The 55,376-nt window shown below is 69.5% G+C and carries 54 protein-coding genes (2 of these 54 only partly in view); 19 read left to right on the plus strand and 35 right to left on the minus strand.

Features of this window, described 5'->3' with window-relative positions; all coding sequences use genetic code 11:
• The 4 genes from infB to rimP form a co-directional block, all read right to left on the minus strand.
• Positions 1–989, minus strand: the 5' portion of a protein-coding gene (infB, locus tag QOZ99_RS09745; RefSeq protein WP_306889778.1) for a translation initiation factor IF-2. It extends 1,825 nt beyond the left edge of the window; 989 of the gene's 2,814 nt are visible here — the first part of the coding sequence; it begins with the start codon at positions 987–989; its stop codon lies beyond the left edge, outside the window.
• A gap of 184 nt (positions 990–1,173) precedes the next feature.
• Entirely contained in the window at positions 1,174–1,905 is a 732-nt protein-coding gene (locus QOZ99_RS09750; protein ID WP_306889779.1) for an RNA-binding protein, read from the minus strand.
• Positions 1,906–1,998: 93 nt separating this feature from the next.
• Positions 1,999–3,618, minus strand: a complete 1,620-nt coding sequence (gene nusA / locus QOZ99_RS09755; protein WP_306889780.1) for a transcription termination factor NusA — start codon at positions 3,616–3,618, stop codon at positions 1,999–2,001.
• Positions 3,618–4,469 carry a ribosome maturation factor RimP gene (gene rimP / locus QOZ99_RS09760; RefSeq protein WP_306889782.1) on the minus strand — a complete coding sequence of 284 codons (852 nt, stop codon included), beginning with the start codon at positions 4,467–4,469 and terminating at the stop codon, positions 3,618–3,620. Before rimP ends, nusA begins: the two co-directional genes overlap by 1 nt.
• A gap of 224 nt (positions 4,470–4,693) precedes the next feature.
• Here rimP and QOZ99_RS09765 point away from each other — a divergent pair, with 224 nt between their 5' ends.
• Together QOZ99_RS09765 and QOZ99_RS09770 are read left to right on the plus strand one after the other, a co-directional pair.
• Positions 4,694–5,587, plus strand: coding sequence for a 4-(cytidine 5'-diphospho)-2-C-methyl-D-erythritol kinase (locus QOZ99_RS09765; protein WP_306889783.1), 894 nt, complete (start codon positions 4,694–4,696; stop codon positions 5,585–5,587).
• Between the two features lie 9 nt (positions 5,588–5,596).
• Positions 5,597–5,920: a YnfA family protein gene (locus QOZ99_RS09770; protein ID WP_306889784.1), complete on the plus strand. Its 324-nt coding sequence runs from the start codon at positions 5,597–5,599 to the stop codon at positions 5,918–5,920.
• A 99-nt stretch (positions 5,921–6,019) separates the two neighbouring features.
• Here the strand turns inward: QOZ99_RS09770 and QOZ99_RS09775 are convergent, their stop codons facing one another.
• The 8 genes from QOZ99_RS09775 to QOZ99_RS09810 form a co-directional block, all read right to left on the minus strand.
• The gene (locus QOZ99_RS09775; RefSeq protein ID WP_306889785.1) at positions 6,020–6,973 is read right to left on the minus strand and encodes a patatin-like phospholipase family protein; all 954 of its coding nucleotides are present in this window, start codon (positions 6,971–6,973) and stop codon (positions 6,020–6,022) included.
• 70 nt (positions 6,974–7,043) lie between these two features.
• Positions 7,044–8,330 carry a phosphoribosylamine--glycine ligase gene (gene purD / locus QOZ99_RS09780; RefSeq protein WP_306889786.1) on the minus strand — a complete coding sequence of 429 codons (1,287 nt, stop codon included), beginning with the start codon at positions 8,328–8,330 and terminating at the stop codon, positions 7,044–7,046.
• 118 nt (positions 8,331–8,448) lie between these two features.
• A complete protein-coding gene (locus tag QOZ99_RS09785) occupies positions 8,449–10,377 on the minus strand; it encodes a MacB family efflux pump subunit (RefSeq protein ID WP_306889937.1) in 1,929 nt (642 codons plus the stop codon).
• A 133-nt stretch (positions 10,378–10,510) separates the two neighbouring features.
• Positions 10,511–11,719: an efflux RND transporter periplasmic adaptor subunit gene (locus tag QOZ99_RS09790; protein WP_306889787.1), complete on the minus strand. Its 1,209-nt coding sequence runs from the start codon at positions 11,717–11,719 to the stop codon at positions 10,511–10,513.
• A gap of 151 nt (positions 11,720–11,870) precedes the next feature.
• Positions 11,871–12,065: a hypothetical protein gene (locus tag QOZ99_RS09795; protein ID WP_183188845.1), complete on the minus strand. Its 195-nt coding sequence runs from the start codon at positions 12,063–12,065 to the stop codon at positions 11,871–11,873.
• A 31-nt stretch (positions 12,066–12,096) separates the two neighbouring features.
• Positions 12,097–12,996 (minus strand): S49 family peptidase, encoded by a 900-nt coding sequence (locus QOZ99_RS09800; protein WP_306889788.1) that lies wholly within the window; start codon positions 12,994–12,996, stop codon positions 12,097–12,099.
• A gap of 31 nt (positions 12,997–13,027) precedes the next feature.
• Positions 13,028–13,894 carry a tRNA1(Val) (adenine(37)-N6)-methyltransferase gene (locus QOZ99_RS09805; RefSeq protein WP_306889789.1) on the minus strand — a complete coding sequence of 289 codons (867 nt, stop codon included), beginning with the start codon at positions 13,892–13,894 and terminating at the stop codon, positions 13,028–13,030.
• Positions 13,891–14,115, minus strand: a complete 225-nt coding sequence (locus QOZ99_RS09810; RefSeq protein ID WP_306889790.1) for a putative signal transducing protein — start codon at positions 14,113–14,115, stop codon at positions 13,891–13,893. Before QOZ99_RS09810 ends, QOZ99_RS09805 begins: the two co-directional genes overlap by 4 nt.
• 197 nt (positions 14,116–14,312) lie before the next feature.
• Between QOZ99_RS09810 and QOZ99_RS09815 the strand changes: the two genes are divergently transcribed.
• Positions 14,313–15,335 (plus strand): polyprenyl synthetase family protein, encoded by a 1,023-nt coding sequence (locus tag QOZ99_RS09815; RefSeq protein ID WP_306889791.1) that lies wholly within the window; start codon positions 14,313–14,315, stop codon positions 15,333–15,335.
• 22 nt (positions 15,336–15,357) lie between these two features.
• On the opposite strand, the gene QOZ99_RS09820 is transcribed toward QOZ99_RS09815, so the two are convergent.
• Complete coding sequence (locus QOZ99_RS09820; RefSeq protein WP_306889792.1) at positions 15,358–15,786, minus strand: nucleoside deaminase; 429 nt, start codon at positions 15,784–15,786, stop codon at positions 15,358–15,360.
• Positions 15,787–16,010: 224 nt separating this feature from the next.
• Here QOZ99_RS09820 and QOZ99_RS09825 point away from each other — a divergent pair, with 224 nt between their 5' ends.
• Together QOZ99_RS09825 and rsmD are read left to right on the plus strand one after the other, a co-directional pair.
• Positions 16,011–18,308 carry a pseudouridine synthase gene (locus tag QOZ99_RS09825; protein ID WP_306889793.1) on the plus strand — a complete coding sequence of 766 codons (2,298 nt, stop codon included), beginning with the start codon at positions 16,011–16,013 and terminating at the stop codon, positions 18,306–18,308.
• A gap of 13 nt (positions 18,309–18,321) precedes the next feature.
• Positions 18,322–18,915, plus strand: a complete 594-nt coding sequence (rsmD, locus tag QOZ99_RS09830; RefSeq protein WP_306889794.1) for a 16S rRNA (guanine(966)-N(2))-methyltransferase RsmD — start codon at positions 18,322–18,324, stop codon at positions 18,913–18,915.
• Positions 18,916–18,919: 4 nt separating this feature from the next.
• Here the strand turns inward: rsmD and QOZ99_RS09835 are convergent, their stop codons facing one another.
• A complete protein-coding gene (locus tag QOZ99_RS09835) occupies positions 18,920–19,714 on the minus strand; it encodes an alpha/beta hydrolase (RefSeq protein ID WP_306889795.1) in 795 nt (264 codons plus the stop codon).
• Positions 19,715–20,030: 316 nt separating this feature from the next.
• On the opposite strand from QOZ99_RS09835, the gene infC reads away from it, so the two are divergent.
• Positions 20,031–20,555, plus strand: coding sequence for a translation initiation factor IF-3 (gene infC / locus QOZ99_RS09840; protein ID WP_183188837.1), 525 nt, complete (start codon positions 20,031–20,033; stop codon positions 20,553–20,555).
• 118 nt (positions 20,556–20,673) lie between these two features.
• Here infC and QOZ99_RS09845 read toward each other — a convergent pair whose 3' ends face one another.
• From QOZ99_RS09845 to QOZ99_RS09865, 5 genes are all read right to left on the minus strand, one after another.
• A complete protein-coding gene (locus tag QOZ99_RS09845; protein ID WP_306889797.1) occupies positions 20,674–22,014 on the minus strand; it encodes a bifunctional folylpolyglutamate synthase/dihydrofolate synthase in 1,341 nt (446 codons plus the stop codon).
• A 7-nt stretch (positions 22,015–22,021) separates the two neighbouring features.
• On the minus strand, positions 22,022–22,984 hold the full coding sequence (gene accD, locus QOZ99_RS09850) for an acetyl-CoA carboxylase, carboxyltransferase subunit beta (protein WP_306889798.1): 963 nt from the start codon (positions 22,982–22,984) through the stop codon (positions 22,022–22,024).
• Between the two features lie 168 nt (positions 22,985–23,152).
• Positions 23,153–24,004 (minus strand): tryptophan synthase subunit alpha, encoded by an 852-nt coding sequence (trpA, locus tag QOZ99_RS09855; RefSeq protein WP_306889799.1) that lies wholly within the window; start codon positions 24,002–24,004, stop codon positions 23,153–23,155.
• Positions 24,001–25,233, minus strand: coding sequence for a tryptophan synthase subunit beta (gene trpB / locus QOZ99_RS09860; RefSeq protein WP_306889800.1), 1,233 nt, complete (start codon positions 25,231–25,233; stop codon positions 24,001–24,003). Before trpB ends, trpA begins: the two co-directional genes overlap by 4 nt.
• Positions 25,230–25,937, minus strand: a complete 708-nt coding sequence (locus QOZ99_RS09865; RefSeq protein ID WP_306889801.1) for a phosphoribosylanthranilate isomerase — start codon at positions 25,935–25,937, stop codon at positions 25,230–25,232. Before QOZ99_RS09865 ends, trpB begins: the two co-directional genes overlap by 4 nt.
• A gap of 351 nt (positions 25,938–26,288) precedes the next feature.
• Here QOZ99_RS09865 and cysP point away from each other — a divergent pair, with 351 nt between their 5' ends.
• The 3 genes from cysP to cysW all read left to right on the plus strand — a co-directional run bounded on the left by cysP (position 26,289) and on the right by cysW (position 29,325).
• Entirely contained in the window at positions 26,289–27,320 is a 1,032-nt protein-coding gene (gene cysP / locus QOZ99_RS09870) for a thiosulfate ABC transporter substrate-binding protein CysP (RefSeq protein WP_306889802.1), read from the plus strand.
• A 240-nt stretch (positions 27,321–27,560) separates the two neighbouring features.
• A complete protein-coding gene (cysT, locus tag QOZ99_RS09875) occupies positions 27,561–28,382 on the plus strand; it encodes a sulfate ABC transporter permease subunit CysT (protein WP_306889803.1) in 822 nt (273 codons plus the stop codon).
• Positions 28,383–28,386: 4 nt separating this feature from the next.
• Positions 28,387–29,325, plus strand: a complete 939-nt coding sequence (gene cysW / locus QOZ99_RS09880) for a sulfate ABC transporter permease subunit CysW (RefSeq protein ID WP_306889804.1) — start codon at positions 28,387–28,389, stop codon at positions 29,323–29,325.
• A gap of 129 nt (positions 29,326–29,454) precedes the next feature.
• Here the strand turns inward: cysW and lhpI are convergent, their stop codons facing one another.
• From lhpI to QOZ99_RS09920, 8 genes are all read right to left on the minus strand, one after another.
• Complete coding sequence (gene lhpI / locus QOZ99_RS09885; RefSeq protein WP_306889806.1) at positions 29,455–30,420, minus strand: bifunctional Delta(1)-pyrroline-2-carboxylate/Delta(1)-piperideine-2-carboxylate reductase; 966 nt, start codon at positions 30,418–30,420, stop codon at positions 29,455–29,457.
• A 29-nt stretch (positions 30,421–30,449) separates the two neighbouring features.
• Positions 30,450–30,842: a lipopolysaccharide assembly protein LapA domain-containing protein gene (locus tag QOZ99_RS09890; protein ID WP_306889807.1), complete on the minus strand. Its 393-nt coding sequence runs from the start codon at positions 30,840–30,842 to the stop codon at positions 30,450–30,452.
• A gap of 63 nt (positions 30,843–30,905) precedes the next feature.
• On the minus strand, positions 30,906–31,199 hold the full coding sequence (gene ihfB, locus QOZ99_RS09895) for an integration host factor subunit beta (protein ID WP_183188827.1): 294 nt from the start codon (positions 31,197–31,199) through the stop codon (positions 30,906–30,908).
• Between the two features lie 77 nt (positions 31,200–31,276).
• Positions 31,277–32,257 carry a signal peptide peptidase SppA gene (sppA, locus tag QOZ99_RS09900; protein WP_306889808.1) on the minus strand — a complete coding sequence of 327 codons (981 nt, stop codon included), beginning with the start codon at positions 32,255–32,257 and terminating at the stop codon, positions 31,277–31,279.
• A gap of 131 nt (positions 32,258–32,388) precedes the next feature.
• Positions 32,389–33,006, minus strand: coding sequence for a DapH/DapD/GlmU-related protein (locus QOZ99_RS09905; protein ID WP_306889809.1), 618 nt, complete (start codon positions 33,004–33,006; stop codon positions 32,389–32,391).
• 3 nt (positions 33,007–33,009) lie between these two features.
• Entirely contained in the window at positions 33,010–33,720 is a 711-nt protein-coding gene (locus QOZ99_RS09910) for a DUF1045 domain-containing protein (RefSeq protein ID WP_306889810.1), read from the minus strand.
• A gap of 10 nt (positions 33,721–33,730) precedes the next feature.
• On the minus strand, positions 33,731–34,870 hold the full coding sequence (locus tag QOZ99_RS09915) for an alpha-D-ribose 1-methylphosphonate 5-triphosphate diphosphatase (RefSeq protein WP_306889811.1): 1,140 nt from the start codon (positions 34,868–34,870) through the stop codon (positions 33,731–33,733).
• Between the two features lie 69 nt (positions 34,871–34,939).
• Positions 34,940–36,511, minus strand: a complete 1,572-nt coding sequence (locus tag QOZ99_RS09920) for a gamma-glutamyltransferase family protein (RefSeq protein WP_306889938.1) — start codon at positions 36,509–36,511, stop codon at positions 34,940–34,942.
• A 190-nt stretch (positions 36,512–36,701) separates the two neighbouring features.
• Here QOZ99_RS09920 and QOZ99_RS09925 point away from each other — a divergent pair, with 190 nt between their 5' ends.
• The 3 genes from QOZ99_RS09925 to QOZ99_RS09935 all read left to right on the plus strand — a co-directional run bounded on the left by QOZ99_RS09925 (position 36,702) and on the right by QOZ99_RS09935 (position 39,625).
• Positions 36,702–36,941 carry a hypothetical protein gene (locus QOZ99_RS09925; protein WP_183188822.1) on the plus strand — a complete coding sequence of 80 codons (240 nt, stop codon included), beginning with the start codon at positions 36,702–36,704 and terminating at the stop codon, positions 36,939–36,941.
• Positions 36,942–37,580: 639 nt separating this feature from the next.
• Complete coding sequence (locus QOZ99_RS09930; RefSeq protein WP_306889939.1) at positions 37,581–38,717, plus strand: type III PLP-dependent enzyme; 1,137 nt, start codon at positions 37,581–37,583, stop codon at positions 38,715–38,717.
• A 257-nt stretch (positions 38,718–38,974) separates the two neighbouring features.
• Positions 38,975–39,625 carry a GNAT family N-acetyltransferase gene (locus QOZ99_RS09935; RefSeq protein ID WP_306889812.1) on the plus strand — a complete coding sequence of 217 codons (651 nt, stop codon included), beginning with the start codon at positions 38,975–38,977 and terminating at the stop codon, positions 39,623–39,625.
• A 265-nt stretch (positions 39,626–39,890) separates the two neighbouring features.
• Here QOZ99_RS09935 and QOZ99_RS09940 read toward each other — a convergent pair whose 3' ends face one another.
• Positions 39,891–40,700: a glutathione S-transferase family protein gene (locus tag QOZ99_RS09940; protein WP_306889813.1), complete on the minus strand. Its 810-nt coding sequence runs from the start codon at positions 40,698–40,700 to the stop codon at positions 39,891–39,893.
• A 354-nt stretch (positions 40,701–41,054) separates the two neighbouring features.
• Here QOZ99_RS09940 and QOZ99_RS09945 point away from each other — a divergent pair, with 354 nt between their 5' ends.
• The 5 genes from QOZ99_RS09945 to QOZ99_RS09965 all read left to right on the plus strand — a co-directional run bounded on the left by QOZ99_RS09945 (position 41,055) and on the right by QOZ99_RS09965 (position 46,709).
• Positions 41,055–42,290, plus strand: coding sequence for a polyhydroxyalkanoate depolymerase (locus QOZ99_RS09945; RefSeq protein ID WP_306889814.1), 1,236 nt, complete (start codon positions 41,055–41,057; stop codon positions 42,288–42,290).
• A gap of 197 nt (positions 42,291–42,487) precedes the next feature.
• Entirely contained in the window at positions 42,488–43,915 is a 1,428-nt protein-coding gene (locus QOZ99_RS09950; RefSeq protein ID WP_306889815.1) for a homospermidine synthase, read from the plus strand.
• Positions 43,916–44,069: 154 nt separating this feature from the next.
• A complete protein-coding gene (locus QOZ99_RS09955) occupies positions 44,070–44,774 on the plus strand; it encodes a glutathione S-transferase N-terminal domain-containing protein (RefSeq protein WP_306889940.1) in 705 nt (234 codons plus the stop codon).
• A gap of 96 nt (positions 44,775–44,870) precedes the next feature.
• Entirely contained in the window at positions 44,871–45,926 is a 1,056-nt protein-coding gene (gene hemH / locus QOZ99_RS09960) for a ferrochelatase (RefSeq protein WP_306889816.1), read from the plus strand.
• Between the two features lie 246 nt (positions 45,927–46,172).
• The gene (locus QOZ99_RS09965; RefSeq protein WP_306889941.1) at positions 46,173–46,709 is read left to right on the plus strand and encodes a sugar O-acetyltransferase; all 537 of its coding nucleotides are present in this window, start codon (positions 46,173–46,175) and stop codon (positions 46,707–46,709) included.
• Between the two features lie 9 nt (positions 46,710–46,718).
• Here the strand turns inward: QOZ99_RS09965 and QOZ99_RS09970 are convergent, their stop codons facing one another.
• Entirely contained in the window at positions 46,719–47,246 is a 528-nt protein-coding gene (locus tag QOZ99_RS09970; RefSeq protein ID WP_306889817.1) for a YqhA family protein, read from the minus strand.
• 285 nt (positions 47,247–47,531) lie between these two features.
• Between QOZ99_RS09970 and QOZ99_RS09975 the strand changes: the two genes are divergently transcribed.
• Positions 47,532–47,798: a hypothetical protein gene (locus tag QOZ99_RS09975; protein ID WP_306889818.1), complete on the plus strand. Its 267-nt coding sequence runs from the start codon at positions 47,532–47,534 to the stop codon at positions 47,796–47,798.
• 196 nt (positions 47,799–47,994) lie between these two features.
• Here the strand turns inward: QOZ99_RS09975 and rpsA are convergent, their stop codons facing one another.
• A complete protein-coding gene (rpsA, locus tag QOZ99_RS09980) occupies positions 47,995–49,701 on the minus strand; it encodes a 30S ribosomal protein S1 (protein WP_183188814.1) in 1,707 nt (568 codons plus the stop codon).
• 650 nt (positions 49,702–50,351) lie between these two features.
• On the opposite strand from rpsA, the gene QOZ99_RS09985 reads away from it, so the two are divergent.
• Positions 50,352–51,881, plus strand: a complete 1,530-nt coding sequence (locus QOZ99_RS09985) for an EAL domain-containing protein (RefSeq protein WP_306889819.1) — start codon at positions 50,352–50,354, stop codon at positions 51,879–51,881.
• A gap of 48 nt (positions 51,882–51,929) precedes the next feature.
• Here the strand turns inward: QOZ99_RS09985 and QOZ99_RS09990 are convergent, their stop codons facing one another.
• The 5 genes from QOZ99_RS09990 to aroA form a co-directional block, all read right to left on the minus strand.
• A complete protein-coding gene (locus QOZ99_RS09990; protein WP_306889820.1) occupies positions 51,930–52,157 on the minus strand; it encodes a hypothetical protein in 228 nt (75 codons plus the stop codon).
• A 119-nt stretch (positions 52,158–52,276) separates the two neighbouring features.
• Entirely contained in the window at positions 52,277–53,158 is an 882-nt protein-coding gene (locus QOZ99_RS09995) for a precorrin 6A synthase (RefSeq protein ID WP_306889821.1), read from the minus strand.
• Positions 53,155–53,520 carry a carboxymuconolactone decarboxylase family protein gene (locus tag QOZ99_RS10000; protein ID WP_306889942.1) on the minus strand — a complete coding sequence of 122 codons (366 nt, stop codon included), beginning with the start codon at positions 53,518–53,520 and terminating at the stop codon, positions 53,155–53,157. The genes QOZ99_RS09995 and QOZ99_RS10000 overlap by 4 nt, the downstream gene beginning before the upstream one ends.
• A gap of 184 nt (positions 53,521–53,704) precedes the next feature.
• The gene (cmk, locus tag QOZ99_RS10005; protein ID WP_306889822.1) at positions 53,705–54,334 is read right to left on the minus strand and encodes a (d)CMP kinase; all 630 of its coding nucleotides are present in this window, start codon (positions 54,332–54,334) and stop codon (positions 53,705–53,707) included.
• Positions 54,331–55,376, minus strand: the 3' portion of a protein-coding gene (gene aroA / locus QOZ99_RS10010; RefSeq protein ID WP_370876826.1) for a 3-phosphoshikimate 1-carboxyvinyltransferase. 400 nt of this gene lie beyond the right edge of the window; the window shows 1,046 of its 1,446 coding nt (coding positions 401–1,446); its start codon lies off the right edge, out of view — the gene reads right to left on this strand; its stop codon occupies positions 54,331–54,333. Before aroA ends, cmk begins: the two co-directional genes overlap by 4 nt.

Genomic DNA, 55,376 nt, shown 5'->3' on the forward strand with positions numbered 1-55,376 from the left:
GCCACCGAACGCTGGCGCTCGTCATCACCCGACTGGGCGGTGACGACGGTCAGGCGGCCGCGGCTCTTCTCAGGCCCGGCAGCCGGACGGGTCGGCTTGGCGGGGACGGCGGGACGGGCGGGCGCGCCACCGGGACCACGGCGAACCGGACGGCGATCGTCTTCCTCGGCATCCATGGCCGGGTTGCTGCGCGGCGTCGCCACGCGCGGCGCACCCGCCGGGGTGGTGGCGGTCGGCGCGGGCGTGGTCGTGCGCGGACCGGACGAACCGGGACGCGAGGCGGCCGGGGCAGACGCCCCCCCGCGCGGCGCCGAGGCCGGCGCAGCTCCCTGCGACGACGCAGCCGCGCCGGCATGACCGGGGTTTTCCTCGCCGAAGCGCTTGCGCGCCTCCTGCTCGGACTTGCGCTTGGCTTCTTCCTCGAAGGCGCGGCGGGCCTCTTCCTCACGCTTGCGCGCTTCGGCGGCCTCGCGCTCGATCTTCTCGCGCGCCTCGCGCTCGGCGCGGCGAACGGCTTCTTCCTCGGCGCGGCGGCGCTCCTCGACCTCGCGCAGGCGGGCGTCCTGCAGCGCGGCGGTACGGGCGCGGGCCTCTTCCTCGGTCAGCGAGCGCAGCACCACGCCGCCCGGGCGCGAGCCCTGCGGCGCCGGGCGCGGGCCCGACAGATTGGCGTTGGGCGAGGGCTGGGTGCGCAGCGGCGGGCGGCTCTGCACGTTGCTGGGCGCGGGGCGCGGAGCCTGCGTCTGGGCGGACGGTCCCGGAGAAGAGGGTGCCGGCGACGCGGCCTGCGGCGCCTCGGGCTTGTCGCCCGGGCCGAGGACACGGCGCTTCACCTTCTCCACCACGACGGACTTGGACCGCCCATGGCTGAAGCTCTGGCGGACGACGCCCTGCTCGACAGGTCGCTTGAGCGTGAGGGTCTTCCCCCCCTGGCCAGTACCCTGGCCAACGCCCACCGTCTTCTCGCCCGGGTTCTTCGTATCGGTCATTCGATATCCGTTCCTGTGCATCCCCGCCCCTTGCGGGAATGCGTCACCTGCGGTCCGCCGGCCTCAATGCGGGGCTCTCAAGGTTCAGATGGAAACACCTGATCGACGAGAAAATGCTCCAGCTCATTGAGACTGAAGCATTTTCTCGTCGCCCGGATGGTTCCATCCGAACGCTGAACTGCCCTTAGTCGGCGTACCAGCCTTCAAGTCGTCTGACACGCGCGAGAAAGCCCGCGCTGGTCGGATGCGCAAGCAGCGCAGCATGTACCACATTTGCCCGCCCTAGCGCCAAGTCCAATTGCACGCCGGGGAAGGCATCGATGCGGGCGATCTTGCGTCCGCCCGCCTCAACGATGCGCCGGGCCAGTCCGTCGAGCTTGCCGGCCCCGTCGGGAGCGGCGTCGCGGGCATGGACCAGCACGGCGACCTTTCCGCCCGTGAGGGCGTCGATCACCTTCATGTTGCCCGTCACCACCTGCCCCGCCTTGTTGGCGAGGGCGAGGGCGCCGAGCGCGTCCTTCTCGAGCAGGTGCCCGACCAGCTCCGGCAGCGCCGGATCGGCGCGGCCCTTGCCGCGGAAGGCACGCCCGAAGGCCTTCCTCTTCATCGCCTCGACCACCGCGCCGCGCCGGGCCGTGACCCAGGCGCCACGCCCGGGGAGCCGGGCCGCGATGTCCGGCACCACGAGACCATCGGGGCCCACCACGAAGCGGATGAGTTCCCCCACCGGCTTCACGGTGCGCGTGGCGAGGCAGAGCCGCGTCAGCGCCCGACGGACCGTCTCCGGTCCCTCGTCGGTCTCCACGGCATCGACCTCGGCGGCCGGAGCGTCACCGGGCCCTTCGCCCGCGACGTCCACCGACGAGTCCACCCCGACAGAGGCCGCGGTGTCGCTGGCGGGGACCGACGCGGACATGTCCGCCTCCGCCCCGGCCGATGCCGCTTCTGCCTGCACGGGTGCCACGCTCCTGCTCACCAGCCTCGGACCTCAGGGACCAGACCCCGCGCCTCAGGCGCGGGTCTCGTCCGCCTCGACCTCGGCTTCGGCTTCTTCCTCGCCTTCCTCGGCGACGACCTCGTCGGCCTCGATCCAGCCGGCCTTCACGCGGGCCTGCATGATCAGCGCCTCGGCATCCTCGCGCGACAGCTGGAAACCTTCCAGCGCACCGGAGATGCGCACGGTCTCGCCATCCTTGCGCTCGGTCCAGCCGGTGAGATCATCGGTGGCACAGCCGGCGAGATCCTCGACCGTCTTGATGTCGTTCTCACCGAACGCCACCAGCATGGGCGAGGTCACGCCCGGCACGTCGCGCAGTTCATCGGCGACGCCGAGCTCGCGGCGGCGGGCGTCGAAATCCGCCTCGACCTGCGCCAGATGGTTCAGCGCGCGGTTCTGCAGTTCCTGCGCCGTGTCCTCGTCGAAGCCCTCGATGGAGGCGAGTTCGTTGACCGGGACATAGGCGATCTCCTCGACATTCGAGAAGCCTTCCGAGGCCAGAAGCTGGCCCATCATCTCGTCGAGGTCGAGTGCCTCGGCGAAGATCTTCGAGCGCTCGGCGAATTCCTTCTGCCGCCGCTCGCTCTCTTCCGCTTCCGTCATGATGTCGATGTCCCAGCCTGTAAGCTGGGACGCAAGGCGGACATTCTGACCGCGGCGGCCGATCGCCAGGCTTAACTGGGCATCCGGGACCACGACTTCAATACGCTCGCGGTCCTCGTCAAGCACGACCTTGACCACTTCGGCCGGGGCGAGGGCGTTGACGATGAAGGTGGCGACGTCGTCCGACCACGGAATGATGTCGATCTTCTCGCCCTGCAGCTCGTTCACCACGGCCTGCACGCGCGAGCCGCGCATGCCGACGCAGGCGCCGACCGGATCGACCGAGGAATCGCGCGAGGTCACGGCGATCTTGGCACGCGAGCCCGGATCGCGGGCCACGGCCTTGATCTCGACGATGCCGTCATAGATTTCCGGCACTTCCTGCGCGAACAGCTTCGACATGAACTGGGGATGGGTGCGCGACAGGAAGATCTGCGGGCCGCGCAGTTCGCGGCGCACGTCATAGACATAGGCGCGGATGCGGTCGCCGACCTTGAACACTTCGCGCGGCAGCAATTCGTCGCGGCGCAGCGAGGCTTCGCCCTTGCCGAGGTCCACGACCACGTTGCCATATTCGACGCGCTTGACCGCGCCGTTGATGACCTCGCCGATGCGGTCCTTGAATTCCTCGTATTGCCGGTCGCGCTCGGCCTCGCGCACCTTCTGCACGATCACCTGCTTGGCGGACTGCGCGGCGATGCGGCCGAAGTCGAAGGGCGGCAGCGTGTCGGCGATGGTGTCGCCGACCTGCGCCGCCGGATTGTGCCGGCGGGCGGAGACGATCTCGATTTCGGTGGACGGGTTGTCCACCTGGTCGACGACCAGCAGATGGCGGGCGAGGCGCAGCTCGCCGGTACGCGCATTGATCTCGGCGTGGATGTCGGTCTCGGCGCCGTAGCGCGAGCGGGCCGCCTTGGCGATCGCATCTTCCATGGCGGCGATGACGATGCTCCGGTCGATCGATTTCTCCCGCGCGACCGCGTCGGCGATCTGCAGGAGTTCGAGCCGGTTTGCGCTGACCACTGCCATCAGTGGATCTCCTTCGCGGTGGATGTGCGTTTGGCGTTGGACTTCTTGCCGGGCTTCGCCGCGCCCTTGGGCTTCAGCATCGCCTTGGCCTTCGGCTTGCCGCGGACGGGCATCTTCTTCGGCGGCACGACGCGGACGGCGACCGCCTCGCCGGCGTCCACCTCGTCGCCGTCGTCCTCGCCGTCGAGAGGGGCGTCGCCCAGATCGGCGGTGTCGATATCGTCCTCGTCGATCCCGGCGCCCTCGCGCAGCGCCTTGTCGCGGCGCAGGGCCTCGCGGATCAGCGCTTCGGTCATGACGAGGCGCGCCTCGCCGATATCGGCGATCGGCAGCGTCGCCGTGTCGGGCGTCCCGGCCGGCGCGTCGGGCAGGCGAACCAGCGCCGTACCCTCCTTCGCGCCGATCAGCAGGCCGCGGAAGCGCTTGCGCCCCTCCACCGGCACGGCCATTTCGACCTTCACCTCATGGCCGGCCCAGCGCTCGAAATCGGAGATGCGCACCAGCGGCCGGTCGATGCCGGGCGAGGACATTTCGAGGTTGTAGGCACCGGAAATCGGGTCCTCGACATCGAGCACGGGCGAGATGGCGCGGCTGGCAGCCTCGCATTCCTCGATGCCGAAGCCGCCATCCGGCCGTTCGGCCATGATCTGCAGCGTCGGCGAATGGCCACCGGTGATCTTCACCCGCACCAGCCGGAAGCCGAGACCTTCCAGCACCGGGCCGACGATGCCGGCGACACGCGCGGCCGGCCCGGCCTCGGTCACCAGGCGGGGTTCGTCAAGGCGGGGTTCGCCGGCACCGCTGGCCGGCGCGACGATCTCTTCAGCGGGGTGATTGTCTTGTTCGCTCATCCGTCCTGCCCGGACCCACACGGCCCGTAATGCAAAAAGAGCGGGCTCCGGTGGCGGAACCCACTCTCAACCGACCAGATAGTCGCTATGAGAATTAGTGAATGACCGTCTTATACATCCAAATGACGGACCGGCGCAAGCCGAGCGACGGCCGAGTGGCGGCCGGGGTGCGGCGGGCGGTTCCCCCGCTTGCCGGCAGCGGCGCTCCATCGCATAAGCGGGCCATGCCCGAGAGCCGCCTTCCCCGCCTTGAATCCCCTGTTCTCACCGAGCGCGCGCCCGCCAAGGTGAACCTGTCGCTGCGCGTGCTCGGCCGGCGCGCGGATGGTTATCACGAATTGTCGAGCGTGGTGGCTTTTGCCGGCGCGGGCGACCGGCTGACGCTGCAGCCGGGCGAGACTCTGACGCTGGACCTCGCCGGGCCGGGCGCCGCAATCCTTGCAGCGGGCGGCGACAACCTGGTGCTGCGGGCGGCGCGAGAACTCGGCCTGCGCATTCCCGGCCTTCGCACGGGACGATTCAGCCTCGACAAGCGCCTGCCGGTCGCGGCGGGCATTGGCGGCGGATCGGCGGACGCGGCCGCCGCGCTGCGGCTGCTGGCGCGGGCGAACGGCCTGCCACGGGGCGATGACCGCCTGTTCGCCGCCGCGCTGGCCACCGGCTCGGACGTGCCGGCCTGCCTGTACAGCCGAAGCTGCGTGATGGCCGGGCGCGGCGAGGCGCTCACCCCGCTCGCCCTGCCCCGGTTCGGCGCGCTGCTGGTCAATCCGCGCGTGCCGGTGGCCACCGCCGACGTGTTTCGCGCCCTCGGCCTCGCGCCGGGCGCGCAGCTTGGCGCCGCCGCGCCCGTCCCCGCCTTTGCCGGGCGGGGGCCGGCGCTTTTCTGGCTCGCGGGCGAGCCCAACGACCTGGAGGCGCCCGCCCGGCGCCTCGCCCCGGTGCTGGACGAGGTGGACGCGGCGCTGCGCGCGACCCCGGACGCGGGTCTCGTGCGCATGTCGGGCTCGGGCGCGACGATGTTCGCGCTCTATCCCGACTGCCGCGCCGCCGCGCGCGCCGGCAAACAGGTGGCTGGCGCTCATCCTGCATGGTGGGTGAAGCCGACCGTGCTCGGCTGAGGGAACGCGATGCACACCGCCCTGCTCTTCGCCCTCGCCGCCCTGCTCGAAATCGCCGGCTGCTTCGCCTTCTGGGCGGTGGTGCGCAGCGGGGCGAGCGCGCTGTGGCTGGCGCCGGGCACGGTCAGCCTGATTGCCTTTGCCGGCGTGCTGACGCAGGTGGACGCGCCGCTGGCCGGACGCGCCTTCGCGGCCTATGGCGGGATCTATGTCGCCGCGTCGCTGGTCTGGCTGTGGCAGGTGGAGGGCTTCCGGCCCGACCGCTGGGACATGCTGGGCGGCGCGGTCTGCCTCGCCGGCGCCGCCATCGTGGTGTTCGGCCCGCGCGGCTAGAGCATTTTCGAGCGAAGTGGATTCCGGTTCGCGTGAAGAAAATACGTCAGAACAATAACCTAGAGCTTTTTCGGTGAACCGGAATTCACCGGAAAAGCTCTAGAGAACCCGCTCCAGCGCCGCCGCGACACGGCGCTTCACCTCGTCCTTGGCCGGTTCGGATGCCTTGAAGATGGCGGCGAAGCGGAAGAATTCCAGCACGCGGAAATCATGCACGTTGGGGCGGATCAGGATATCCGGCGCGCCGTTCTTCAGCTTCTCGCCGACGATCGAGGAGGCCATGATCTGCAGCGTGGCGAACATCGCCTCGAACGGCGCCGGCATGCCGCGCATTTCCGTGCCATGGCCGCCGGTAATGTCGACCGCCAGCACGATATCGGCCTTGGCGCGCAGCAGGTCGAAGGGCAGCGGGTTGACCGCCCCGCCATCGACCAGCGTGTGCCCGCCATGCTGGACCGGGCGCATCAGCCCGGGAATGGCCAGCGAGGCCGCCACCGCCGGGCGGATCGGGCCCTGTTCGAACATGCGCTCGCAGCGGCCCCAGTAGTCGGTCGCCACCACCTGCAGCGGAATGCCAAGCTCCTCGAAGGTCTCGGGCACGATGTCGGGCAGGAAGCCCGCGATCATCTGCTCGGCATCGATCAGCACGGGATTGCCGAGCCCGGCGAACAGATGGGAAATGCGCCCCACCCGGGCCGCCAGCAGGCGGCGCATCACTTCGCCGCGATTGCGCAGCGTGTGGGCGACCAGCTGGCGCAGCTCGCGGGCGGGCATGCCGGCGGCATAGACGCTGGCGAACAGCGCGCCGATGGAAGCGCCCGCCAGCGCCACCGGCTTCACGCCGAGATCGTCCAGCGCCTCCAGCACGAGAACATGCGAGAGGCCGCGCGCCCCGCCCGAGCCGAGCGCCACCGCGAGGCGCGGCCCCGGCGCGGGCGTGAAGCGGCTGTGCTCGCCGGAGACGACGATGCCGTCAGGGGCCGGCGCCGCGCGGGGAGAGCGGCGGGTCTTCGGTGTCGCGGAGAGATCGGGGGCTGCCACGAGGTCGTTCATGATGCTTCCTGTCCCGCCCCTGACTGGCTCGCGACCGCGGCATTTGTTGGGAAATGCTGCGGCGCACGCTCTATCTGGTGTCGCTCCCCAGCGCGCGCCAGGCGATATCGCGACGATAGAAGCCTTCCGGCCAGTCGATCAGCGCCGCGCCGTCATAGGCGCGCTCGCGCGCCTCGGCCACATTGCCGCCAATGGCCGCGATGTTGAGCACGCGCCCGCCATTGGCGAGAATCGCCGCGCCCTCGCGCCGTGTCCCGGCGTGGAACACCTTCACGCCGGGAACGCTCTCCGCCGCGCCGATGCCCGAGATGCGCGAGCCCTTGGAATAGCTGCCGGGATAGCCGCGCGCCGCCATGACCACGGTGATGGCGGCCTCGGGCTTGAGCGGCACGGGCTGGTTCTCCAGCCGCCCGGTCGCCACCGCGTGGAGCAACGGCAGCAGGTCGGCGTCGAGTCGCAGCATCAGCGCCTGGCATTCGGGATCGCCGAAGCGGACATTGTATTCGATGAGCTTGGGGCCCTTGGCGGTGATCATCAGCCCGGCGAACAGCACGCCCCGATAGGGGCAATCGGCATCGGCGAGCGCGCGCGCGGTGGGCTTGATGATCTCGCCGAGCACCCGGCGCTCGATCTCCGCGGTGAAGATGGGCGCGGGCGAATAGGCGCCCATGCCGCCGGTATTGGGGCCCTCGTCGCCATCGAAGGCGCGCTTGTGATCCTGCGCCGAGCCGAAGGGCAGCACGGTCTCGCCATCGATGAGGCAGAAGAAGGAGACTTCCTCGCCCTCGAGAAACTCCTCGATGAGGATTTCCGTGCGGAAGCCGGCCTCCGGCCCGCCCATGGCGAAGACCTCGTCGATCCCGGCCAGCGCCTCGTCCAGCGTCAGCGCGACGATGACGCCCTTGCCGGCCATCAGCCCGTCGGCCTTGAGCACGATGGGCGCGCCGTGGCGCTCGACATAGGCGCGGGCGGCCTCGCGATCGTCGAACCGGCCGAAGGCGGCGGTCGGGATGTTGTGCGCCTTGCACAATTCCTTGGTGAAGAGCTTGGAGCCTTCCAGCTGCGCCGCGACCTGGCGCGGGCCGAACACGGCGATGCCCTCGTTGATCAGCCGGTCGGCAATGCCCTCGACCAGCGGCGCCTCGGGACCGACCACCACGAGGTCGATCCGGTGCGCCCCGCACAGCGCGACGATGGCGTCGTGATCGGTGAGCGCAATGCCCTCGAAGCAGGTCGCGTAGTCGGCGATACCGGGATTTCCCGGCACGGCGAAGAAGCCCTCGATGAGCGGGCTCTGTGCCAGCTTCCAGGCGAGCGCATGCTCGCGGCCGCCCGAGCCGAGCAGAAGAACGTTCATGCCGAGTGCCTCCAGCCGCCGGTGTTCGTGCTTCGCCTAAAGGTTCGGGCGACAGGGGGCAAGGCCTGTAACGCATCGCTCCGTCGCGCATCGGCCCGTCGTGCGGCGCATGCGTCGCCTATTCGTAGGCGAGCGCCACCACGGGATCGAGCCCGGCCGCCTTGCGCGCCGGCAGGTAGCCGAAGATCAGTCCGGTGAGGAAGGCGCAGCCAAAGGCCAGCAGCGGCGGCAGCAGGCTGAGCACGATGCTGACGCCGAGGCTCTCCAGCAGCACCGCGACGCCGATTCCGAGCGCCACGCCCACCGCCCCGCCGACACCGCACACCACCAGCGCCTCGGTGTTGAACTGCAGCATGATGTTGCTCATGCGCGCCCCCGTCGCCATGCGGATGCCGATCTCGCGGGTGCGCTCGGTCACGCTCACCAGCATGATGTTCATCACCCCGATGCCGGCCACCAGCAGCGAGATGGCGGCGACGCAGCCCAGCACGAGCGTGAGCGTGTTCTGGGTCTCGACAGCGGTTTCCAGGAACTGCGCGGTGTTGCGGACCTGGAAGTCCTCCGCCTGGTGGCGTTCCGTGATGATGCGGGTGACGTCCGCCTCGACGCGCGGAATGTCGGCGGCGTTTTCCACTTTGACGGTGACGGAGTTCACGAAGCGGCGGCCGAAGATCCGCACGAAACCGGTGGAGAGCGGCACCAGAGCGACGTCGTCCTGATCCTGCCCGAAGGCGTTGGCGCCACGGGCTGCGAGTATGCCGATCACCTCATAGGGCACGTTCTTCACGAGGATGTAGCGCCCGAGCGGGTCATCCTCGCCGAACAGGTTGGTGGCCACGGTCTGTCCCAGCACGATGACCGGGGCATAGGCACGCACGTCGTCCGCCGTGAACATCACCCCCTTGGCGATCGGCCAGTCGCGGGCGGCCAGATAATCGGCGCTGGTGCCGGTGACGGTGGTGAAATAATCTTCCGAGCCGAAGCGCAGCGTGTAGCGGCCGGTGCGCTCGGGCGCCACGTCGGCGATGCCGGGAACGGCGCGCAGCGCCTCCGCATCCTCCGGCAGCAGCGTGGCATTGTCGCCGGAGGAGCGCACGCCCACCGCGCCGGGACGGATGATCAGCAGGTTGGTGCCGATCTGCGCGATGCGCTCCATCACCCGTGCCTTGCCGCCATCGCCCACCGCCAGCATGGTGATGACCGAGGCGACGCCGATGACGATGCCGAGCAGCGTCAGCGCGGTGCGGAAAATATTGGCGTGCATCGAGGAAAAGGCCATGCGCACGGCTTCGGCCACGTCGGGCACGAAGCGGGCGAGCCCGCCGCGCCGCGCGGGCCCCACCGCCGGCAGCGGCACGCGGGCGGGCTCGTCCTCCCGCCGCTCGTCGGAGACGATGCGCCCGTCCTGGAAGCGCACGACGCGCCGCGCATGGGCGGCGACATCGGTGTCGTGGGTGATGAGGATGACCGTGTGGCCCTCCCCGTTCAGTTCCCGCAGCAGCGCCAGCACTTCCTCGCCCGAGCGCGAATCGAGCGCGCCGGTCGGCTCGTCGGCGAGAATGATCGGGGCGGCGTTCATCAGCGCGCGGGCGATGGAAACGCGCTGCTGCTGGCCGCCGGAGAGCTGGCCGGGCCGGTGCGCGCTGCGGTCGCCGAGGCCGAGGCGCTCCAGCAGCACATGGGCGCGCTCGACCCGCGGCTCCTTGGCCGCGCCGGCATAAATGGAGGGGATCTCGACATTCTCCGCCGCCGTGAGGGTCGGCAGCAGGTTGTAGCGCTGGAACACGAAGCCGAAGGTCGAGCAGCGCAGCGCCGCCAGCGCATCCTTGTCGAGCGCGGCGACGTCGACGCCATCGACGCGGTAGGCACCGGCCGAGGGGCGGTCGAGGCAGCCGATAATGTTCATCAGCGTCGACTTGCCCGAGCCGGACTGGCCCATGATGGCGACGAACTCGCCCGGCATGATGGTGAGCGAGACGCGGTCGAGCGCGCGCACCACGCTCTCGCCATTGGGATAGATGCGGCTGACATCGTCCAATTCGACCATCGGACGAAGGGCCGCGCCGGTGGCCGACGCGGCGACCCGGCGGGCGATCTCCTCCTCGGCGTCGAGCCGGCGGCCGGGCGCGGGGGCCGGATCGGGGATAGGAGCGGGGCGGGCGACCTCCTCCATGACGGCCTCAGCCGAGCCGGGGCGGCATGGAGGGGCGCGGCTGTCCGGGCGCGCGCGGCGGCGCGGCACCCGCACTGGCGCCGGTGACGACCGTCTCGCCGGGCTCCAGCCCTTCGACGATCTGCGTCACCGTACGGTTGGACAGGCCGGTCTGCACCACCCGATCCTCGATGCCGCCCGGGCTGACCACCTTCACGACATGCGAGCCGTCGCGACGGGTCCGCAGCGCCTGGGTGGGCACCAGCGGCACGTCCCTGGCCTCGCCGAGGCGGAAGAACACCTGCGCGGTCATGTTGGTCATGAGCGTCAGGTCCTCGTTCGGCACGTCGATCAGCACGTTGTAGAGCACCACGTCGTTGACGATGGTCGGGGTCGGCTCGATCTGCCGCACCTGCCCCTGCCAGCGCCGGTCGGGCAGGCCGAGGGTGGAGAAATAGGCCGGCGTGCCGATGCGGATGCGGGGAATGTCGCCTTCCGCCACCTGGGCTGTCACCGTCATGGTCTGCAGGTCGGCGATGCGCAGCACGATGGGGGCGGACTGGTTGGCGTTCAGCGTCGAGCCCTCGCGGGCGGTGATCGAGACCACCGTTCCGTCCATGGGCGCGTAGATCTTGGTGTAGCCGAGATTGGCGAGGTCGCCGTCCAGCGTCGCCTGGGTCTGGGCGATCTGCGCCTTGAGCGCGTCGATCTTGGCAACGCTGATCCGCTCGGTCGCGTCGGCGGCGTCGGCCGCGTCGCGGCTACCGGACTGGTTGGCGAGCAATTGCTGGGCGCGCTGGTTGCGCAGCCTGTCGAGGGTGAGCTGCGCCTGCGCCTGCGCCAGCTGGGCGCGAAGATTGTCGAGGCTGGCGCGGTCGCCGGCCACCCGGGTCTGGTAGACGGTGGGGTCGATCTCGGCGAGCAGGTCGTCCTTCTTCACCACCGCGCCGACATCGGGATGGATGCGGCGCAGCTGGCCGGAGACCTGCGTGCCGACATCGACATAGTTCTTCGGCTGCATGTTGGCGATGGCGGTAACGGTGGTCTCGATGTCGCCGCGCTCGACCCTGGCGGTCTGGTAGGCGGGCGCCGCCTGCGCATCGACGACGAAATGACGGTAATAGGCATAGCCAGCGCCCGCGCCACCCAGCACGAGCAGCAGCAGCACACCCGACCAGCGGCGCCGCCGCTTCGCCCGAGTCCCTGCCGTCCAACCGCCTTCCGACCTCTGCAACATCGCCCCGCTCACCCGAACCATTCTCCTCGGGGATAAGGCCGAACCGCCAGCGTAAAAAGTGAATTCCCTGTAATGATGGATCACGCCATCATATTGGAGCCATTCCAACAACTATTGCCGCAGTAACGCAGCCGCCGGCCGGCCTGTTGGCTCAGGAATCGAAGGGCCGGTATTCGCCCGTCTTCGGGTCCCGACGCAAGGTCACGCGGGTCGCCGGCACATTGGCCTCTTCCGCCCGCCGGGCGGCGTCGAGTTCGGCATTCACGCGGCGCGATTCGCCGGCCAGCAGCTTGACGAGAGCCGCGGCACCCATGGCGCCGAGGGCGAGCACGATCACAGGCGGCATGGTTCGTCTTCCCATTCGCGGGGCAGCATCATCATAATCCGTACCGGCTCCAGAGCGAGCGCTCCTCGGCGGCGGCGAGCAGGTTCTCGGCAATGCCGGCACCGATCGCCGGCGCCACCGCGCCCGCGTCAAGCCCGGCAATGCCGGGTACGCGCCGGCTGAACAGGCCGCTTTTGCCCTCGATCAGCGGCGTCAGAACCTTGTCGCCATAGCGCGCCCGCAGAAACGAGCGGATCTCGCCGATGGCGTCGACAAGGCCGAGTTCCTGCGCCTGCGTCGCGGTCCAGAACGCACCGGAAAACAGCGTCGCCTCGTCATGGCTCAGCACGTCGCCGCGCCGCTGGCGCACCAGCCCGGCAAAGGCGTCATGAATTTCCTTCTGCAGCGCCTTCAGCCGCTCGACATCCTCTGCCTTTTCCGGCTGGAACGGGTCTAGGATCACCTTGCTCTCGCCGGCGGTATAGACGCGCCGGTCGATGCCGAGCTTGTCCAGCGCGCGGTTGAAGCCGAAGCCCGCGCTCACCACGCCGATCGAGCCGACGATGGAAAACGGATCGGCGACGATCTCGTCGGCGGCGCTGGCGATCATGTAGCCGCCGGACGCCGCCACATCCTCGACGAACGCGATGACCGGGAGGTTCTTTTCCTCCGCCAGCAGGCGGATGCGGCGATGGACGAGATGCGACTGCACCGGTGAGCCGCCGGGCGAGTTGATCACCAGCGCCACCGCCTTCGCCCCCTTCACCGCGAAGGCACGGTCGAGCACCCGCGCCGTATTGGCGAAGGTGATGCCGGGATTGAACGGCCGCGACATGCCGATCGCGCCGCTGAGCCGCACCACCGGCACGATGGCGGCGCCCGCGCGCAGCCGCGCGGGCAGGACAGGATCAAGGCGGCGGCGAAGATCGGCGAAAAAGGATGCGTTGGCCATGGTCAAGACATAGGGCGTCGCCCCGGCCGGCTCAAGCCGGTATCGACGAACAGGCCAGCGCCGCTTCCACGCTCGCCCCATCGCGCAGGATGCGCCCGGCCGCCATGCTCGGCCGGCCATCCGCGCCGGCCAGCACCAGCCCCGGCAGCAGCACGGGCTTTGTCCGCCGGCCCTTGATCGCGCCGACGAGCAGGCGGATCGCCGGCGCATCGGCGCGCGGATGCACGGGGCGGATCGTCACGGCCCCGAAACGCCCCCGAAGGAGCGTCAGCAGCGCCTCGATCGCGTCGGGCCGGTGGATCAGCGCGAGCCGCCCGCCCGGCTGCAGCAGCCGCGCGGCGGCGGTGAGCCACGCCTCCATGCCGGCATCGGCCACGCTGTGCGCCAGCGCCCGGCTGGCGCGCGGGGAGACGCGGTGGCGGGCGGGGTCGTTGAAGGGTGGGTTCATCAGCACGATATCGGCCGCCCCGGCCACCGGCGCGGGCGGGCCCGAAGGGCGCCCCACCCGCTCGACAGCCCCCGTCACGACGCTGACCCGCGCGGACAGATCGGGAGACTGGCGGGTGGCATTGTGGCCCGCCAGCGCGGCGGTGGCGGGGTCAATCTCCACCAGCGCGACCTCCGCCCGCGCGAGGCGGGTGGCCAGCGCCAGCCCCGCCGCCCCGACGCCGGCCCCGAGATCGACCGCCCGTCGCGCATCGTCCGGCACGCTGGCGGCGAGCAGCAGCGCGTCGTGCCCGGCGCGATGCCCCCGCGCCGGCTGCAGCAGATGCAGCCGTCCGCCGAGGAAAGCGTCGTCGGTCAGTTCGCCGGCGGCGAGGAACTGCTCGATGGAACCCGGCTCGACGCGCGCGACCACGGGCGCGTCGGCGCCGCCCTTTTCCAATTCGCCCGTCATCGCGCGGAAAGCTCGGCGCCGAGTCCGGCCTCCATCAGGAGCGCGCGGGCGCCGGCGAAGCGCGCCTCCTCCACCAGAAGGCGGCGTGGCAGCAGGCCGATCGAGCCTTCCATCACGCTCATGTGCTGGTCCAGCACGAGATGGCCGATTCCCGCCCCGTCGAGCAGGGCCTCGACGGCGGAGAGGAGAACGATGTCGTTGGTCCGGATGAGTTCACGCATGGGGCCATCATGCCACGTTCATGCGACGATGAGAGCCGGCCGGGCAGGATCGGGCGACGGCTTCGGCTCTTTCCGTCAATGGCGTATTTACGCTATGGGGATGGACGGCGCTCGGGTTGGTGGCGTGCTGCGCGCGCGGCAGCCGGTCACCGCTGCCCTGTGCCGGCGTTTTGGTCAAGAGATTCGGAAGGAACCCCGTGGCCGTCGTTCTGCCCTTCGATCCTGCCGCCGAGGCCTCGGCCGCGCCCTCCATCGAGGGCATCGTCAATTTGGTCCGCGCGGACATGGAGCGGGTCAACGCCCTGATCCTCTCGCGCACCGGCTCCGACGTGACGATGATCCCGGAGGTCGCGCAACACCTGATTTCCTCGGGCGGCAAGCGGCTGCGGCCGATGCTCACCCTCGCCACTGCGGGGCTTGCGGCCTATCAGGGCGATGGCGCGGTCAAGCTCGCCGCCTCGGTCGAGTTCATGCACACGGCGACGCTGCTGCATGACGACGTGGTCGACGACAGCGAGATGCGGCGCGGCAAGCTCGCCGCCCGCATGCTGTGGGGCAACGAGGCGAGCGTGCTGGTGGGCGACTTCCTGCTCGGCCAGGCCTTCCGCATGATGATCGAGGTGGGCAACCTCACGGCGCTGGACATTCTGTCCAACGCCGCCGTGGTCATCGCCGAGGGCGAGGTGGCCCAGCTCGCCGCCGCCAAGAACACCGCCACCAGCGAGGACGAATATCTCGCCGTCATCCGCGGCAAGACCGCCGAACTGTTCGCCGCCGCCTGCGAGGTCGGGCCGGTGCTGGCCGAGCGGCCCAAGGCGGAGCAGGTCGCCTGCCGCAGCTACGGCATGAATCTGGGCATCGCCTTCCAGCTCGTCGACGACGTGCTCGACTATGGCGGCTCCGGCGCCGCGCTCGGCAAGAATGTCGGCGACGATTTCCGCGAGGGCAAGATCACCCTGCCGATCATCCTCGCCTTCCGCCGCGGCACCGAGGAGGAGCGCGACTTCTGGCGCCGCAGCCTGGAGCGCGGCGAGATCGGCGAGGGCGACCTCGCGCGCGCCGTCGGGCTGCTCGAACGCCACCACGCGCTCGCCGACACGGTCAAGCGCGCCCGCCATTACGGCTCCATGGCGTGCGATGCGCTCGGCCTGTTCCCCGCCGGGCCGGCCAAGCGGGCTCTGCTCGACGTGGTGGAATTCTGCATCTCGCGGGTCAACTGAAGGCCGAGCGGCCTTCCGCGTCCTACCGCCGCCCCGCGAAAAAATCGCGCAGCAGCTGCGCCGCCGCGCGCTCGCCGAGGCCCCCATAGATATCGGGCCGGTGGTGGCAGGTCGGCTGCGCGAAGAAGCGCACGCCGCTTTCCACCGCCCCGCCCTTGGGGTCGGCCGCGCCGTAATAGAGCCGGCGCAGCCGCGCCCAGGCGATCAGCCCCGCGCACATGGTGCAGGGTTCCAGCGTCACGTAGAGATCGCAGTCGGGCAGCCGGTCGCTGCCGATAAGGGCCGCCGCCGCCCGCACCACCAACATTTCGGCATGGGCGGACGGGTCGGCACGTTCGCGCGTGCGATTGCCGTCGGCGGCGATCACCACGCCGTCCCGCACCAGCACGGCGCCCACCGGCACCTCGCCGCGCGCACCCGCCTTGCCGGCCTCGGCCAGCGCCAGATCCATGAAACCGGCGCGCGATCCGGAGCCTGTTTCCGAGCCCGATCCCGGGCCTGTATCCTGCCGCTCGGTCACTTCTCGCTCACCTGATGGCCGCTTGCCGCCTCGCGCGCCGCAAATGCTCGCCTCAAGACGATGGACGTGCTAGCACCCGCGCCCCAATACGGATATCGATTTGCACTCCGGATCATCGCCAAGGACCGGACCGACCCCCCGAACGATTGCACCCCATGCCCAAAAACACGCCGCCCCGCAAGGACCAGAACCGCGTACCGCGCGCCCCGCGTACCCTCGCCCCGGCCGAGCCGCGCGAGGCCGAGCGCGTCGCCAAGGTGATCGCCCGCGCGGGGCTCGGCTCGCGCCGCGAGATCGAGGAATGGATCCTCGCCGGCCGCGTGGCGGTGAATGGCGAGGTGCTGGAAAGCCCTGCCCGCACCGTGACGGATGCGGACCACATCACCGTGGATGATGCGCCGCTGCCCGCGAAGGAGCGCACGCGGCTGTTCCTCTATCACAAGCCCAAAGGCGTGGTGACGACCAACTACGACCCCGAGGGACGCCCCACCCTGTTCGAGATCCTGCCCGGCGGCCTGCCGCGTCTGGTCTCGGTCGGCCGGCTCGACCTCAATACCGAGGGGCTCATCCTCCTCACCAATGATGGCGGCCTGTCGCGGGTGCTGGAACTGCCGGAAACCGGCTGGCTGCGCCGCTACCGCGTGCGCGCCAAGGGCTCGATCACCCAGGACAAGCTCGACGCGCTGATCCACGGCATCACGGTCGAGGGCGTGCATTACGGGCCGATCGAGGCGCTGCTCGACCGCGTGCAGGGTGCCAATGTCTGGCTGACCATGGCGCTGCGCGAGGGCAAGAACCGCGAAGTCCGCAACGTGCTCGGCAGCCTCGGGCTCGACGTCAACCGGCTGATCCGGCTCTCCTACGGCCCGTTCCAGCTCGGCGAGATCGCGCAGGGGGCTGTCGAGGAAGTGCGCACCCGCGTGCTGGCCGACCAGCTCGGCCCCGAGCTTTCCGCCGCCGCCGGCGCGGATTTCGAGGGCCCGCTGTTCAACCATGCCGACGAGGACGAGGCGCCCCGCCGCCCCAGCGCGAAAAAGGCCGGCTATGCCAAGCCGGAAGGGGCCGAGGACCGCCACCGCCGCCGGCCGATCGACACCGAGGAAAGCCCCGAGCGCAGCGTGACCTCCGGCCTGGTGGCCGATCGCAAGGGCCGCAAGGTTCTGGTGCAGCGCGTGCGCTCCACCACGACCGAGGAGGCGGAGGAAGCCCCCGCCCGCCCGGCGCGCCGGACCGACGACGCGCGCGCCACTTCACGCCCCACTTCACGCGGACCGCGCGAAGTCGGCGGCGAACGCACCTTCCGCCGTCGCCCCGACGGCGAGGGCGCCCCGGCCGAGGCGGGCGAGAGTGACGCCCCCCGCCCCGCGCGTGCCGGGCGTCCCGAGCGCAAGCCCACCCGCGACCGCGCCGCCGCCGGCCCGCGCCCCGCCCGCCCGCGCTTTGAGGAGCGCGGACCGCGCGAGGAGCCGGAGGGCGGCAATCGCCCGTTCCGTGAACGCAGCGAGCGTCCCACCGGCGACCGTCCGTTCCGGGAGCGCAGTGAGCGTCCCACCGGCGACCGTCCGTTCCGCGAACGCAGCGAGCGTCCCACGGGGGATCGTCCGTTCCGCGAACGCAGCGAGCGTCCCACCGGCGACCGTCCGTTCCGGGAGCGCAGTGAGCGTCCCACCGGCGACCGTCCGTTCCGCGAACGCAGCGAGCGTCCCACGGGGGATCGTCCGTTCCGCGAACGCAGCGAGCGTCCCACAGGGGATCGTCCGTTCCGCGAACGCAGCGAACGTCCCACCGGCGACCGTCCGCAGCGCCGGGAGCGCCCGGAGGGCGCGCGGCCCTATCGTGGCGAGGCGACCGACCGGCCTTTCACCGGCCGGGTGAAATCCGAGCAGAGCCGCACCCGACGCCCGCGTCCCGGCGAGGGCGAGGATGGCGCGCGCGTGGAGCGTCCCGTCCGTCCGCCGCGCGATTTCGACCGCCCCCGCCGCGAGGATGCCGAACGGCCCGTGCGCCGCTTCGATCGTCCCGAGCGCACCAGCGAGGATCGCCCCCCGCGCCGCGAACGGCCCGAGGGTGGCCGGGTCTATGGCGAGAAGTCGTTCGGGGAGAAATCTCCCGGCGAGAAGCGCCCGTTCCGCGAGAAGCGCCCCTTTGGCGACAAGCCCGAGCGCGGCGAGCGGCCGGCGGGAAAGCCCTTCGGGAGCCGCCCGGGTGGTGAACGGTCTGGCGGAGGCAAGCCCTTTGGGGACAAGCCCGGCGGCGGCCGGTCGTCCAGCGGAAAATCCTTCGGTGGCAAATCCTTTGGCGACAGGTCCTTTGGCGGCAAGCCGGGTGGCGCGCCGCGCGCCGGCGGCAAACCGGGCGGTGGAAAGCCGGGCGGCTCCCGTTCCGGCGGCAAGCCCGGCGGCTCCCCCGGCGGCAAGCCCAGCGGACGTCCGCCGCGCGCGCCGCGCGGCTGAGGCGGGCTGAACCGTGCGCATCGTCGGCGGGCGCTTCAAGGGCCGCACCTTGCTCGGGCCGTCTTCCAACGCCACCCGGCCCACCTCGGACCGGCTGCGCGAGGCGCTGTTCAACGTGCTCGCCCATGCCTATGACGACGCGGCGGCCGGCGCGCGGGTGCTGGATCTGTTCGCCGGCACCGGCGCGTTGGGGCTGGAAGCACTCTCGCGCGGGGCAAAGCTCGCGGTATTCGTGGATGATGCGCCCGAGCCGCGTGCGCTGATCCGCGCCAATATCGAGGCGCTGGGCCTCGGCGGTATCACCCGCATCTTCCGCCGCGACGCGACCAAGCTCGGCGAGGCGATGGCGAGCGACGCCTTCGACCTCGTCTTCTGCGATCCTCCCTATGGGCGTGGCCTCGCCGGGCAGGCACTGGCCGGCGCACGCGCGGGCAAATGGCTCGCGCCCGGCGCGCTGGTCATCGTGGAGGAGACGGCCGAGGCCGGCTTCACCGCGCCGGAGGGCTTCGAGGAACTGGAACGGCGGCGCTACGACACGACCGAGATCGTGCTCCTGCGGGCGCCGGGCATCGCGGCCACCCCGGCGACGGTCGGCTCCCCCGCTTGAGCGGTCAGCCGATCGAGGCGACCGCGTCGAGGATACGGGCCATGTCCTCGGGCCGCGACAGGCGGTGATCGCCATCCTTCACCAGCGTCACCACCACGTCGTCCTCGGCGAGGCAGGTGCTGAGCCGCAAGGCGTGCTGCCAGGGCACCACATCGTCGGCGACGCCCTGCAGGATGCGCACGGGGCAGCCGACCGCGAAAGGCGCGCCGAGCACCAGATGGGCCCGCCCATCCTCGATGAAGGCGCGGGTGATCGGCGTCGTGCCGTGCTCGCTCTCGCGATACCACACGCCCTTCTCCAGGATTTCCGCGCGGATCTCCGGCGTCATCGCCTTCCACATCAGCTCCTCGCTGAAATCGGGCGCGGGGGCGATCAGCACCAGCCCGGCCAGACGCGGCTCCCCGCCGCGCGCGGCGAGCGCCCGCGCCAGCAGGAGCGCGATCCAGCCGCCCATGGAGGAGCCGACCACGACCTGCGGTCCGCGCGTCTCAGCGTCGAACACCGCGAGCGCCTCCTGCGCCCAGCGCGAAATGGTGCCGTCGATGAAACGCCCGCCGGATTCGCCATGGCCGGAATAGTCGAAGCGCACCACCGGCCGGCCGGTCTCCGCGCCCCAGCTGGCCAGCGCCTCGGCCTTGCCGCCGCGCATGTCCGAGAGATAGCCGCCGCACCACAGCACGCCGGGGGCTCCCTCGCCGGCCCCGGCCGGGGTGGACCGCACCGCGATCGACCGCGCATCCTCGCCCACGGCGATGAAACGGGGCTGTGTCTGTGCTGTCTGAACGGCGGTTTCCGTCATGCCTGTCTCCTTGAGGTCGCCGCCGCAATGCCGGCCCGTGCCGCGCCGGCACTTGCGATTCGCGCCGCCCGCGCCATCTTCACCTACAGGCCGGACGGGAGCGCGAACAGGGCTCCCCTCCGGCTGGCGGCAGGGCGCGTGAAACTCATCCGGGCATTGATGCGTTCGACCCTGTCGTACCGTTGACTTCTGACCGGTTTGTCAACATGTTCTGCGACCGTTTTACGCGCGCGGAACGAGCCGTCTGGCACGCTTCAGGTCGCGGTAGAGCAGTTTTTCTGAAACGGCAGAGGAGAAAGCCGCCATTCGTCGCCCTATGAGACCCGTCGCGCCGGAGAAGGAAGGCCCGCGCGTCAACGAAGACATCCGCATCCGCGAAGTGCAGCTCATCGATCAGGAGGGCCAGAATCTTGGCGTCATCCCGACTCGTGATGCCATTCTGCGTGCGCAGGAAGCCGGCCTCGACCTGGTCGAGATCGCGCCGAATTCCGTGCCGCCGGTATGCAAGATTCTCGATTACGGCCGCTTCAAGTACCAGAATCAAAAGAAGGCCAACGAGGCCCGCAAGAAGCAGCACATCGTCGAGATCAAGGAAATCAAGCTGCGTCCCGGCATCGACACCCATGACTACGAGGTGAAGATGAAGGCGATCCACCGCTTCTTCGAGGAAGGTGACAAGGTGAAGATCACCCTGCGCTTCCGCGGCCGCGAGATGGCGCATCAGGAGCTCGGCTACAAGCTGCTGAACAAGGTGAAGGAAGAACTCGCCCCCATCGCCAAGGTGGAAGCCGAGCCTTCGCTGGAAGGCCGGCAGATGATCATGGTGCTGGCTCCCCGCTGAGCCGGTACCTTCACGACGACTGCACCTGCGTCATCCCGGAACGGCCGCGAGGCCGTATCCGGGTTGTTTCGTGCGCGGGTTTTCGCTTGCGTGATCGCCGCCCGGGCACGGGCGCCCCTCAGTCCGGCAGCGTGCCGTTCTCCGCCAGCACGGCGCCGGCGAGATAGAGCGAGCCGGTGATGAGCACGCGCGGCGGCGGCGCCACCGGGAAGGCGCTCAGCCCATCCAGCGCGGCCGCAACGCTCGGCGCGACCGAAGCGCTGATGCCATGGGCGCGCGCCGCGCTCGCCACCGCCTCCGGCGGCTGGCCCTTGTGCTCTCCCGGCACCGGCACGGCGACGAGTTCACGCGCGAGCCCGGCGAAGGGCGCCAGGAACGCGCCGGAATCCTTGGTTCCCAGCATGCCGACGATCATGACCAGCGGGCGGGACACCCGGTCCTCGAGGTCGGCCAGCGCCGCCGCCAGCGCCTGACCCCCGGCCGCGTTGTGGCCGCCGTCGAGCCAGATGTCGACGCCCTGCGGCGCGTGCTGGGTGAGCGGGCCCAGCCCGAGCCGCTGCAGCCGCGCCGGCCATTGCGCGGCGCGCATGCCCTCCTCGAAGGCCGAAGCCGGCAGGCGGAAGGCAGGATCGCGCTGCCCGGCCACCCTGAGCGCCTCCACCGCCAGCCCGGCATTGCCGATCTGGTGCGGGCCGACGAGACGCGGGCGCGGCAGGTCCATGAGGCCGTCCTCATCGGCGACGACGAGGCGCCCGCCCTCTTCATGGGCCTGGAACTGCTCGCCCATGATGCTGAGCGGCGCCCTGAGGCGGGCCGCCTGACGCTCGATCACCGCCAGCGCCTCGGGCGGCTGGCGCCCGATCACCGCCGGAACAAGGCGCTTGAGAATGCCGGCCTTCTCCCCCGCGATCTCCGCGACGGTGCCGCCGAGGAAATCGACATGGTCGATGGAGACCGGCGTGATGACGCTGACCAGCGGCGTCTCGATGACGTTGGTCGCGTCCAGCCGCCCGCCGAGCCCCACTTCCAGCAGCAGCACATCGGCCTTCACCTCGGCGAAGAGCAGCATGGCGGCGGCGGTAGTGATTTCGAAAAAGGTGATGGGCGCGCCTTCATTGGCGTGCTCCGCGCGGGCGAGCGCCTCGGTGAGCGTGGCGTCGTCGACCAGCTGGCCGGCCAGGCGTATGCGCTCGTTGAACCGCACCAGGTGGGGCGAGGTGTAGACATGCACGCGCTTGCCCGCGGCCTCCAGCACCGCGCGCATGAAGGCGACGGTGGAGCCCTTGCCATTGGTGCCGGCGACATGAATGACCGGCGGCAGGCGCGTCTGCGGATGGCCGAGCCGCTCCAGCAGCCGCCACATGCGATCGAGCGAGAGGTCGATCAGCTTGGGATGCAGCGCCAGCAGGCGGGCGAAGATGTCTTCCACCGCATCCCGTGGCAGGGGCAGCGCCGGCATGGCGACCTCAGGCGCCCACCGGCGCGACGACCGGCACAGGCGCGGGTGCCGCCGCCGCCTCGGTCCCGGCCTCGGCCGGCGCCGGGGGAAGCGTCACCACGGCCGGTTCGGCCGCCACCGCCGGCGCCCGCATCAGCAGGCGGCACAGCCGGCCCAGCGTGGCGCGCATCTCATGGCGGTGCACGACCAGATCGACCATGCCGTGATCGCGCAGATATTCGGCGCGCTGGAAGCCCTCGGGCAGTTTCTCGCGGATGGTCTGCTCGATGACGCGCGGCCCGGCGAAGCCGATCAGCGCGCCCGGCTCGGCGATCTGTATGTCGCCCAGCATCGCGTAGGAGGCGGTGACGCCGCCCGTGGTCGGGTTGGTGAGCACGACGATATAGGGCAGCTTCGCCTCGCGCAGTTCCTGGATGGCGCAGGTGGTGCGCGGCATCTGCATCAGCGAGAGGATGCCCTCCTGCATGCGCGCCCCGCCGGAAGAGGCGAACATGATGAACGGCGTGCCGCGCGCGGCGGCGGTCTCGAGGCCGGTGATGATCGCCTCGCCGGCCGCCATGCCGAGCGAGCCGCCCATGAAGCCGAAATCCTGCACCGCGACGGTGACCGGCAGGCCTTCCAGCTTGCCATAGCCGACCTTCAGCGCATCCTGCGCGCCGGTCTTGGCGCGGGCATCGCGCAGCCGGTCGGTATAGCGCTTCTCATCGCGGAACTTCAGCGGATCGACCGGCACCGCGGGCAGCGCGATGTCGTACCACTTGCCGCCGTCGAACACCGAGCGCAGCCGGGCGGCCGGCTCCATGCGCATGTGGTAGCCGGAACCGGGAATGACGTGGAGATTGGACTCGAGGTCCTTGTGGAACACAAGCTGACCGGTCTCCGGGCATTTGACCCAGAGGTTCTCCGGCACGTCGCGACGGTTGAGGAAGCTGTTGAGCTTCGGGCGGACGACGTTCGAGATCCAGTTCAACGGCGTGGCTCCGGACGGAAAACGGGAAGCGGCACGGGCGCGCCTTGGCACGCCGGCTTTCTCATCTAATGCCGAAAGCCGGCCAAGGGAAGGCGCCCGCAAGGCAATGCAGCATGCGGGCCTCGCAGGTGCACAGCTGCGGGGCCTCGCACATGAGGGCAGGGCGCGCTATTCGGCGGCCTCGCGCCGCACGCCGCGCACCGCCTGCGCCAACCGGGCGACCAGCGAGGTGACGGCGGAAACCGTGGCCGGCGTCGCGCGGTTGTCGCTGTCGAGGCTGGCGCGCAGCGCATCGACGATCGCCGAACCCACCACCACGCCATCCGCCCCGGCGGCGATGGCGGCGGCCTGCTCGGGCGTGCGCACGCCGAAGCCGACCGCGACCGGCAGCACGGTGTGGCGCTTGATGCGCGCCACCGCCTCGCCGACCCGATCCGCGTCGGGCGTCGCCGAGCCGGTAATGCCGTTGATCGAGACGTAGTAGACGAAGCCCGCCGTGTTCGCGAGCACGGCCGGCAGGCGCTTGTCGTCGGTGGTCGGCGTGGCGAGGCGGATGAAGGCGAGGCCGGCCAGCAGCGCCGGCAGGCACAGCTCGTTGTCTTCCTCCGGCGGCAGGTCGACGACGATGAGACCGTCCACCCCGGCCGCCTTGGCGTCCACCAGGAAGCGGTCCACGCCATAAATGTAGATCGGGTTGTAATATCCCATCAGCACGATCGGCGTGGCATCGTCCTCCTTGCGGAATTCGCGCACCAGCTGGATCGTCCTGGCCAGCGTCTGGCCGGCATGCAGCGCGCGCAGGCCCGCCGCCTGGATCGCCGGCCCATCGGCCATCGGGTCGGTGAAGGGCACGCCGAGTTCGATCACGTCGGCACCGGCCGCCGGCAGCGCCTTGAGCACGGCCAGCGAGGTGTCGTAGTCGGGATCGCCGGCCGTGATGAACGTCACCAGCGCCGCGCGCGCTTCCGTGGCGCAGGCGGCGAAGCGATGGTCGAGGCGGGTTGTCGGGCGGGCGGTCATAGGCGGGTCCCCAGAATTTCCGCCACCTGCGGAATGTCCTTGTCGCCACGGCCGGAGAGGTTGACCACCATGAGATGGTCGCTCGGCAGGGTCGGGGCGAGATCGATCACCTTGGCGAGGGCATGGGCCGGCTCCAGCGCCGGAATGATGCCCTCCAGCTTCGACACCAGCTGGAAGGCGCTCAGCGCCTCGTCATCGGTGGCGGAGATATAGGTGGCGCGGCCAATATCGTGCAGCCAGCTATGCTCCGGGCCGATGCCGGGATAGTCGAGGCCGGCGGAGATGGAATGCGCCTCGGTGATCTGGCCGTCATCGTCCATCAGGAGATAGGTGCGGTTGCCGTGCAACACGCCCGGGCGCCCGCCGGTGAGCGAGGCGGCGTGCTGGCCGGTGGGGATGCCGTGGCCGGCCGCCTCGACGCCGAAGATCCGCACGCCGGTGTCGTCGAGGAAGGGATGGAACAGGCCCATCGCGTTCGAGCCGCCGCCAATGCAGGCGATCAGGCTGTCCGGCAGGCGGCCTTCCGCCTCCAGCATCTGCTCGCGCGTCTCCCGGCCGATGATGGACTGGAAGTCCCGCACCATGCCCGGATAGGGATGCGGCCCCGCCACCGTGCCGATGCAATAGAACGTATCGTGCACGTTGGTCACCCAGTCGCGCAGCGCCTCGTTCATGGCGTCCTTGAGCGTGCTGGAGCCCGACTTCACCGGCACCACTTCCGCGCCGAGCATCTTCATGCGGAACACGTTGGGCGCCTGCCGCGCGACGTCGACGGCACCCATATAGACCACGCATTTCAGGCCGTAGCGCGCGCACAGCGTGGCGGTGGCGACGCCGTGCTGGCCCGCGCCCGTCTCGGCGATGATGCGCTCCTTGCCCATGCGGCGGGCGAGCAGGATCTGGCCAAGCACGTTGTTCACCTTGTGCGAACCCGTGTGGTTCAGTTCCTCGCGCTTGAAATAGATCTTCGCGCCCATGCCCTCGGCCGCACCCGCGCGCAGATGCTCGGTGAAGCGCTCGGCGTAGTAGAGCGGGCTCGGCCGGCCGACATAATGCTTGAGCCCGGCATCCATCTCCGCCTTGTAGGCGGGGTCGGCCTTGGCCTGCTTGTAGGCCTCGTCGAGGTCGAGGATGAGCGGCATAAGCGTTTCGGCGACGAAACGACCGCCGAAAATGCCGAAATGGCCGTTTTCGTCGGGGCCGGTGCGGAAGGAATTCGGAACGTTCACGACAGGCTCGTCTCTCTCGCGGGTGAAGTGTCGGCCGGTCGGGCGGGAGCGGTGGCGGCCGTGTCCGCCGCCCGCGCCGCGCGCACGAAGGCGGCGATACGATCTGGATCCTTGATGCCGGGTGCACGCTCGACACCGGACGATACGTCGACGCCGTCGGGACGGATCAATCGCACCGCCGCGCCGACATTGGCGGGGTCGAGGCCGCCGCCCAGCAGGAAGGGGGCCGCGAAGGCCCGGCCGGCGATCAGGTTCCAGTCGAAGGGAACCCCGTTTCCGCCCGGCAGCACGGCGCCCTTGGGCGGCTTGGCATCCAGGAGCAGCCGGTCGGCCCGCCCGTCATAGGCGGCCAGCCGGTCGAGGTCGGCGGGCATGGCGATGCCGACGGCCTTCATCACCGGCACCCCGAACCGGGCGCGGAGGATGGCGAGCCGCTCGGGGCTCTCCGTGCCGTGCAGCTGCAGCAGGTCCGGCCGCACCGCCGCGACAATGGCGGCGAGCGTGGCGTCATCGGCATCGACGGTGAGCGCGACGATACGGGCACGGCCGCGCGCCCGCGCGGCGAGGGTCTGCGCGGTGGCGAGATCGACATGGCGCGGGCTGGGCGGGAAGAACACCATGCCCACCATGTCCGCCCCCGCACCGAGCGCCGCTTCCAGCGTCTCGGGGGTGCTGAGCCCGCAGATTTTGATCTCAAGCGCCAAGGCCGCCTCCTCGAAGAGAGCCACCTAGCACGGAACCCCGGGCGGAGGCGAGATCTTGGTTCAGGAGAGGTTTGGTTCTGGCGGGGGCGAGGTCGTTGGTGCGTGCGAGCCGTGGCGAAGGTCTCGACGCCGGGTGCCCGCATCCCGGCGCCGCGCTGATGGGCCGCCGCGTCGCAATTCCCATCGATTTGGGGGAAATCTCGGCCGCGCCGGCGCAATCAGCCCTTTCTCAGCGGCAATCGGCATGCTACTCAGGATTATCTGTGAAATTATATATTTCACGTCAAATTTGTGAATATAGGCCATCGGGGCAAGCCGATCGTGCCGTATGCTGACCGCGGAGAAACGTCCATGCGCCTGTCGCGCCGCCTCGTGCTCACCACGACCCTCGCCGCCGCCCTGGCGCCGTTCATCCTTGCGGGCACCGGCCCGGCCCGCGCGCAGGGGGCGCCGAATTCGATCCTGAACGCCTCCTATGACGTCGCCCGCGAGCTGTTCGAGGCAGTCAACAAGGAGTTCGAGCCGGCCGAGAAGGCCAAGACCGGCAAGGACATCAAGGTCAACCAGAGCCATGCCGGCACCTCCAAGCAGGCGCGCTCCATCGTCGAGGGCCTGGAGGCCGACGTCGTCACCTTCAACCAGATCACCGACATCACCTTCCTCGTCGACAAGGGCTATGTCGCCAAGGACTGGCAGACCCGCCTGCCCAACGCCTCCTCGCCCTGGTATTCGTTCCCCGCCTTCCTGGTGCGCGCGGGCAACCCGAAGAACGTGAAGAACTGGGACGACCTGGTCCGCGACGACGTGAAGCTGGTCTTCCCGAACCCCAAGACCTCGGGCAATGCGCGCTACACCTATCTCGCCGCCTATGCCTATGCGCTGGAAAAGTTCAACGGCGACGAGGCCAAGGCCGACGCCTTCGTCAAGAAATTCCTCGCCAATGTCGTGGTGTTCGACACCGGCGGGCGCGGCGCCACCACCTCCTTCGTCGATCGCGAGCAGGGCGACGTGCTGATCACCTTCGAGGCCGAGGTCATCGGCGCCCGGGATGCCTACAAGGACAAGAAGCTGGAAGTCGTGGTGCCGCCGGTGAGCCTGCTCGCCGAATTCCCCGTCGCCGTGGTGGACAAGGTGGTCGACAAGCGCGGCTCGCGTGCCGTCGCCACCGACTATCTCACCTTCCTTTATTCGCCGGCCGGCCAGACGGTGGCCGCGCAGGCCAATAACCGGGTGGTCGACCCCAAGGTGGCCGAGGAATTCAAGGCCAAGTTCGCCCCCGTCCGCCTGGTCAAGGTCGAGGACGTGTTCGGCGGCTGGGACAAGGCGCAGAAGGTGCACTTCGCCTCGGGCGGCAAGCTCGACCAGCTGTTCGTCGCCCCCTGAGCCCCGCCGCGATCGGCCTTGCCGCGCGGCAGGCGCCGGGATGGTCCTGTTCGAACCCTGACTGGTTCCGGCAGATGCTCCAGTTTGGGGCGCTCGTGCCCAAACAGGGGCCCCCGGCATGAGCCCCATGGCCAATCCGGCACGATACCGGGCGAAACCGGCGCGTCGTGCTGGACATCTCATTGCCAATAGGTCATGGCCGGGATCGTACCCGGCCATCGCTTTTCAGGAATTCCGCCGTTGAACCGCGTCATCCCGGGCTATCCCCTCTCGCTCGGCATCACCCTGTTCTATCTCTGCCTCATCGTGCTGCTGCCGCTGGGCGCGCTGGTGTGGCAGGCGCTCGATGTCGGCTGGGAGCGCTATGTCGCCATAATGAGCGGCGCGCGTACCGCGAGCGCCTTCCGCGTGACGCTGACCACGGCCGCGCTCGCCACCCTGTTCAACGCCGTCTATGGACTCGCGCTGGCCTGGGTGCTGGTGCGCTACGAATTTCCCGGCCGGCGCTTCATCGATGCGCTGGTCGATGTGCCCTTCGCCCTGCCGACCGCCGTGGCGGGCCTCGCCCTCTCGGCGCTGTTCGTGAAGAATGGCTGGTTCGGCGCGCCGCTCGCCGCGCTCGGCATTTCGGTCGCCTATACCCCGCTCGGCATTGCCGCGGCGATGGCCTTCACCTCGATCCCCTTCGTCGTGCGCACGGTGCAGCCGGTGCTGGAGGATCTCGCCACCGATGTGGAGGAAGCGGCTGCCACGCTTGGCGCCTCCGACTGGCGCATCTTCGCGCGCATCATCTTCCCCGCGATCTTCCCGGCCTTCCTCACCGGCGCCTCGCTCGCCTTCGCCCGCTCGCTCGGCGAATTCGGCGCCATCATCTTCATCGCCGGCAACCTGCCGCTGAAGACCGAGGTCGTCTCGCTGCTCACCTTCATCCGCATCGAGGAATATGACTACCCCGCCGCCGCCGCGATCGCCTCGACGCTGCTCGGCCTTGCCTTCGTCCTGCTGTTCCTGGTCAACATGATCCAGCTCTGGCAGCAGCGCCGCATCGGCACGGGAGACTGAGGCGATGAGCGACCATTCCTCCCCGCAGCCGGCCGCTACCACGTCGAGCGCTACCACGTCGAGCGCTCCTTTTGGCGCCGTCTCGCACCCGCCGGCCCGCCGCATCCGGGTCGGCGACGGGCCGCGGACGCGGGCGCTGCTGATCGGCTCCGTGCTGTTCGTGACGGCGCTGGTTCTGGTGGTGCCGCTGCTGGCCATCTTCGCGGAGGCGCTGCGCCATGGCTGGGGCGCCTATCTCACCTCCTTCGCCGCGCCCGACACGCAATATGCGATGCTGCTGACCCTGTGCGTCGCGCTCATCGTGGTGCCGATCAATATCGGCTTCGGCATCGCCAGCGCCTGGTGCATCGCCAAGTTCCGCTTTCGCGGCCGCAACCTGCTGGTGGCGCTGGTGGAACTGCCCTTCTCCATCTCGCCGATCATCGCCGGCGTCGCCTATCTCTTCGTCTATGGCGCGCAGGGGCTGCTGGGGCCGTTCCTCGAAGCGCATGACATCAAGATCATGTTCGCCGTGCCCGGCATCGTGCTGGCGAGCCTGTTCGTCACCGCGCCCTTCGTGGCGCGCGAACTCATTCCGCTGATGATCGCCCAGGGGTCGGAGGAGGAAGAGGCGGCGGTGACGCTGGGGGCCGGCGGCTGGCGCATCCTGCGGCTCGTCACGCTGCCCAATGTGCGCTTCGCCCTGCTCTATGGCGCGGCGCTGTGCAATGCGCGGGTGATGGGCGAGTTCGGCGCGGTCTCGGTGGTTTCCGGCAATATTCGCGGCCAGACCAACACGCTGCCGCTGCAGATCGAACTTCTCTACCAGGACAATAACGCCATCGCCGCCTTCGCGGTGGCCACCGTGCTGACCGCCGTCGCGCTGGTGACACTGGTGGTGAAGGCCATCATCGAGCGGCTGGACGCGGCGCGGGTGAAGGCGCAGGGCCGGCCGGGGCACTGAGGGCTGCTTCCCTCTGGGGAGAGCGGTGAGGTGAGCGGGCACTATGCCCGGCAATCGTGTCGCCCCGCACCCCGCACCGACCTGCTTCGCGGGCCACCTCTCCCCAACGGGGAGAGGAAGAGTGCGAGGTCACTTATCCCGCAGCGCCTTCCACACCAGTTCGGCGGCGGCGAGGTCCTCGATCGCCGTGCCGACCGACTTGAACAGCGTGATCTCGTCCGCCCCGCCGCGGCCCGCCACGCGGCCGGCGGCCAGATCGAACAGGTCGCCCTGCACGCCGTCCGGCGCCAGAATGCCGGTGCGCAGCGGCACCACGATGTCGCCCGCTTCCTTGCCCGCCCCGGCGCGGGTGTCGACATAGACCCGCGCGCGGGCGATGGCCTCGTCATCCGCCTCGCGCATGGCGGGGGTGAAGCCGCCGACCAGATCGACATGCTGGCCCGGTTTCAGAAAACGCCCCTCGACCAGCGGATCGGGCGAGAGCGTGCCGGAGGTGACGATGTCCGCCTCCCCGATGGCCGCGCCGCGATCGGCCTCGGCCCGGGCCTCGAACCCTTCCGCGCGCAGCACCTGCGCCATCGCTTCCGCCCGGGCGAGGGTGCGGTTCCAGATGGTGATGGCGCGGATCGGCCGCACGCTGGCATGGGCGCGGGCGAGATAGGGGGCGAGCGATCCCGCGCCGATGACGGTGAGCCGGGTGGCATCCTCCCGCGCGAGATAGCGGGCGGCGAGAGCCGAGGCGGCCGCGGTGCGCCACAGCGTGAGCGCGCGCCCGTCCATCACCGCCAGCGGCAGGCCGGTGGCGGCGGAATTGAGCAGGAACAGCCCGGTCACGCTGTCGAGCCCGCGCCGGGCATTGCCGGGAAACACCGTCACCAGCTTGGTGCCCATCACGTCGTCCTCGCCGCCCTCCGCCGTCCAGGCGGGCATGAGCAGCAGCGTGCCCTCCTCGCCATTGGGCCGTTCGATGGCGTGGTGATGGCGCACCGGCACCACGATGCGGCGCCGGAAGGCGGCGTCCAGCGCGTCGATCAGAGCGGGAAAGGTGAGGAGCCCGGCGATCTCGTCGGCGGAAACGAAGCGCAAATCGGTCATGGACACGCCGGCAGGGAGAGACGGGAGGATCAGGCCGCGTGGCGGCGATCGGCGAGGGCCGGCGCCGAGGAAACGGCGGCGAGCGGAGGCCCCGCCGGGCGGGAAGGCGCGGTGCCCTCGCGCGCCGATACCACGGCGCGCAGCTCGTCCGCCTGCGTCCTCGCGCGGCGCGCCTCGCGCTCGTTGCGGCGGGCGGCGCGGCGATAGCGGCCCTGGCCGAGCCACACGCTGGCCCCGCCGATGACGACGCCGACGATCAGCGCGGCGAACACCACGAGGTAGAGCGGTGCCTCGATCGACCAGGCGCCACCGAACGGGTCGACGACGAGGCCGATCTTCTGCCGGTTCGCCACCGCCAGCATGACCAGCCCGAGCGAGATCGGCAGGACGATGAGAATCGTCACGATACGACGCAGCAGCACGCGGCACTCCCGGAAGGTTCGATCGTCGCCAGATTCCTCGATACAAGACCGATCGCGGCGAAACTATTCAAGGTCGACGCCATCATTAAGGCGCTCGCGCATTTCCTTGCCCGTCTTGAAATAGGGCACGGCCTTGCCGTCCACCGCCACATGCGCGCCGGTGCGCGGGTTGCGCCCGGTGCGGGCCGGACGGGCTTTCACCGAGAAAGCGCCGAAACCGCGCAGTTCGACCCGGTCGCCACGCGCCAGCGCCGCGACGATTTCATCGAGGATCGCGTTCACGATATTCTCGACGTCGCGCTGGTAGAGATGCGGATTCGCCTCGGCGATCCGCTGCACAAGTTCGGACTTGATCATCGACGCCCCGCCCCCTGATTGTGATCGGCTCGTCGGAATTCCAAAAACATCATATTTTGGAAACTCTTGGGCCCCGTCTAGCCGCCCCGAGGGTGCCAGAGGGCCAACAGACCGTCAAGGCGCGCCATGTCAGTCGCCTCGCTCGCCGAGCTCAGCACCGCATGGGTGAGATCCCCGAGCCCGATCAGCGACATAACCCGCACGGCCAGCGCGTGCAACCAGCCGAATTCATCCCCGGCACGGCCGGTGCGCCAATCCCGCACGGGAAGATCCCGGGAGACCCCGCGCTCGCGCGCCAGCCAGTCGCGCGCGGTGCGCTCGTCGCCCAGTTCATCCACCAGCCGCAGCGGCAGCGCCTGATGGGCGGTGAAGACCCGGCCGTCCGAGGCCTGCGCCAGCTTGTCGCCGGTCAGCAGCCGGCGCTCGGAGACCAGATCCCTGAACCAGTCATAGCTGTCGGTGACCAGCGAGCGCACCGCCGCGCGGGCGTCCTCGGTGGGCGGATCGAACATGTTGGGCGCCGCCTTCAGCGGGCTGGACTTGATCTCCTCATAGGAGATGCCGACCGTCTTCATCAGCCCGGCGAAATTGGGGAACTGGAAGATGACGCCGATGGAGCCCACCAGCGCGTTGCGCGGGGCGACGATATGGTCGGCGCCCATGGCGGCGATATAGGCGCCCGAGGCCGCCATGCCGTCCACCGCCGCGACGATCGGCATCTTCTGCGCCAGACGGCGCAGCCCGTCATAGAGCGCGGCGGAACCCACGACCGTGCCACCGGGGCTGTCGATGGAGAGGATCACGGCGCGCGCGCCGGAGCGGCCGATCGCCTCCAGCAGGTCGAGCCGCTCGCGCTCGTTGCGGATGATGCCGCCAATGGTGACGCGCGCCACATGCGGGGCGGAGCGCGGCAGCAGCGCGCCATCGCTCCACCAGGCGAACAGGCCGAAGCCGGCGCCGAGCAGCACGAGAAAGGCAAGGACGCGCCAGAAGGCCAGCTTGCGCCGCAACCGGCGCCGCACCAGCACCTCGTCGACCTCGATCGAGCCGTAGGCCATTGGCCCTCCTCCGGGTTCCAGGGGCCAAGGGGTAGCCGCCGGGGAGGATGGACGCAAGCGTGAGCACGGGTTGCGTGAGCGCGGGCGGGGCGCGCGACGGATGCCGCGACGCCGCCGCCGGAGCGCAGGCCTCAGCCGCCGTGCTTTTCGAGAAAGGCCTCGACGGACAGGGCGCGGAAATCCTCCAGCGCCGCGCGCAGCCGCGCGTGCTCCCAGTGCCACCAGCCGAGCGCGCGCAGGCGCTCGCCGAGCGCGGGCGAAAAGCGCGGCTTCACCGGCCGTGCCGGAACCCCGGCGACGATGGTGTAGGCCGGCACGTCCTTCGACACCACGGCGCCGGCCGCCACCACCGCACCGTCGCCCACCGTGCGGCCGGGCAGGATGATGGCGCCATGGCCGATCCACACATCATGGCCGATGGTGACGCCATGGGCGCGGCGCCACGCGAAGAAGCTGTCCTCGTCCTCGGCATCCTCGAAATAGGCCGAGGCGCGATAGGTGAAATGCGCCTGGCTGGCCCGATCCATCGGGTGATTGCCCGGGTTGATGCGGGTCATCGCGGCGATGGAGGTGAACTTGCCGATGCGCGCATGGGCGATGTCGGAATCATTCACCACATAGGAATAGTCGCCGAGTTCCACGTCCAGGAGCTTGGTGCGCGGGCCGATTTCGGTGTAGCGCCCGAGCGTCGAGCGGCTGACCTCGGCGGTGGGATCGATGGTGGGCGCGAGCCCCAGCCTGCGGCTCATGCGTCAGCCCCCGAACGGATAGCGGGCGACCAGGCGGAAGGGCCCGTCCTCCTGCCGATAGAGCGCGATCTCGCCGACGATCAGCGGCCCGTCGGCCCCGCTCATGGCGAAATGCTCGGCGAGTTCCGCCTCCGCCAGCGCCCGCTCCGCCGCCTCCAGCGGACCGGTCAGGGTCATATGGAAGCGGAACTCCTCCAGCACATAGGGGTAGCCCCAGCGGTCGAGATAATCGCGCTGGCGTGGCGTCAGGGGCGCGCGCTGGCGCTTCTCGCGCTCGGCCGCGTTCATCGGCGCGCGGAAGTCGTCGAAGGCGGCCACGGCGGCGGCGGCCAGCCGGTCGAGCGCGGCACAGGCCGAGGCGGTGCGGAGGGCGAGGAAGCGGCCGATCGTCGCGAGCTGGATCCCGGCGCAGGCAAAGCGCGCCCGCTCGGCGGCAAAGCGGGCGCAGGCGGCCCGCAAATCAGCCTCGACGCGCCCGCTCGCCAGCCGGAACGGCGCCTTCAGCGTGGCATGGAAACCGTAGCGGCGCGGCTCGGCGGTGATCTCGCGCCAGCGGGCCGCATCGAAGCGGCGCAGCGCCAGCGAGCCATCGGCCTCGCCGGTCTCGGCGTCATAGCCGATCACCGCCGCGCCGAAGCGCCAGAGCGGGCTCTGCGCCGGCGGAGCGTAATAGAGCGCGTAACGCGGCTCGATGGAACGGGTGCCGGATGACATGGCAGCCGGCTCAGAACACACGGCGGCCGGCGAGCATCACCTCGCCCACCGCCGGCGTGTCGTCAATCAGGCGGAAGCGCAGGAGATCGGCGCGCAGCCCCGGCGCCAGCCTTCCGCGATCGTCGAGCCGGGCGAGGCGCGCCGGCGCCGCGGTGACGAGCGCCAGCGCGGCGGGCAGGGCGAGCCCGGCGGTGCGGGTGAGCGCCAGCGCCGCCTGCAGCAGGCTTGCCGGGACATAATCGGAAGCGAGCGCGTCGAGCAGACCCTGCTGGGCGAGATCGCGCATCGACACGCCGCCCGAATGCGAGCCGCCGCGCACCACGTTCGGCGCGCCGCCGATCGTGGCGAGGCCGCTCGCCTTCGCGGCGCGCGCGGCTTCCAGCGTGGTCGGGAACTCGGAAATGCTGCAGCCGGCCGCCAGCGCCTCGTCGACATGGGCGGGAGTGGTGTCGTCATGGCTCGCCAGCACGATGCCGGACGCGGAGAACAGCGCGACCATCTTGTCGTAATTGCCGGCCACCGCGCCCTTGGCCCGCTCGATGCGGTCCGCCACCTCGGCGTCGATATCCGGCCCGCCCTTGCCGATGCCGGAGAGATACACTTTCAGATGCTCGACATTGCGCCACTGCCGCGTGCCGGGCGTGTGGTCCATCAGCGAGGCCAGTGACAGGTTGGGCCGGCCGAGCGCCGCATCGACCAGATCCGGCAAGCCGTGGTCGGTCAGTTCGCAGCGCAGGTGGATGCGGTGATCGACCCGGAACATGCCGCGCGTGGCGCCCTGCTCGACCGCATCCAGCATCACCTCGTAGAGCGCGCGCCGGTCGGCCTTGGCCTGATCGAAGCCGCCGGCGCAGATCGCGTCATAGACGGTCGTGACGCCCGAGCCGGCCATCTGCGCGTCATGCGCCAAGGCGGCGGCGCGCGCATCCGGCCAGATCACCTTGGGGCGCGGCACGAAATGGCCTTCCAGCGCGTCGGTATGCAGGTCGATCAGGCCCGGGGCGAGATAGTCGCCGTCGCAATCCACGGCGCCGGGCAGCTGCGAGCGGCCTTCGTCCAGCGCGCGAATGGTGCCGTTCTCATGCACCAGCGTGCCCTCGACGACACGGTCTTCGAGCACCAGGCGGACATTGGTCAGAATCGTTTCCATCGGCTCTTTCCCATTGGCGCCCGGCTCTCGCATGCGCGTGTGACGGTTCCGTGAAAGCTCTGCGGCAGATCACACCCCCAGTGCGCCACCATCCGAGCGGGGGTCGTGCGTGCCCTCCAGCCCGCCGCGCCCCGGATGCAGCACCACGGCCCCGGCATGGCCCATCATGTCGGCATAGGGTTGCGGGATGATCTCGATCTCGTGACCGGCGCGGGCCAGCTGGTCGGCGATGCCGCCATCGAAGGCGCCTTCCAGCTTCAGCGTCAGCGAGGGCGAACCCCAGCTGCGGCCGAGCAGCCAGCGCGGGCGGGCCACCGCGGCACCGAGCGGCGCACCGAACAGGGCATAGCGGCTCATGACCGCCGCGTTGGTCTGCGGCTGGCCCTCCCCGCCCATGCAGCCAAAGGCGACGACGCGCCCGTCCGCCAGCGCCGCCATGCCGGGATTGAGCGTGTGGAACGGCCGGCGGCCGGGTTCCAGCGGGTTCACCGCCCTCGGGTCGAGCGAGAAGGAGGTGCCGCGATTCTGCATCAGTACGCCGGTGGAGGGCAGCACGAGGCCGGAGCCGAACTCCCAGTAGATCGACTGGATATAGGAGACGACGAGCCCGCTCCTGTCCGCCGCGCCGAGCCAGATCGTATCGCCCGGCGCGGCCTTGTGCGGCCACGGCAGGGCGCGGCGGGCATCGATGGCGGCCACCTCGCGATCGATCGCCGCGTTGGTCAGGAAATCCGCGGGGTCGTGCGCCAGTTGCTCGAAATCCGTCACCACCCGGTCGCGCACCAGGAAGGCGCGCTTGGTGGCCTCGATCAGCCCGTGCACATGGGCGAAGCTCTCCGGCTCCTTCACGCCGAGCCGGTCGAAGATGGCGAGGATCATCAGCGTCGCCAGCCCCTGGGTCGGCGGGGGCGAGCCCCACAGTTCCAGCGTCGAGAGCTTCACATGCAGCGGCGCGCGGCGCACGGCGTGGAAGGCGGCGAGGTCCTCGCGCGTCACCGGGCTGCCGGCGCGCTCCAGATCGGCGGCGATCTCGCGGCCGATGTCGCCGCGGTAATAATCCTCCAGCCCGGCGCGGTAGAGCTGCTCCAGCGTGTCGGCCAGCCGCTCGAAGCGCTGCGCCGCGCCCACCTCGGGCACCGCGCCCTCGTCATCGAGAAAGTTGCGCGCGAAGCCGGGGACCGAGGCCAGTTCGTCCTTCTTCTCGGTGGTGAGCCGGTTCTGCGAGGCCGAGACCGGGAAGCCTGTGCGGGCATGGGCGATCGCCGGCTCCAGCAGCCGGCGCAGCGGCATCCTGCCGCCGAACGCCACGGCGGCCTCCAATGCGAGGCTCCAGCCGCCGATCTGGCCGGGCACGGTGAGCGCGGCGAGCGGGCCGCGCGCCGGCAGGGTCTCCTCATGGCCGTGCTCGCGGTAGAAGGCGGGGGTGGCCCGGGCACCGGCAAAGCCGGCGGCCTCGATATAGGCGACGCGGCCCCGGGGATCGCGGATCAGCCAGAAGCCGTCGCCGCCCAGCTGGTTCATGTGCGGATAGACCACGGCGATGGCGGCGGCGGCGGCGAGTGCCGCCTCGATGGCGTTGCCGCCCTCCTCCAGCACCGCGCGGCCGGCTTCCGTGGCCAGCCAGTGCGGCGTGGCAACCATGCCGGAACCCGCGCGCACGCTCTCGTGATCCGCTCCCCAACCCGCTCCCCAACCCGCTCCCGAAGGCATTCCCGAAGCCATGTGGATTCTCCCTGCTGGCGGACTCTTGGCGGGCTCTTGGCGGAAAACTTGACCCGCGCCGCCGGGCATAGCAGTTTGCGCCCCGCCGAAGTAGACGGATTGGGACGAGATGAGCACGGGCCGACGCATCCGCTGGGACCATGTGAGCACGGTGGTGAGCGCCGCCATCCTGCTTGGCGCCGAACTCATCGGCGCCGGACTGGCCGCCGGCTGGGCCATCGCCGCGCTGTTCAATGCCAGCTGGATGGTCGAGATCTTCTTCGAAGGCCTGTTCGGCCTTCTCGCGCTCTACGGCATCTATCGCTTCGTGATGAAGGCCAAATCCGTCGAGCCCTTCGTCGAAGGCTGAGCGCGGCGAATCATACCGCTCCTCGGGGATATGGCCACGACACGCGCCCGACGCCCGATCGTAGCGCCGTGCCTTCCCGCCAGCCGCCAGCCGCCAGCCGCCAGCCGCCAGCTTTACGTGCATGCGGATTTTACGGGCGTCCGGGAAAAAATCGACCCCAACCGCTTGCATATGACAGCGGAAATCCATACATCGCGTCCTGCCCAACATTCGCACGTGCCTGTGGTCGCGTGCCGATCGGCGGAAGTCCGGACAAGAGGCCGGAAAATCGCCAGTCAGATCGGTAGCCGGAGGCGAAACCGGCGCACCTCGCTCTCAGCGGGGAACGTGACTTGAAGCAACGACGTAGCGGGCTTTTTTAGTCTCTGTCGGCCCTCCAAAGGTCGGGAAACTGAAGAGGCACTACTTCTTGCCGGGCGTGCGGTCGGGTCTCCCGTACCAAGCGAAGGCATCGATCGAACGCTAGCGCTCTCCACACGCGCAAGCGATCGCATTGCTGCCACGGCTCCATTCCATCCGGCCCTGCGGCATGTGTCGCGTGGCCGGCGAACGGGTGCGCATTCCCGCCACGCGCGCGGCTCATTGACGCCGCTTGCGGGTGTTCGCATCCACTTGGGTTGAAGCTTCGGGTCCTTGGGGATTGCCATGACCGACCGTATTCGCGAATTCCTGCGCACTCGACGCGAGGATGGTCCCTGCGTCGTCGTCGATCTCGATGTGGTGCGCGCCAATTATGCCGCCTTCGCCCGGGCCCTGCCGGACACCCGCGTGTTCTACGCGGTGAAGGCCAACCCGGACGTGGCCGTGCTCAACGCGCTGGCCGAGATGGGCTCGTGCTTCGACTGCGCCTCGGTCAACGAGATCCTGATGGTTCTCGCCACCGGCGCCACCGCCGACCGCATTTCCTTCGGCAACACGATCAAGAAGGAGCGCGACATCGCGCGGGCCTTCGAGCTCGGCGTGCGCCTGTTCGCGGTCGACAGCGTCGAGGAAGTCGAGAAGGTGGCCCGCGTCGCCGCCGGCGCGAAGGTGTTCTGCCGCATCCTGTGCGACGGGGCCGGCGCCGAATGGCCGCTCTCGCGCAAGTTCGGCTGCGAGCCGGACATGGCCGTCGACGTGCTGGAACACGCCCACCGCCTCGGCCTCGAGGCGCATGGCATTTCCTTCCATGTCGGTTCGCAGCAGAAGAATGTCGACGCTTGGGATTCGGCGCTGGCCTCGGCGAGCGCCATCTTCGCCGCCTGCGCGCAGCGTGGGTTCACGCTGTCGCTGGTCAATCTCGGTGGTGGTTTCCCGGCTAAGTACCTGCAGGACGTGCCGGCCGCCGAGGCGTATGGCGAGGCGATCTTCCGTGCCCTGTCGCGGCACTTCGGCAACACGATCCCGCAGACCATCATCGAGCCGGGCCGCGGCATGGTCGGCGCGGCCGGGCTGATCGAGGCGGAAGTCGTGCTGATCTCGAAGAAGTCCGACACCGACACGATGCGCTGGGTCTATCTCGACATCGGCAAGTTCGGCGGCCTCGCCGAGACCATGGACGAGGCCATCCGCTACCCCATCCGCACGCCCCGTGACGGCGACGCGATGGAGCCCTGCGTGCTCGCCGGCCCGACCTGCGATTCGGCCGACGTGATGTACGAGAGGACCCCGGTCCTGCTGCCGGTGTCGCTCGCCATCGGCGACAAGGTGCTCATCGAAGCCACCGGCGCCTACACCACCACCTATTCGGCGGTGGCGTTCAACGGTTTCGAACCGCTCCGATCCTATGTGATCTGAACGGGCCGGGACCCGGCTCCACGTCATCCCGGACACCGCCCGCGCGGCAAGCCGGAATCGAAACAGACCGGAATCGAGACAAACCGGAATCGGGACCAACCGGAATGGCCCGGGCGACATGCGCGCAAGCGGATGCCGCCCGCTATCGGGCCTTCCTTCCGGCTCGATGCCGCGCTCCGGCCGGGATGACGGCTCACGCCCCTTCACAATTCCTTTTCACCTCTTTTGCCCGGCTGGACCGGGTGTTGGAGGCCGCCATGGAACTCGCCGTCACCGATTTCGCCGCGTCCGCGCTGGCACATGCCACCCCCGTCACCGTGAAGGACTTCACCGGTCCCGCGCCGGCGATCACGCTGGAGACGCCGGCCGACCTCGCCCAGCGCGAGGCGCTGCTGGACCTCGCCTTCGGCCGCGCCGCGCGTCTGGCCAAGACCAGCGAGCGCCTGCGCGAAGGGCGCAAGCCCGCCGATGGCCTCGCCTTTGCCGCCCATGGGGCGGACGGGCGCGTGGTCGGCACGCTGCGGCTGTGGCACGTGGCGGCGGGTCCGGCCCGGCCGGCACTGCTGCTCGGCCCGCTCGCCGTGCATCCCTGGTTCCGCGACCGGGGCCTCGGCAAGGCGATGATGGCGACGGCGATCCTTGAGGCCACCCGCCTCGGCCATGGCGCCATCCTGCTGGTGGGCGACGCGCCCTATTACGCGCGCTTCGGCTTCGATGTGGCGCTGACGGACGGCCTGTGGCTGCCCGGCGCGTTCGATCGCCGCCGCTTCCTCGGGCTGGAACTGCGCTCCGGCGCGCTGGACGGCGCGCGTGGCCTCGTCAGCCCGACCGGTGCACCGGTCGAGGTGCCGAGCCTGAGCGAACTGGTGGCGCGCGAGACCGCCGGCGGCCTCAGGCGCTCCGCGTAGCAAGGCGCGTCTCCCGCTCCGGGTGAGGGCTGGGCGAGGGGTTCCATCGCGTCGCGATCCCGGAACCCCTCCCCGAGCCGCGTCGCGGGGCCCTCTCCCCCGGGGAGAGGATCCGGTATCAGACATTCCCCTCGGAGGGGCGGCGTGGGTTTTGCGGGTTCTCCTGTCCGGGATCGAGCCCGCTTCCAGACCCCCGCCCCTCCGCCCCCACGGACGGGATGGGGTCGAGCATCGCGAGGTTTCCCGCCGGCCCTGCGCCGGGCGGTCAGAACTCGACGTCGAGCTCCTCCATCTCGTCCGGCTCCTCGCGCGCGTCGGCGCTCCACGCCTCCATCGCCGGCAGCGCGAGAATGGCCTCGCAATAGCCCCGCGTGAGCGGATCGAGCGTCACGTCATAGGTGGTGAAGCGCGAGCAGACCGGCGCATACATGGCATCCGCCATGGTCGGCGCGGACCCGAACAGATAGGGCCCGCCATAGGTCGTCAGGCAATCGCGCCAGATGGTCAGGATGTGCTCGATATCGGCCTGCGCGCCGGTCCACACCTTGAAGCCGGGATGGCGGGCCTTGATGTTCATCGGCAGCGCCGATCGCAGGTTGGCGAAGCCGGAATGCATTTCGCCCGAGATCGAGCGGCAATGCGATCGCGTTGCCCGATCCTTGGGCAGAAGCCCGGCTTCCGGCATCAATTCGTGCAGGTATTCAGCAATGGCCAGCGTGTCCCACACCCTGAGCCCGTCATGATCAAGGCGCGGCACGAGAAAGGACGAGGATTGCAGCAGCAGTTCCGCCCGGATCGAGGGATCATCCGCGGAGAGCCGGACCTCCTCGACGTCGAGCCCGGCCAGCCGGCACAGAAGGTACCCGCGCAGCGACCACGAGGAGTAGTTCTTGCTGGAAATGGTGAGGGTGGCGGGGGACGCCGTCGGCCCCGCGGCCGGCCCGGACGCGGCAGCCGCACCCTTGGCGGCCGCACCCTTGGCAGCCGCGCCCTTGGCGGCGCTCCCTCTCGAGGTTCTGGCGCGCGTCGTTCCCGGCCCGGTGGCGGAGGCGGATTTGGCGGTGGGCGCGGGCATGGGCGTGCGTCCTGTATGATCGGCGGCGAGGATGGTCGTGCGACGGACCAGCGCCCCGCGACGGGCGAGATTGCAGCGGGGGCGACGGTCCAACGAAAGACAGGCAGGGGCCAAACACTATTCGTGCCATCCCCGATCCGGCACGGCCCGCCTTCCGGCGGGTCCCGCACGCGACACGGCACGCCCCTTGCCCTTGGATACCCCAGCGATGCCGCGCCGCCCGCCGCTTCTCCGGCGCGGCACCATCGCGCACGTGGCGGGACGAGACGACCGTTACGTGACATTCTCCTCCGGCCGCCGGCCGGCAACCGTCGCACGGGCGGCCCGTCACGCCGCCACCGAGAGCCGCCGCCGATGATCTATGCCGCGTATCAGGCCCAGACCGACCTCTTCGATCCGTTTCGCACCATGGCGCGGATGTCGCGGCGGTTCCTCGACACCGCCATGGCCGGAAACCGGATGTCCGGCTTCGGGGAAAGCGCGTTGCTGCGCAACCTTTCCGCCGCCTGCGAGATGGTCGAGCGCTCCGGCCTCAGCCATGCCCGGCCCGCCTTCGACATCGCGAGCGTCATGGTCGGCAATCGCGAGGTGGCGGTGGTCGAGGAGGTGGCGCTGGCGCTGCCCTTCGGCACGCTGCTGCATTTCGCCAAGGACCTCGACCAGCCGCAGCCGCGCATCCTGGTGGTGGCCCCGCTCTCGGGCCATTTCGCCACGCTGCTGATCGACACGGTGCGCACCCTGCTGCCGGAGAACGACGTCTACGTCACCGACTGGGCCAATGCGCGCGACGTGCCGCTCTCGGCCGGCGGCTTCGGCTTCGACGGCTATGTCGAGCACGTCATCCGCTTTCTGGAAGCCATCGGGCCGGGCGCCCACGCGCTGGCGGTGTGCCAGCCCTGCGTGCAGGTGCTCGCCGCCACGGCGGTGATGGCGCAGAACGACAACCCGGCCACTCCCCTGTCCATCACGCTGATGGCGGGGCCGGTGGATACCCGCGTCAACCCGACCAAGGTGAACGAACTCGCCACCTCCAAGCCGCTCGACTGGTTCGAGCAGAACCTCATCGCCACCGTGCCGCCCGGCTTTGCCGGTTCCGGCCGGCGGGTCTATCCCGGCTTCGTGCAGGTCGGCGCCTTCCTCGCGATGAACATGGACCGCCATGTGAAGGCGCATGTCGAACTGTTCGAGAACCTCGCCATGGGCGAGCACGAGAAGGCGCACACCACCAAGACGTTCTACGACGAGTATTTCGCCGTGTTGGACCTTGCCGCCGAGTTCTATCTGGAGACCATCCGCATCGTATTCCAGGAGCACGACCTGCCGCGCGGCGTGCTCACCTATCAGGGCGAGCCAGTCGACTTCCGCGCCATCCGCCGCACCGCGCTGCTCACCGTGGAAGGCGAGCGCGACGATATCTGCGCGGTCGGCCAGACGGTGGCGGCGCAGGACATCTGCGCGAGCTTGCGCCCGCATCTGCGGCGCCACCACATGCAGGCGGGCGTCGGCCATTATGGCGTGTTCAGCGGCCGCCGCTGGAAGGGCCAGGTCTATCCGCTGGTGCGCAGCCACATCCTCGCCAGCGACGGCTGAGGCCCCGGGCGGCGTGACCGGGAAGGATCGGGCGGGGCTTGATGACCGGGGCTTGACGACCGGGTCTTGACGACCGGGCGGCTCGCCCCGTCACTCCCCCGTCACCATTGACGCGGCAGGCTGCGGTGCCCATGGTGCGGCCGCACGTTTATGTCCCGCGGAGCTACGTTTTCCCAGTCAAAGGAGTCCCCCCGAGAATGTCAGTCTGGCCTGTCTATGGAAAAATCGACGGTCCCATCGTGATGATCGGCTTCGGCTCGATCGGTCGTGGCACCCTGCCGCTGCTGGAGCGGCATTTCGATTTCGACAAGGAGCGCCTGACCGTCATCGATCCGGTGGACGACCATCGCGCCCTGCTGGATGAGCGCGGCATAGCTTTCCTGCAACTGGCCATCACCCGGGAAAACTACCGCGAGATCCTGACACCCCTGCTCACTTCCGGCGGGCGCGGCTTCGTGGTGAACCTCTCGGTCGATACCGGCTCGGTCGACCTGATGATGCTCGCCCGCGAATGCGGCGCCCTCTATATCGACACGGTGGTCGAGCCGTGGCTCGGCTTCTATTTCGACAAGGACGCCACGCCCGCCAGCCGCTCCAATTACGCGCTGCGCGAATCCATGCTCAAGGCCAAGCGCGCCCAGCCGGGCGGGCCGACGGCGGTATCGTGCTGCGGCGCCAATCCCGGCATGGTGTCCTGGTTCGTCAAGCAGGCACTCGTCAACCTCGCCCACGACACCGGCCTCGCATTCGAGGAGCCGGCCAGCCGCGAGGGCTGGGCGGAATTGATGAGCCGGCTCGGCGTCAAGGGCCTGCACATCGCCGAGCGCGACACCCAGCGCGCGCGCGACCCGCGCCCGTTCGGCACCTTCGTCAACACCTGGTCGGTCGAGGGCTTCGTCTCGGAAGGCCTGCAGCCGGCCGAGCTGGGCTGGGGCACCCATGAGAAATGGATGCCGGCCAACGGCCACACCCATAATTTCGGCGCCGGCTCGGCGATCTACCTGATGCAGCCCGGTGCCGCCACCAAGGTACGCACCTGGTGCCCGAGCCTCGGCGCCCAGCACGGCTTCCTGGTGACGCATAACGAGTCGATCTCGATTGCCGACTATTTCACCGTGCGCAACGGCGCGCAGGTGAGCTTCCGCCCGACCTGCCACTATGCCTACCATCCCTGCAACGACGCGCTGGTGTCGTGGCATGAGCTGTTCGGCAATGAGGGCAGGTTCTCCGGCGACTGGACCATTCTCGACGAGCACGAGATCGTCGACGGGCGCGACGAACTGGGCGTGCTGCTCTATGGCCACGCGAAGAATGCCTATTGGTTCGGCTCGCAGCTCACCATCCAGGAGGCGCGCAACCTCGCCCCCTACCAGACCGCGACCGGCCTTCAGGTGACGTCCGCCGTGCTGGCCGGCATGGTGTGGGCGCTGGAGAACCCGGAGGCCGGCATCGTCGAGACCGACGAGATGGATTATCGCCGCTGCCTCGATATCCAGAAGCCCTATCTCGGCACGGTGGCGGGCTACTACACCGACTGGACGCCGCTGGACGGCCGGCCGGGCCTGTTCCCCGAGGAACTCGACGAGACCGATCCCTGGCAGTTCCGCAACATCCTGGTGCGGTGAGCGGATCGCCCGAAGCCAAAGACGACGCGGCCGGGCATGTCCCGGCCGTTTTATAGGGGATGCCGGCGGGCTTTTCCCTCTGGCGCACCGGCACCGCGCGCCTAAGTAAGCGAGCAGCATTCCTCGCCCGCCCGGAGCCCCCATGAGCGCCCCCGTGACCGATCTCTCCGCCTTCCCGATCGCCAGCCGCTGGCCGGCCGCCCATCCCGAAAGGCTGCAGCTCTATTCCTTCCCCACGCCCAATGGCGTGAAAGTGTCCATCATGCTGGAGGAGACCGGGCTGCCCTATGAGGCGCACACGGTCAACATTATGAGGGACGAGAGCTGGACGGGCGACTTCCTCGCGCTCAACCCCAATGGCAAGATTCCGGCGATCCTCGATCCCGATGGCCCGGGCGGCCAGCCGCTGGCGCTGTTCGAATCCGGCGCCATCCTGCTCTATCTCGCGGAGAAGACCGGGAAATTCCTGCCCGCCGACCCCGCGGCGCGCTACCAGACCATCCAGTGGGTGATGTGGCAGATGGCGGCCATCGGGCCGATGTTCGGCCAGGTCGGCTTCTTCCACAAATTCGCCGGCGCGGCCTATGAGGACAAGCGTCCGCGCGACCGCTACGTCACGGAAGCCAAGCGCCTGCTCGGCCTGCTGGAGCACCGGCTGGAGGGCCGCGACTGGATCATGGGCGCGGATTACACCATTGCCGACATCGCCACGCTCGGCTGGGTGCGCAATCTTGTCGGCTTCTACGGCGCGGGCGAACTGGTCGATTATGCCGCGCTGACCCATGTGCCGGCCTGGCTGGCGCGCGGGCTCGATCGCCCCGCCGTGCAGCGCGGGCTGGAAATCCCCGCGCGCGCCTGACGCGTATAAGCGATGCCGCCGGCGTGGTGGCATGAAGGCTGGATTCGCCTATAAGCGGGCGACAGCGACAGGTCGGGACCGAAGATGAACCAGAACATGACGCCCCCCGGTGTGCGCTCCACCTCGCACCTGCCGGCCGGCCATCCGCCGGTGAAATTCGGCAAGATCGGCGTGCTGATCGTCAATCTCGGCACGCCCGACGGCACCGATTACTGGTCGATGCGGCGCTATCTCAAGGAGTTCCTCTCCGATCGGCGGGTGATCGAGGTCAACCGCGTCCTGTGGTGGTTCATTCTCAACGTCATCATCCTGTCGCGGCGGCCGCAGGCCAAGGGCAAGGACTACGCGACGATCTGGAACACGGAGCGCAACGAGGGACCGCTGCGCACCATCACCCGTGCGCAGTCGGAGAAGCTCGACGCGGCGCTGGGCCCGCTTTCCGACCGGCTCGTGTTCGACTGGGCGATGCGTTACGGCAACCCGTCCATCGCCTCGCGCATCGCGGCGCTGCAGGCACAGGGCTGCGAGCGCCTGCTGCTGGTGCCGCTCTATCCCCAATATGCCGCCGCCACCTCGGCCACCGTGTGCGATGCCGCCTTCGACGCGCTGAAGAAAATGCGCTGGCAGCCGGTGCTGCGCGTTGCCCCGCACTGGCCGGACGAGCCGGCCTATATCGAAGGCATCGCCAATTCGATCCGCTCCTCGCTCGCCACGCTGGACTGGGAGCCGGAGCTGGTGCTCGCCTCCTTCCACGGCATCCCGAAGGAATATTTCGAGAAGGGCGACCCCTATCATTGCTATTGCTACCAGACCACGCGGCTGGTGCGCGAGGCGCTCGGCTGGCCGGAGGGCAAGCTCCGCCTCACCTTCCAGTCGCGCTTCGGCAAGGCGGAGTGGCTGCAGCCCTATACCGACAAGACGGTGGAGGCACTGGCGCAGTCCGGCGTGAAGCGGCTCGCCGTCATCACCCCCGGCTTCGTGGCCGATTGCCTGGAGACGCTGGAGGAGATCGCCGGCGAGAATGCCGAGATCTTCCACCATAGCGGCGGCGAGAAGTTCCACTTCATCCCCTGCCTCAACGACACGCCGGACGGCATCAAGGTGCTGGAAGCGGTGGTCCGCCGCGAGCTGAAGGGCTGGGTGGAGCTGTAGGGTCCGCGGCGCGGCGCCCCTCGCCTCGACCGATCGCCGGCATGAACGCGGTGCGGATGTTGCGCGACAGGCGCCAGTACCCTCCCGGCCGATACGGGCGGCGCGGCGTTCCTTTCATCGCGAAACCGAACGTGTTTTGCGCCTCACGGTCCCCTCCGCAATGAGAGGACGGCATACGGCCCCGACACCGGGCCGGAATGTCGCGCAAGGAGGATCGCCGTGCCGGATATTTCCGCCCGCAGCCCGATGCAGAAGATGCTCGCCGGCGAACTCTACCACGCCGCCGATCCGGAGATCGTCGCCGCGCAGGCAGCCGCCTTCGCCTGGATGGCGCGCTATAATGGCGCCCTCGGCGCGCCGCAGGCGGAGCGCGATGCGCTCCTGCGGGAACGGCTGGGCGCGGTGGGCGAGGGCGCGGTGATCCGCCCGCCCTTCCATTGCGACTACGGTTTCAACATCAGGCTCGGGGCCGGCGCCTTTCTCAACTTCAACTGCGTGGTGCTCGACGTGGTGGAGGTGAGCATCGGCGAGGGCACGCAGATCGGCCCCATGGTGCAGATCTACACCGCCGACCATCCGCGCGATGCCGCCACGCGCCGCACCGGGCTGGAATTCGGCCGCCCGGTGCGGATCGGCCGCCATGTGTGGATCGGCGGCGGCGCCATCCTCCTGCCGGGCATCACCATTGGCGACGACGCCGTGATCGGCGCCGGCGCGGTGGTGACGAAGGATGTCCCCCCGGGCGCCACCGCGCTCGGCAATCCCGCGCGCCTGCGCGGGTGACGGGCCGGCTCAGTCGTCGTCGCCGCTATGGGTGTAGCGGTCGGTGAAGGCGAGCACCGCGTAGGCCGCGAGAAAGATCACGCTTGCCGCCATCAGCCAGCGCACCTGCGTCTCGCTCACATCGAGTTCCAGCCGCATCAGCGCCTTGAGCAGGGTGATGGCGGCGATCGACATCAGCGAGGCGAACAGCTTGAGCTTGAGCCCGGAAAAGCTGATCCGCGTCATCCAGGCCGGCGAATCCGGGGCGTGCCGGCGGTCGATCTTCTCGACGAAATTCTCGTAGCCGGACTGGATCACGATCACGATCAGCCCGCCGACCAGCACGAGGTCGAGCAGGGTCAGCAGTTCCATGATCACGGCGGTCTCGCTCATCGTGGTGATCTGGAGCGCGAAGCTCCACAGCCGCAACGCGAAGGCGATGACCAGCAGCACGAGGCCGATGGCGAGGCCGACAAAGAGCGGCACCATCGCCCAGCGACTCACCAGCACGACCCGCACGATGAGGCGCGCGAGAGAACCCGAATCCGTGCGTGGCATGAACGTCCCCCTCAATGCCGAACCGCGGCGCAAGCTGGCGTCACTTAGAGCGTTTTCGAGCGAAGTGGATACCGGTTCGCGTCAAGACAGCGCGCAATTTCAACAAGCTGAAGCATTTCCTCGATTCCGTGAAACGGGAAATGCTGCAGGCCCGTTCGCGGCCGGTTCCGCAACCCGGCAGCGCCATGCCATTGGCGGCCGATCGCTCTCGCCCGGCTTGCAGGGAAGGGAACCCCGCGCCGCCGGGCCCGTTGCCCTCGACAGAGGAAAACGGAGAACCTGCCCATGGCCCAGCCCAACGCTCCCCAGCCCAACGCGCCCCATTTCGCCAGCCCGCCGCGCAGCCCCGAGCCGGGCGGGCCGGATATCCCCGCGCCGGCCGAATCCCCGGATAGCCCACCGACCCCCCTCGAGGATCCCGACCAGCCCGATACCGGGCCCGACATCCCCCCGCCGGGCCGCGGCGATCCGGACATCCTGCCGGGCAACGTGCCGCAGGAACTGCCGCCCGACAGCCTGCCGCCGCCGGTCGAAGCGCCGCCGCAGATCTAGAGCATTTTCGAGCGAAGTGGATTCCGGTTCGCGTGAAGAAAATGCGTCGGAACAATAAGTTAGAACTATTCCGGTGAACCGAACGCGCCGGAAACCGTTCGAGCCGCCCAAAACGAAACGGCCGGCGTGTCACCACGCCGGCCGTCCCTATCTGTCAACCGTCAGGGGGCGGAGGCCAAGGGCCCGCGCCGCTCCCTCAGTCGGCCTTCTCGGACGCCTTCTTGAGCGCGGCGCCCAGGATGTCGCCGAGCGAAGCGCCCGAATCCTGCGAACCGAACTGCGCCACGGCTTCCTTCTCTTCGGCGATTTCCAGCGCCTTGATCGACACCTGGACCTTGCGGGCCTTGCGGTCGAACAGGATGACGCGGGCGTCGAACTTCTCGCCGACCGCGAAGCGATCGGGGCGCTGGTCGCCGCGGTCGCGGGCCAGTTCCGAGCGCTTCACGAAGGTCGTCAGGTCGGAACCGGCGATCTTCACGTCCACGCCGCCTTCCTTCACGTCGAGCACTTCGCAGGTGACGATCGCACCCTTGCGGATCTCGCCGGAATCCTGGAAGGGGTCGCCGGCGAGCTGCTTCACGCCGAGCGAGATGCGCTCCTTCTCGACATCCACGTCGAGAACGACCGCCTTGATCACGTCGCCCTTCTTGAACTCGTCGATGACCTGCTCGCCCGGACGGTTCCAGTCGAGGTCCGAGAGGTGGACCATGCCGTCGACATCGCCATCGAGACCCAGGAACAGGCCGAACTCGGTCTTGTTCTTGACCTCGCCCTCGACGGTGGCGCCCGAGGGATACTTCTCGGCGAAGGCTTCCCAGGGGTTCTGCAGGGTCTGCTTGAGGCCCAGCGAGATGCGGCGCTTGACCGGATCGACCTCGAGGATCGCCACTTCCACTTCCTGCGAGGTGGCGACGATCTTGCCCGGGTGGACGTTCTTCTTGGTCCAGCTCATCTCGGAAACGTGAATGAGGCCCTCGATCCCCGGCTCCAGCTCGACGAACGCGCCGTAGTCGGTGATGTTGGTGACGCGACCCTTGAAGCGCGCGCCGACCGGGTACTTGGCCTCGATGCCCTCCCACGGATCGCCGAGCAGCTGCTTCATGCCGAGCGAGATGCGGTGGGTCTCGTGGTTGATCTTGATGATCTTCACCTTGACCGTCTGGCCGATATTCAGCACTTCGGTCGGGTGGTTCACGCGGCGCCAGGCGATGTCGGTGACATGCAGCAGGCCGTCAATGCCGCCGAGGTCGACGAACGCACCGTAATCGGTGATGTTCTTGACCACGCCGTCAATGACCTGACCTTCTTCGAGGTTCTGCACCAGCTCGTGACGCTGCTCGGCGCGGGTCTCTTCGAGAACCGTGCGGCGCGAGACGACGATGTTGCCGCGGCGGCGATCCATCTTGAGGATCTGGAACGGCTGCGGGTTGTGCATCAGCGGGCCGACGTCGCGGATCGGGCGGATATCGACCTGCGAACGCGGCAGGAAGGCCACGGCGCCGTCGAGATCGACGGTGAAGCCGCCCTTCACCTGGTTGAAGATCACGCCGGTGACCTTCTCGGTGGCGTTGAACGCCTTCTCGAGACGGACCCAGCTCTCTTCGCGGCGGGCCTTGTCGCGCGACAGGACGGCTTCGCCGAGCGCGTTCTCGACGCGCTCCAGATAGACTTCAACCTCGTCGCCGACCTTGATGACCTGGTCGCGGCCGGGGCCGGCAAATTCCTTCAGCGCCACACGGCCTTCGGTCTTGAGGCCGATATCGATGATCGCGAGATCCTTCTCGATCGCGACCACGATACCCTTGACGACCGCGCCTTCGGCCGGCTCGGCAAGGGTGAAGCTTTCTTCGAGCAGCGCGGCGAAATCTTCGCGCGCGGAACTCAGGGTTTGAGCTGCGGACATTAATACTCCTGATCGCCACGGCGCCGGTACGGGGTTGATAATCGTTCCCTTCACCGCGGGCATCGGGACATGGCGCTTCCCGCTGCAACCTCTCGCGAAGCCCGGCGCATTGGCCGCGGCGTCAGGAACGTGGTCTTCGAGGCACCCGGACCCCGACGCCGGCCGAAAACGGCACGGCCATCCTGGAATTCCGGATCGAATAGGCGGATGTGTTCGATAGCGGCGGGGCGGGCTGCCTCCATGCCTGCGGCGACGCGGTTCCCGCTTCGCCGGCCCTCCCCTCGGCCGCGTCACCCTGACGGGCGCTCGGACGCGCGTTGCCTTAGCGCAAGATGCGCCCAAGAGCAAGATGTGGACTCGGCGCGCGGGCCAGACGCGCAACGTCGATAGGTGGCGACAGGAGGTATTTAAATATGGTAAACAGAACTTGCTCGATCGGGAGAACGTCCCTCGCCGAAGGAAGTGAAACGGCGCGAGAAACCCGATTGCAGCGGATTTCTTTATGATTTTGCTGCATTCTTGCCGTGAGGGAGCTTGCGCGAACGGCAATTGCCGAGGTCCGCGTGGGGGGGAAGGCGGGTTCCCGCCGCAAAGCCGAGGGAACGCTCCGGGTGCGTCGGTGGCGCGTGGTCATTGAGGCAATGCTGATCGTGGCCGCAGGAATGCTGCTGCCACTGGCGCTTGCCTTTTTTCTGTCCTGGCGCGTATCCATCAACGCGCAGCAGGACCGCGTCGATCTGCTGGCCAGCGAGGCCGTCGCGCAGGCGCTGTCCGTGTTTGCCGACGCGCGCGCCACGCTGCACGCGGCAACCGAGACCGAGCTGCCACCCTGCTCGCCGCAACATATCGCCCTCCTGCGCGACCTCATGGCGAATTCGCTGGCGGCCGACAATCTCGCCTATGTGGACGACGACCTCGTGCGCTGCACCGCCTGGGGGCCCATCACACGGCCGATTCAAGGCGCGCCGGTGCATGCCTGGCTTCCGGACGGCATCGGTCTCAGCGTCAATTTCGCCGGCACCATCCTGCGCCGCTGGCCGGTAATGGTGATCAAGCTCGGCAAGCACAGCGTGCTGGTCGCGCAGGTACGCTTCGTGCTCCAGCCGACCGACCCGGACGCGCGGGTCGAAGTGATCGCGCCAAGCGGCATCGCGCTCGTCACCGCCCCGCGAAAGGCCGGCGAGGCGGAGAGGGAGCCGCCCCGCGCGGGGGACCTCGTCGCCAGTCGCGAAGCGGAAGGCTGGAAGGTGACCGTCCGCCTGCCGAGGCCCAGCTTCTCCCAGCAGCTGGATGCCACGAAGTACCTGCTGCTCAGCGTCACCGTTCCCCTCGCGGTGCTGTTCGGAGGCATCGCCTGCTGGCTGATGCGACGCCGGCTGTCGCCGCGCGGCGAACTGGAACTGGCCGTGCGCCAGCATGAATTCGTCGTGCACTACCAGCCGATCATCGAATTGGCGACCTCTCGCTGCATCGGCGCGGAGGCGTTGGTGCGCTGGCGCCGGCCCGACGGAACGCTGGTGGGACCCGACCTGTTCATACCGCTGGCCGAGTATACCGGCTTCATCGAGCCGATCACCGATCAGGTGCTGGAAGCCGTGGTCGCCGATCTCGGCGACTTGCTGCGCAACGACCGCCGCCAGCACATTTCCATCAATGTGGGAGCCGCCGACATAAGCTCGGGGCGTATCCTGGCCGCGCTTGATGACAAGCTCGCCCGTACCGCCATCGAGCCGCAGCAGATCTGGGTGGAGGCGACGGAGCGGAGCTTCGTCGACATCGAGGGCGCGCGGGTCACGCTCGCCGAGCTGCACCGGCGCGGTCACATGACCGCGATCGACGATTTCGGCACCGGCTATTCCAGCCTGCAATATCTCCAGCGCCTGCCGGTCGACGCGCTGAAGATCGACAAGAGCTTCATCGAGGCGGTGGGCACCGACGCCCCCACCCGGCACGTGACCGACCATATCATCGCCATGGCGCGCGAACTGATGCTGCAGATCGTCGCCGAAGGCGTCGAGACCGAGGCCCAGGCCGACTATCTGCGCCGGCAGAAGGTGGGCTTCGCGCAAGGATGGCTGTTTTCCCCCGCCCTGCCGGCACAGGAATACATCGCCTTCTGCCGCGCCAATCGCGCCGCCCATGGCGTCCCGGAGGTCCCTCCGGCCTTCACCATCGCCTGAACGGCAGAGCCATGCCGTCGCGGCGCGGCGCGCGTTCCTTCAAGCTCCTCACCGCCTCAGGCAGGCGCGCAGCACGGCCGCGACGCCGAACAGCAGGGCGGTTCCAGCGATCCCCGCCGTCACCACCCCGGCGGGCGTGACGCGCGCGCTGGCCTGGAAGGTCGCGAATCGGCCAAGCCTCGCCTCGAACACCGCCTTTATCTCCTCGGGATGAGCGGGAGCGGGCTCCCGGACCGGCGGCGCGGTGGAGAGGGGGGAAAGCGGGCTGGTCGCCATTGAGCTGTCTCCGAATGGACGCCCGCGAGTTTAGGCGTACCCGGCCGCCGCCGGCAATGAAGGGTTCGGCGGCATAGGACAGACATGAGCCGGCGGAACGGGGCGGGCGCGGCCGGGCATCACCCCCGCACGAGCCACACATCCATGATCCAGCCCCGCCGGGCGCGGGCGTGCGCGCGGCGGGCGAGAATGGCGGGGCCCACCTGATGGAGCGGGCCGCTCGCCAGCATTTCCTCGCGCATGCCCAGATACGCCCCCCACCAGATGAGCAGCGGCGAGGCGCCGGCCGCGCGCGCCTGCGTCTCGCGGGCGATGAGCGCGGCAAGGCCGGAGCCGTCGTCCAGCATGACGACGAGGCTCTCGCCGCCCTGCGGATAATCCGCCAGCACGCGGCGCCCGGTGGTGATGGTGACCTTTTCGCCCACCGCGTTCAGCACCTGCCCATGGGCGGCGCACAGTGCCTGGATGGCGGAAATGCCGGGAATGACCTCGAGGACCAGCGCCAGATGCGCGCGCGTCGGCTCCAGAATGCGCAGCATGGAATCGTAGATCGCGGGGTCGCCCCAGACCAGCACCGCCCCGGTCCCCCCGGGCGGGAGCTGTGCCGCGATCGCGTGTGCCAGACGCTCGGCGCGGGCGCCGTGCCAGTCCGCGACGCCGGCGCGATAGGCCCCGGCCGGGCCGGGACGGGCGGGATCGGCGGGTGCCGCGCTCCCTTCCTCGCTCCCTTCGGCCGCCGGATGCACGCGGGCTTCCGCGCGGCGTCGGGGGCTCTCCACCGGCACCACGCGCCAGGGCGCGCGGCGATGGGCGGCAAGGATGGCCTCGCGGGCGCCGACGAGTTCGCCCGCCGCCTCGCCCTTGTCGAAGACGAAGAAAACATCCGCCCGGTTGATCGCCTCGATCGCCTGCAGGGTGAGGTGGGCCGGCGAGCCGGCGCCGATGCCGATGACGAGGATGCGCCGCACGGTGGCCGCATCATTCCCAGCAGCGTCCATCATCGCGCTTGGAGCCCCTCCTGCAGCCCCGCCTCGGCATCACGCGCGGCAAACACCCGCTTGGCGACGAACAGCCCGTTCAGCGCGGCGGGGAAGCCGGCATAGAGCGCCATCTGCATGATGGCCTCCACCACTTCCTCCCGGCTCGCGCCGACATTGAGCGCCGAGCCGACATGCACTTCCAGTTCCTTCTCGGCATGGCCGAGGCAGACCAGCCCGGCGACCGTGGCGAGCAGGCGGGTGCGCAGGTCCAGCCCCGGGCGGGAATAGATGTCGCCATAGCCGAACTCGAAGATGTAGCGGGCGAAATCGGGCGCGATGTCCCCCAGCGCCGCCATCACCTCGGCGCCCGAGCGGCCGGTAATGGTGGCGAGCCGCTCCTTGCCGCGCGCAAGCCGGTCGTCGGTGGAAGGCTTCTCGACGGAAGCCTTGTCGGTGGAAGCCTTGTCGTCGAAAGCCTTGTCGTCGAAAGCCTTGTCGTCGAAAGCCTTGTCGTCGGAGCGCCGTTCGCCGCCGGTCCCGTCCTTGCCCGCCATCGCTCCGCCCTCCTCAGCGCCGACCCGCCAGATCCGCCACCAGCGCGAGCGCGGCGGCGATGCTGGCATCGCGGTCCAGGCCGGTATTGTCGAACAGCACGGCATCCTGCGCCCGCATGAGCGGCGCGCTGGCCCGGCCGCTGTCGCGCGCATCGCGCATCTCGATGTCGGCCAGCACCTGTTCGAACGTCACCGCCTCGCCGCGCCGAGCGAGTTCCCGGTAGCGCCGTTCGGCGCGCGCCTGCGGCGTCGCGGTGACGAAGATCTTCAACTCGGCGTCCGGCGCGATCACGGTGCCGATATCGCGCCCGTCCAGCACCGCGCCGCCCGGCTGGCCGGCGAAATCCTTCTGCAGCTTGAGCAGCTTCTCCCGCACGGCGGGCACGGCGGCAACGCGCGAGGCCGCCTCGCCCACCGGCCCGGCTTTGAGCGCCTCGGCATCGAGCCCTGCCGGATCGAGGCCGGCCGCCAGCGCGGCAAGCGCGGCGGTGTCCTCGAAGGCGACGCCCGTCTCCAGCGCCGCCGCCCCCACCGCGCGGTAGAGCAGGCCGGTGTCGAGATGCGGCAGGCCCAGATGCGCCGCCAGCGCGCGGGCGATGGTGCCCTTGCCGGAGGCCGCCGGCCCGTCAATGGCGATGATCACCGCGCGCCCTCGGCCGCGTCCACCTCGATCACCGCGCCCAGCTGCTTCATCAGCGGCAGGAAACTGGGAAAGGAGGTGGCGATGAAGGCGACGTCGTCCACCTCGACCGGCCGCAGGGCGGCGAGACCGGCGACGAGGAAGCTCATGGCGATGCGGTGGTCCATATGGGTGGCCACCGGACCGCCGCCCGGTACCTTGGGAGTCCAGATAGTCGCGCCGCCCGAGACCGAGCCCGCGCCCTCGACGAGGAGATCGTCGCCCTCGATGCGGTTATGGACGCCGATGGCGTCGAGCCCGCGGGCGACGGCGGCGAGCCGGTCGGATTCCTTCACCCGTAGCTCGGAAAGCCCGTTCATGCGGGTGGTGCCCTGCGCATAGGCGGCCACCACGGCGAGGATGGGATATTCGTCGATCATCGAGGGCGCGCGCTCGGCCGGCACCTCCACCGCGCGCAGGCGCCCGGTATGGCGCACGCGCAGGTCGGCCACGTCCTCGCCACCCTCGATGCGTTCGTTCAAATACTCGATCGAGGCGCCCATTTGCTTGAGCGTGATGAACAGCCCGGTGCGCAGCGGATTGACCATCACCCCTTCGATCACGATGTCGGAGCCCGGCACGATGAGCGCCGCCGCCACGGGGAAGGCGGCGGAGGACGGGTCCGCCGGCACGGCGATCGGCGCGGGCTTCAGTTCCGGCCGTCCCTTGAGCGTGACCTTGCGGCCATGTTCGCCGAACGGTTCCACCCGCACATCGGCGCCGAAATGGGCGAGCATGCGCTCGGTATGGTCGCGGCTCGCCTCTTTCTCGATCAATACGGTCTCGCCCGGCGCGCCGAGGCCGGCCAGCAGCACGGCGGACTTGATCTGTGCCGAGGCAACCGGGCTCTCATAGGTGATCGGCACCAGGTCGCGCGGTCCCTTGAGGGTGAGCGGCAGCCGCCCGCCCTCGGCGGCGTCCAGCACCTCGACGCCCATCCTCTCCAGGGGATCGAGGATGCGGCGCATCGGCCGGCGGCGCAGGCTGGCATCGCCGTCAAAGGTCG

The organism is Ancylobacter amanitiformis, from assembly GCF_030814815.1.
GTDB classification, from domain to species: domain Bacteria; phylum Pseudomonadota; class Alphaproteobacteria; order Rhizobiales; family Xanthobacteraceae; genus Ancylobacter; species Ancylobacter amanitiformis.

What these genes read in the sequence shown, in the direction of transcription:
- QOZ99_RS09750 (WP_306889779.1), bottom strand. Translation starts at nt 1,905, where the DNA reads ATGTCCGCGTCGGTCCCCGCCAGCGACACCGCGGCCTCTGTCGGGGTG.
- nusA (WP_306889780.1), bottom strand. Translation starts at nt 3,618, where the DNA reads ATGGCAGTGGTCAGCGCAAACCGGCTCGAACTCCTGCAGATCGCCGAC.
- rimP (WP_306889782.1), bottom strand. Translation starts at nt 4,469, where the DNA reads ATGAGCGAACAAGACAATCACCCCGCTGAAGAGATCGTCGCGCCGGCC.
- QOZ99_RS09765 (WP_306889783.1), top strand. Translation starts at nt 4,694, where the DNA reads ATGCCCGAGAGCCGCCTTCCCCGCCTTGAATCCCCTGTTCTCACCGAG.
- QOZ99_RS09770 (WP_306889784.1), top strand. Translation starts at nt 5,597, where the DNA reads ATGCACACCGCCCTGCTCTTCGCCCTCGCCGCCCTGCTCGAAATCGCC.
- QOZ99_RS09775 (WP_306889785.1), bottom strand. Translation starts at nt 6,973, where the DNA reads ATGAACGACCTCGTGGCAGCCCCCGATCTCTCCGCGACACCGAAGACC.
- purD (WP_306889786.1), bottom strand. Translation starts at nt 8,330, where the DNA reads ATGAACGTTCTTCTGCTCGGCTCGGGCGGCCGCGAGCATGCGCTCGCC.
- QOZ99_RS09785 (WP_306889937.1), bottom strand. Translation starts at nt 10,377, where the DNA reads ATGGTCGAATTGGACGATGTCAGCCGCATCTATCCCAATGGCGAGAGC.
- QOZ99_RS09790 (WP_306889787.1), bottom strand. Translation starts at nt 11,719, where the DNA reads ATGTTGCAGAGGTCGGAAGGCGGTTGGACGGCAGGGACTCGGGCGAAG.
- QOZ99_RS09795 (WP_183188845.1), bottom strand. Translation starts at nt 12,065, where the DNA reads ATGCCGCCTGTGATCGTGCTCGCCCTCGGCGCCATGGGTGCCGCGGCT.
- QOZ99_RS09800 (WP_306889788.1), bottom strand. Translation starts at nt 12,996, where the DNA reads ATGGCCAACGCATCCTTTTTCGCCGATCTTCGCCGCCGCCTTGATCCT.
- QOZ99_RS09805 (WP_306889789.1), bottom strand. Translation starts at nt 13,894, where the DNA reads ATGACGGGCGAATTGGAAAAGGGCGGCGCCGACGCGCCCGTGGTCGCG.
- QOZ99_RS09810 (WP_306889790.1), bottom strand. Translation starts at nt 14,115, where the DNA reads ATGCGTGAACTCATCCGGACCAACGACATCGTTCTCCTCTCCGCCGTC.
- QOZ99_RS09820 (WP_306889792.1), bottom strand. Translation starts at nt 15,786, where the DNA reads ATGGATCTGGCGCTGGCCGAGGCCGGCAAGGCGGGTGCGCGCGGCGAG.
- QOZ99_RS09825 (WP_306889793.1), top strand. Translation starts at nt 16,011, where the DNA reads ATGCCCAAAAACACGCCGCCCCGCAAGGACCAGAACCGCGTACCGCGC.
- QOZ99_RS09835 (WP_306889795.1), bottom strand. Translation starts at nt 19,714, where the DNA reads ATGACGGAAACCGCCGTTCAGACAGCACAGACACAGCCCCGTTTCATC.
- infC (WP_183188837.1), top strand. Translation starts at nt 20,031, where the DNA reads ATGAGACCCGTCGCGCCGGAGAAGGAAGGCCCGCGCGTCAACGAAGAC.
- QOZ99_RS09845 (WP_306889797.1), bottom strand. Translation starts at nt 22,014, where the DNA reads ATGCCGGCGCTGCCCCTGCCACGGGATGCGGTGGAAGACATCTTCGCC.
- trpA (WP_306889799.1), bottom strand. Translation starts at nt 24,004, where the DNA reads ATGACCGCCCGCCCGACAACCCGCCTCGACCATCGCTTCGCCGCCTGC.
- cysP (WP_306889802.1), top strand. Translation starts at nt 26,289, where the DNA reads ATGCGCCTGTCGCGCCGCCTCGTGCTCACCACGACCCTCGCCGCCGCC.
- cysW (WP_306889804.1), top strand. Translation starts at nt 28,387, where the DNA reads ATGAGCGACCATTCCTCCCCGCAGCCGGCCGCTACCACGTCGAGCGCT.
- lhpI (WP_306889806.1), bottom strand. Translation starts at nt 30,420, where the DNA reads ATGACCGATTTGCGCTTCGTTTCCGCCGACGAGATCGCCGGGCTCCTC.
- ihfB (WP_183188827.1), bottom strand. Translation starts at nt 31,199, where the DNA reads ATGATCAAGTCCGAACTTGTGCAGCGGATCGCCGAGGCGAATCCGCAT.
- sppA (WP_306889808.1), bottom strand. Translation starts at nt 32,257, where the DNA reads ATGGCCTACGGCTCGATCGAGGTCGACGAGGTGCTGGTGCGGCGCCGG.
- QOZ99_RS09905 (WP_306889809.1), bottom strand. Translation starts at nt 33,006, where the DNA reads ATGAGCCGCAGGCTGGGGCTCGCGCCCACCATCGATCCCACCGCCGAG.
- QOZ99_RS09910 (WP_306889810.1), bottom strand. Translation starts at nt 33,720, where the DNA reads ATGTCATCCGGCACCCGTTCCATCGAGCCGCGTTACGCGCTCTATTAC.
- QOZ99_RS09915 (WP_306889811.1), bottom strand. Translation starts at nt 34,870, where the DNA reads ATGGAAACGATTCTGACCAATGTCCGCCTGGTGCTCGAAGACCGTGTC.
- QOZ99_RS09920 (WP_306889938.1), bottom strand. Translation starts at nt 36,511, where the DNA reads ATGGTTGCCACGCCGCACTGGCTGGCCACGGAAGCCGGCCGCGCGGTG.
- QOZ99_RS09925 (WP_183188822.1), top strand. Translation starts at nt 36,702, where the DNA reads ATGAGCACGGGCCGACGCATCCGCTGGGACCATGTGAGCACGGTGGTG.
- QOZ99_RS09935 (WP_306889812.1), top strand. Translation starts at nt 38,975, where the DNA reads ATGGAACTCGCCGTCACCGATTTCGCCGCGTCCGCGCTGGCACATGCC.
- QOZ99_RS09940 (WP_306889813.1), bottom strand. Translation starts at nt 40,700, where the DNA reads ATGCCCGCGCCCACCGCCAAATCCGCCTCCGCCACCGGGCCGGGAACG.
- QOZ99_RS09945 (WP_306889814.1), top strand. Translation starts at nt 41,055, where the DNA reads ATGATCTATGCCGCGTATCAGGCCCAGACCGACCTCTTCGATCCGTTT.
- QOZ99_RS09950 (WP_306889815.1), top strand. Translation starts at nt 42,488, where the DNA reads ATGTCAGTCTGGCCTGTCTATGGAAAAATCGACGGTCCCATCGTGATG.
- hemH (WP_306889816.1), top strand. Translation starts at nt 44,871, where the DNA reads ATGACGCCCCCCGGTGTGCGCTCCACCTCGCACCTGCCGGCCGGCCAT.
- QOZ99_RS09965 (WP_306889941.1), top strand. Translation starts at nt 46,173, where the DNA reads ATGCAGAAGATGCTCGCCGGCGAACTCTACCACGCCGCCGATCCGGAG.
- QOZ99_RS09970 (WP_306889817.1), bottom strand. Translation starts at nt 47,246, where the DNA reads ATGCCACGCACGGATTCGGGTTCTCTCGCGCGCCTCATCGTGCGGGTC.
- QOZ99_RS09975 (WP_306889818.1), top strand. Translation starts at nt 47,532, where the DNA reads ATGGCCCAGCCCAACGCTCCCCAGCCCAACGCGCCCCATTTCGCCAGC.
- rpsA (WP_183188814.1), bottom strand. Translation starts at nt 49,701, where the DNA reads ATGTCCGCAGCTCAAACCCTGAGTTCCGCGCGCGAAGATTTCGCCGCG.
- QOZ99_RS09990 (WP_306889820.1), bottom strand. Translation starts at nt 52,157, where the DNA reads ATGGCGACCAGCCCGCTTTCCCCCCTCTCCACCGCGCCGCCGGTCCGG.
- QOZ99_RS09995 (WP_306889821.1), bottom strand. Translation starts at nt 53,158, where the DNA reads ATGATGGACGCTGCTGGGAATGATGCGGCCACCGTGCGGCGCATCCTC.